The sequence below is a fragment of the Mesorhizobium sp. M0408 genome (assembly GCF_040321495.1).
Classification (GTDB): Bacteria; Pseudomonadota; Alphaproteobacteria; order Rhizobiales; family Rhizobiaceae; genus Mesorhizobium.
Map to the genome: position 1 here is coordinate 1 of NZ_JAMYRO010000012.1, position 55,688 is coordinate 55,688.

A 55,688-nucleotide genomic window follows, 5' to 3' on the forward strand; every position below is an offset into this window, starting at 1 on the left:
CTATGCTACTAAGTTCGGTATGGTGCTGATTCGGCCCGACGACCCGCCTTTGAGGCGGGTTTTTTGTTTCTGGCTGGACGTCGGCGGGACAGCGCCCCCCTCTGTCCTGCCGGACATCTCCCCCACGAGGGGGGAGATTGGATGTCATCTCGGCCTTCGCCAATCTCCAACAATGCAGAACTGGGCGGAGCGCCCGAACTGCCAATCTCCCCCCTCGTGGGGGAGATGTCCGGCAGGACAGAGGGGGGCGCGACGGAACACGACCCATGCCGGCGTAACGCAGCGACGACGGCCTCACGACGTCACCCCCGGCAGTTTCACCGCACCCGCGGCCTTCACCGCCGCGCCGCTGCGTATCATGGCGATGGCCTTCTCCATGTCGGGGTGGAAGTGCCGGTCGTTGTCGAGATGCGGCACCTCTGCCCTGACCAGCAGGCGCACCGCCTCCAGTGCCGCGCTCGAGGCCAGCGGTGCGTGGAAATCGCAGCCTTGCGCGGCGGCCAGCAATTCGATGCCGATGACGGCCGTCGCATTCTCGACCATGCCGATGAGGCGGCGCGCGCCATGCGCCGCCATCGAGACGTGGTCTTCCTGGTTGGCCGAGGTCGGGATCGAATCGACGCTGGCCGGATAGGCCTTTTGCTTGTTTTCAGAAACCAGTGCTGCCGCCGTGACCTGAGGGATCATGAAACCGGAATTCAGACCCGGCTTGGGCGTGAGAAAGGCCGGCATGCCCGACAGCGCCGGATCGACCAGCATGGCGATGCGCCGCTCCGACAGCGAGCCGATCTCGCAGACGGCGAGTGCGATCATGTCGGCGGCGAAGGCGACCGGCTCGGCATGGAAATTGCCGCCCGAAAGTGCGGAGTCGTCCTCGGCAAAGATCAGCGGATTGTCGGTGACGCCGTTGGCCTCGGTGCCGAGCGTCTCGGCGGCCTTGCGGAGCACGTCGAGTGCTGCGCCCATCACCTGCGGCTGGCAGCGCAGGCAATACGGATCCTGCACGCGCTCGTCGCCGACGCGGTGCGATTCACGGATGGCGCTGCCGGCCATCAAATTGCGCAACGCCTCGGCCGTCTCGATCTGGCCGCGATGTTTCCTGAGCAGATGGATGCGTGGATCGAACGGAGCGTCGGAGCCCTTGGCGGCATCGGTCGACAGCGCGCCGGCGACCAGTGCCGACTGGTAGAGCACTTCCGCCTCGAACAAAGCGGCAAGCGCATAGGCGGTCGAAAACTGGGTACCGTTGAGCAGCGCCAGGCCTTCCTTGGCGCCAAGTGTCACCGGCTCCAACCCATGCGAAACGAAGGCGACCTTGGCGGGAAAGCGGCCATGCGGGGTAAAGCACTCGCCGACGCCGATCATCACGGCGGTCATGTGCGACAGCGGCGCAAGGTCGCCGGAAGCGCCGACCGAGCCTTGCGCCGGCACCACGGGAGTGACGTCGTTGGCCAGCATCGCCTCGAGCAGTTCGATCGTCCGCGGCCGCACGCCGGAGGCCCCCTGCGCCAGGCTGGCCAGCTTCAGCGCCATCATCAGCCGGCAGATTGCGACGGGCATCGGCTCGCCGACGCCGGCGGCATGAGACAGCACGATGTTTCGCTGCAACGTTTCCAGATCGGCGGCGGGGATGCGGACGCTGGCCAGCTTGCCGAAGCCGGTATTGATGCCATAGACCGGCTCGCCCTTGGCAACGATCCTGGCGACGGCCTCGGCGCTGGCCTTGATCTTCGGCCGGCAGGCATCGTCGAGCCTCAGTGCGGCGCCGCGATAGATGGCGCGCCAATCGGCCAGCGTGGCATTGCCCGGCCTTAGCTTGAGTTCGGTCATTGTCCCCTCCAGATGCGGGCATGCAGCGGGTTGAAGCCCATGCGGTAGACGAGTTCGGCCGGGCGCTCGACGCTCCAGATCGCCAGATCGGCGGATTTTCCGGCCTCCAGCGTGCCGGTCTGTCCAAGCAGCCCGAGCGCGCGGGCAGCCTCGCGGGTAACGCCGGCAAGGCATTCATCGACGGTCAGGCCGAACAATGTCGCGGCCATGTTCATGGTCAGCAGCAGCGAGGTCAGCGGCGACGTGCCGGGATTGTTATCGGTGGCAACGGCCATCCTGACGCCATGTTGGCGAAACAAGGCGATCGGCGGCTTCTTGGTCTCGCGAATGAAGTAGTAGGCGCCGGGCAGGATGGTCGCCAAGGTTCCGGCCTTCGCCATCGCCGCCGCACCGGCCTCGTCGGTGTATTCGAGGTGGTCGGCCGATAGCGCACCATAGCGCGCCGCAAGTTCGGCGCCGTGCAGATTGGACAGCTGGTCCGCATGGAGCTTGACCGGCAGGCCCGCCGCCTTCGCGGCATCGAACACGCGGGCGATCTGCTCCGGCCAAAAGGCAATGCCTTCGCAAAAACCGTCGACGGCATCGGCCAGGCCCTCGGCAGCGACGGCCGGCAAAATCTGCTTTGCAACAAGATCGATAAAGGCGTCCTTGTCACCTTTTGCTTCGGGCGGCAGCGCATGAGCGCCGAGGAAAGTGGTCCTGACCGTCACCGACCGCTCATCGCCCAGCCGTCGTGCGGCGCGCAGCGACTTCTTCTCGTTTTCGAGGTCGAGACCGTAGCCGGATTTGATCTCGACGGTGGTGACGCCTTCGGCGATCAGCGCATCGAGGCGCGGCAGCGACTGGGCGACCAGCTCGTCCTCGGTCGCCGCGCGCAGTGCCTTGACCGAGGAAACGATGCCGCCGCCGGCCTTGGCAACCTCCTCATAGCTGGCGCCGGCCAGCCGCATCTCGAATTCATTGGCACGGTTGCCGGCGTGAACCAGATGGGTGTGGCAGTCGATCAGGCCGGGCGTGACCCAGCGGCCTTCGCAGTCGGTCACCTCGGCGCTCTTGCGGAGAGCCGCCGGCATGTCGACTTCCGGCCCGGCATAGACGATCCGGCCGTTGCGCACGGCGATTGCACCGTGCTCGACGACGCCTGACCCGGGGCTGCTTTCGGCCATGGTCGCGAGGCGCGCATTGCGCCAGAGGCGAAGCTCTCCTGCCCGGCTTTTGCTCTCTGCAGCCATCATCTTTTCCGTTTCAATAGGTGACGATTATGTATATACATATGAAAAGGCACTGCAAGCGCTATCATCGCACGGCAGACCGGGATTTGGAGAAAAACGTGACGGCAATCTTTGCGGAACAGGCGCTTCTGCCCGACGGCTGGCAAAGCAATGTGCGGATCGTCATCTCCGACGGCAGGATCGCCACGGTCAAGGCGAATACCTCGCTCCTGCCTGGCGACGAGCGCCGTGCCATCCTTTTGTCCGGCATGCCGAACCTGCATAGCCATGCCTTCCAGCGCGGCATGGCCGGCCTTGCCGAATTGCGCGGCCCTTCCGCCGACAGTTTCTGGAGCTGGCGCGAGGTGATGTACCGTTTCGCGCTGTCGATGACGCCGGACCAAGTCGAGGCGGTCGCGGCCCAGCTCTATGTCGAGATGCTGGAGGCCGGGTTCTCGCGCGTCGGCGAGTTTCATTATCTCCACCACGACCGCGACGGCCGGCCCTATACTGACATCGCCGAGATGGCGGAGCGCATTGTTGCCGCAGCGTCCGAGACAGGCATCGGGCTGACTTTGCTGCCCGTCTTCTACGCGCATTCCTCTTTCGGCGGCGCTGCGCCAAATGAAGGCCAGCGCCGGTTCATCAACGATGTGAACCAGTTCTCGCGGCTTGTTGAGAAATGCCGCGAATCCATTCGCGCGCTGAATCAAGGCGTCGTGGGCGTCGCCCCGCACAGCCTGCGTGCCGTGACACCCGAGGAACTGGAAAACATCACGGTGATGGCGCCGGAGGGGCCTATCCACATCCACATCGCCGAGCAGATGAAGGAGGTCGAGGATTGTCTTGCCTGGTCCGAGGCGCGGCCGGTCGAATGGCTGCTTGCCAACGCCAAGGTCGACCGGCGCTGGTGTCTCATCCACGCCACCCACATGACCGAGACCGAGACGGTGCAAATGACGAAAAGCGGCGCCGTTGCCGGTCTCTGCCCGATCACCGAGGCCAATCTCGGCGACGGCACCTTTGCCGCGTCCTTGTTCATGCAGCATGGCGGCCGCTTCGGCATCGGCTCGGATTCAAACGTACTGATCGGCCTGCCGGACGAGTTGCGGCAGCTCGAATATTCGCAGCGCCTCGCCCACCGCGCCCGCAACGTGCTGGCGGTGGCCGGTGGCTCGACCGGCCGTGCTTTGTTCGATGCAGCGCTCGATGGTGGCAGTGCCGCGTTGGGCGCCGGCCTCTCGCAGATCGCAGCAGGTGCCTCGGCCGATTTCGTCTCGCTCGACGGCAAGCATCCATCGCTGGCCGGCAAGACGGGCGATGCAATCCTTGATGCCTGGATTTTTGCCAACGGCACCAAGGTCGATTGCGTCTGGGTGCATGGCAGGAAACTGGTCAGCGGCGGCATGCATGCCAGGCGCGATGCCATCGCCGAGCGGTTCCGCAAGGTGATGACAGCGCTTTCGGCATGAGCATGATCGGGACAATAAGCGCGGATTCTGGAAGCGCGGACGGCGGCGAGGTTCTTTCGCTGCACCAGCGCATCCTGTCGGACATTAGCGACCGGATCCTGTCGGGTGCCTGGGCGCCCGGCCACCGCATTCCGTTCGAGCATGAACTGACGGCCGAATACAATTGTTCGCGCATGACAGTGAACAAGGCCCTGTCGCAACTGGCCAAGGCCGGGCTGATCGAGCGCCGGCGTCGTTCGGGCAGTTTTGTCCGCCAGCCGCAGTCGCAGGCAGCCGTTCTCGAAATCCACGACATCCGGATCGAGGTCGAGGCACTTGGCCTGCCTTACCGCTATGAGCGCATGGCGCGAAACAGAAGGCGCAGCAGCGCCGACGACCGCGCGCTGCTGGAACTCGACGTCGCCGGGCCGGTGCTGGTGCTGGAATGCCGGCATTTCGCCGGCAAGCGGCCGTTCGCCCACGAGCAGCGGCTGATCAACCTGGCCGCCGTGCCGGACGCCGCCGAAGAGGCGTTTTTCGACACGGCGCCCGGTCCGTGGCTGATCGGGCGCGTGCCTTGGAGTGCTGCCGAGCATCGCATTCGCGCCGTTGCCGCCGAAAAGCACATCGCGGCGGCGCTCGACATCGAGACCGGTGCGCCGTGCCTGGTGATCGAGCGGCGGACATGGAGCGCCGAGCACCCTGTCACCCATGTCCGCTTCACCTATGCGGCCGAGAGCCACACGCTGGTGGCGCGGTTTGCACCGTCAAGGGGGTAGTGACACGCCCCCTTCTCCCCTTGTGGGAGAAGGTGGATCGGCGCGCAGCGCCGAGACGGATGAGGGGTGCTGGAAGGAATGAGACGTTAAAAATATCGAATGATTTTTGGTGTTTAAAATATCGGCGTAGCGATCCGTCCAACACCCCTCATCCGACCGAGCTTCGCTCGGCCACCTTCTCCCACAAGGGGAGAAGGGAAAGCGCTACGCCTCAAATCGCCGCGGTAACAATAATCTCGACCAGATATTCTGGTCCGGCAAGCTTGGCTTCGCCGGTGGCGCGGGCCGGCGTGTTGCCTTGCGGTACCCATTTGTCCCACTCCGCGTTCATCTCGGCAAAGGTGCTCATGTCGGCCAGCCAGATGATCGCCTGCAGGATCTTGGTTTTGTCGGTGCCGGCCTTGGCCAGCAATTCGTCGATCGCCGCCAGAATGTCCCTGGTCTGGGCACCGACGTTTCCGCCCGGCTTGCCGACCTGACCGGCCAGATAGACGGTGTTGCCGTGGATGACGATCTGGCTCATGCGCGGGCCTACATCGATACGACGAATGCTCATTGGATATTCCTTCTCCTCTTGTCGCTGCGCCTGTTTAGGGGCCGGGTTCGCCGGGGGCAAGGCCGCTCGAGCGGAACTTCTTGAGCCAAGCCAAAGCACACAACAAGACGGCCCGGCCGCAATTCCGCCCGATTGGCTTGTTGACTAATGTAATAACATCACATATCGAATCCGCCCCTGCAGCGCCGATCATCGCCCCCATGGATCGTCACATGAGCCAAACCTGCCTGACCTTCCGCGACCTGACGCTGGGCTACAATAGCCATCCTGCGGTCCACCACCTCAATGGTACGATCCGCAAGGGATCGCTGACGGCGGTCGTCGGCGCCAACGGCTCCGGCAAATCAACGCTGATGAAGGGCATTGTCGGCGTCCTGAAGCCGATGGCCGGCGCGGTGATCCGGGCGCCCGGCGTACGCGCCGCCTATCTGCCGCAGCAATCGGAACTCGACCGCTCCTTTCCGGCCCGGGTCGTCGACCTGGTTTCGCTTGGTCTGTGGCCGCGGCGCGGCATGCTCGGCCGTTATACGAGGGAAGATCGCGACTCTGTCAGCAAGGCGCTGATGGCCGTCGGCCTCGGCGGCTTCGAGAAGCGGCCGATCGACACACTGTCGGGCGGCCAGCTGCAGCGCACGCTGTTTGCCCGCGTGCTGTTGCAGGATGCCGAGCTCATCCTGCTCGACGAGCCGTTCAACGCCGTCGATGCCAAGACGGTCGGCGACCTGATCGCGCTGATCAAGCGCTGGCATGGCGAGGAGCGCACCATCATGGTGGTCGTCCACGATCTCGATCTGGTGCGGCAGAATTTCCCCGAAACACTGCTCCTGGCGCGCCAGCCGATCGCCTGGGGCGAGACCAAAGAGACGCTACGGCCGGAGAATCTGTTGCGCGCGCGCCGCTTCCACGAGGCCTGGGAGGACAACGCGCCATGGTGTGAGCCCGGCGAGCATGATCACGAGCACGGTGGCCACGAGCACAGCCATGACCACGACCATCATCACGGCTCCGGGCCGAGGGCGGCATGATGGAGGTGCTTTACGGTCTTTTCGTCGCTCCTTTCGCCGACTACGCCTTCATGCAGCGGGCGCTCGCCGGTTCGATGATGCTGTCGCTCGGCGCCTGCCCGGTCGGCGTGTTCCTGATGCTGCGGCGCATGAGCCTGTCCGGCGACGCCATGGCGCATGCCATCCTGCCCGGTGCTGCCGCCGGTTTCCTGTTCTATGGCCTGGAGATTCTGCCGATGACTATCGGCGGACTGATCGCCGGCATCATCGTGGCGCTCGGCGCCGGCGCCGTCTCGCGCTTCACCATTCAGCGCGAGGACGCCTCTATGGCGGCCTTCTATCTGATTTCGCTGGCCATCGGCGTGCTCATGGTGTCGATCCGCGGCTCCAGCGTCGATCTCATGCATGTGCTCTTCGGCACCGTGCTGGCGCTCAACAACGAGGCGCTGACGCTGATCGGCGGCATCGTCGTGGTGACGCTGGTCAGCCTCGCCATCTTCTGGCGGGCGCTCGTCGCCGAATGCCTCGACCCTTTGTTCCTGCGCTCGGTCAGCCGGATGGGCAGCCCGGTGCATTTCATCTTTCTCGGCCTCGTCGTGCTCAACCTCGTCGGCGGCTTCCAGGCGCTCGGCACCTTGCTGTCGGTCGGGCTGATGATGCTGCCGGCGGCGGCGGCCCGCTTCTGGACGTCGCGCGTCGAGCCGATGTGCGTGCTGGCCACAGTAATCGGCTTTGCCTCCTGCATTGCCGGGCTGCTGTTGTCCTACCATGCGTCATTGCCCTCCGGCCCGGCCATCATCCTGTCCGCCGGCGTCGTCTATTTCGCCTCGATCCTGTTCGGCACGCGCGGCATCCTGCGTGCCCGCATCGTTCATCACCGCCACAGAACTGCCTGATCCCAACAAGGAGAACCTGTCCATGCTGAAATCGATCCGCGCCGCCTTGGCCGTGAGCGTTATAACATTAACCGCCTTTGGCGCATCTTCGGCCTTCGCAGAGCCGTTGAAAGTGGTCGCCAGCTTCACGATCATCGCCGATTTCGCCAAGAATGTCGGCGGCGACCGGATCGATCTGACCACCATCGTCGGGCCGGACGGCGACGCCCACGTCTACGAGCCGAGCCCCGCCGATGCTGTGGCGATGGCCAAGGCCGACATCGTGCTGGTCAACGGCCTGCATTTCGAAGGTTTTCTGCAGCGCCTGGTCGACGCCAGCGCCACCAAGGCCTCGATTGCCGTGCTGACCAAGGGGGTCACGCCGATCAATTTCAAACCCGAATTCGCCGAGGCCGATGTCGCCGAGGGCGCGGAAACCGATGGCGGCAAGACGGTCACCGATCCGCATGCCTTCCAGTCGATCGCCAATGCCAAGATCTATGTGAAGAACATCGCCGACGCCTTTTGCACGGCCGACGCTGCGGGTTGCGACAGCTACAAGGCCAATGCAGCCGCCTATACGCAAAAGCTCGAGGCGCTTGAGGGCGAAGTGCAGGCGGCGATCCAGTCGATCCCGCAGGAGAAGCGCGTCGTCATCACCTCGCATGACGCCTTCGGCTATTTCGAGCAGGCCTACGGCTTGACGTTCCTGGCCCCGGAAGGCGTGTCGACCGAGTCGGAGCCCTCCGCTGCCGACGTCGCCAAGCTGGTCAGCCAGGTGAAACAGGACAAGGCGGCGGCGATCTTCGTCGAGAACATCACCAACCCGCGGCTGATCGAGCAGATCGCCAGCGAGACCGGCATCAAGGTGGGCGGCACACTCTATTCCGATGCGCTGTCGCAGCCCGACGGCCCGGCCGCGACCTATATCGACCTGATGCACAACAACATCGCCCAGATCAAAGGCGCGATCCTCGGCAGCTGAGCCGACCGATCCGGTTCATCCAGCCGGGCTGGCGCATGATGCGTCCTGGCGACGTACCGCGTTAGCCCGGCTGGATTTCCGGCATCGAAATCTCTATCTGCGCGATGGATTTCTTTTCGCGCGGATTGCCGACCGGGTCAGGGAGTGGCAAGACTGCCGCTAACCAGATTGCGAGGACACCGCCATGGAATACCGTCAGATCAGCGAGGACTATTCGGTCTCCGGCCAGATCCAGCCCGAGGATGTCGCCACCATCAAGGCCGCCGGCTTCAAAAGCGTGATCTGCAACCGGCCGGACGACGAGCAGCCCGGCCAGCCATCGGCCGACACCGTCAAAGCGGCGGTCGAGGGCGCCGGGCTCGCCTTTCGCTACATCCCGGTCATCAGCGGCCAGATCACGGCCGAGAATGTCGAGGACCAGGCCGAGGCACTGGATGAGCTTGATGGCCCGGTCTTCGCCTATTGCCGTTCCGGCGCGCGCTGCACTAATCTTTATGGGCTGATCCAGCAGTCGAAGGGGTGAGAGGCCTCACATTCCGAGCGGAGGAAGTCAAGTTCCGCACTGTGGCGATCCTTCACACCCCCCTCTGTCCTGCCGGACATCTCCCCCTCAAGTGGGGAGATTGGATGTCGCGTTGGCTTTCGCCAATTTTCAGCGTTGCGGAGTGGGCAGCGAGGTCAGAGCTGCCAATCTCCCCACTTGAGGGGGAGATGGCCGGCAGGCCAGAGGGGGGTGCTGTCCAGGGTGCTGTCCCTCCGCCATATCTAACGAAAAGCCGTCTGGGCTAAATCGGCAGCGCGCCGGTTTCCTTTAGCGTCTCCAGCACGATCGCCGTCTTCACATGCTGCACCGATTCGTGCGGCAGCAACACGCCGTTGACGAATTCCGACAGCGACTTCAGGTCGGGCGTCACCACTTTCAATATATAGTCCATCTCGCCGGTCAGCGCGTGCGCTTCCTGCACTTGCGGTAGCCGCGCCACCAATTCGCCGAAACGCCGCGCATTGTCGCGGTTGTGGGTGGCGAGCGTCACCGAGATGACGTTGACCAGGGAAAAACCGAGCTTGTCGCGGTCGAGCACCGCCCGGTAACCCTTGATATAGCCGTCCTCCTCCAGCCGCTGGCGACGGCGCGAGCACTGCGACGCGGACAGGTTCACCCGTTCCGACAGATCGTTGTTGGTCAGCCGTGCATCGCCCTGCAAAAGAGCCATTATCTTGCGGTCAAACTGGTCGATGCGCGCCTCATCCATGAATTTCGGGTCCGCAGTGCACAACTCGCGCATGATCAGACCATTTCAAGCGTTTGAATGCAAGCAATTTGCACTCGCTCCGCGCTATAATTGGGTTTAGATGGCCGACGCGGCCAGTTCCAGATTTCGGAGCAATGCCATGGGTCCCTTCCCGCACGACGCACCGCCCGCCAAGATCAGCAAAACCAATCCCGCCGGCACCGACGGCTTCGAGTTCGTCGAATTCGCGCATGCCGAGCCGGAAAAGCTCGCCGAACTGTTCACCCGCATGGGCTATGTGCCGGTGGCCAAGCACCGCAGCAAGGACATCACCGTCTGGCGGCAGGGCGACATCAACTATGTCGTCAATGCCGAACCCGGCTCGCATGCCATGAAATTCGTCGACAAGCACGGCCCTTGCGCCGCCTCGATGGCGTGGCGGGTGGTCGATGCAAGGCATGCCTTCGATCACGCGGTGGCCAAGGGCGCGACGCCCTATGAAGGCAACGACAAGACGCTCGATGTGCCGGCGATCGTCGGTATCGGCGGATCGCTGCTCTATTTCATCGAAACTTACGGCGAGAAGGGCTCGGCTTACGACGCCGAGTTCGACTGGCTGGGCGAGCGCGACCCCAGGCCGGAAGGCGTCGGCTTCTATTATCTCGACCACCTGACCCACAATGTCTATCGCGGCCAGATGGACAAATGGTGGGATTTCTACCGAGACCTGTTCGGCTTCAAGCAGATCCACTTCTTCGACATCGACGGCAAGATCACCGGCCTGGTCAGCCGCGCCATCACCTCGCCCTGCGGCAAGATCCGCATTCCGCTGAACGAGTCCAAGGACGAGACCAGCCAGATCGCCGAATATCTGAAGAAGTATAATGGCGAGGGCATCCAGCACATCGCCGTCGGCACCGACGACATCTACGGTGCCACCGACAGGCTGGCCGCCAACGGCCTGAAGTTCATGCCGGGCCCGCCCGAGACCTATTACGACATGTCCTCTGCCCGCGTGAATGGGCACGAAGAGCCGATCGAGCGCATGAAGAAGCACGGCATCCTGATCGACGGCGAAGGCGTCGTCGATGGCGGCACGACCAAGATCCTGCTGCAGATCTTCTCGAAAACCGTGATCGGGCCGATCTTTTTCGAGTTCATCCAGAGGAAGGGCGACGAAGGTTTTGGCGAGGGCAATTTCCGCGCTTTGTTCGAGTCGATCGAGCAGGACCAGATCAAGCGCGGCGTGCTGAAGGTGCAGGCGGCGGAGTAGGCTAACCGGACTTCTTGCGATTCGGTCAGTAGTAGCTCAGACTTTGGCCATGAACATTGCTATCGAAGAGGCCAAGGCAAGACTGTCGGAACTCGTCAGCCGCGCGGAAGCGGGCGAAGAGATTGTGATTACCCGTCGCGGCAAGGTTGCGGCGCGCCTCGTGCCGCTAGCCGTGCCCGAGTCCTGCCTCGTGTCGGCGCCATGAAGGGCAAAATCAGGATTGCCGACGATTTTGACGAACTCGGTCCCGAATGGGACGGGTATGCCAAATGACGCTGTCACAGGCAAACGTCTATTTGGCGAGGCCGGCGGCTTTGCGCAGAATCTCGTTGATGCGGCTCTGCCAGCCGGGGCCGCCGGCACGAAAGCGGGCGACTACGTCACTGTCGAGACGGAGTGTTACCTGCTTCTTCGGATTATCCAGAGCCGGCCGGCCGCGCGAACGGCGAATGCTTTCGGCAAGCTCAGGGAACGCTTCGGCGAAAGGACGAGCGTTTCGAAAATCCTCCTCTGTCCATTCCGGATTCTCCGAAACGGCTTCCCAGTCTTCTTTGTTGTAGCCGCGACCAGCTTCGAACTCGGTGCGCACCTTACGCTTTGCCATTGAACAATCTCCTTTCCGCGGGACTTGCCGGGCGCATCGAAATTTTCGAGATGCCCTCGGAACCGAGCCGGGCAAACACGACCGCAACGATGCCATCGATGATCCGGCCAATTGCCATGAGACGACCGGCCTTGGCAGTGCGGATTGTCGAGGCAAGAAAAACTCGCCATCAAGCGCCGCAAAATCCAAGCCGTGCTTGTCAATGTTGGCCAACCGTTTTGGTTCGTCCCAAACGATCTTCATCAGAATTTATGTACCTACAATAATTAAGTCAATAATTTTCGTAACTACAAGTAATTGCGACCTTCGAGCACCAACCTCTCGACCTCGGCTTTCCTGAGTTTCAGATCATAGCCGAGGAAAAACTCGTCGAGTTGCGGCGGTTTCACCGAGGTGCCGGACAGCATCGCGTGCACCTGGCCGCGATGATGGATGTCGTGGATGAAGAGATGGGCGAGCAGGTCGCCGATCCGTTCCGGTATCATGCCGTCCTCGCGCCGGTCGGTGAGAACGCGGCGCTCGAGATCGTCCGCCGACAGGCGGTCGCAAAAGGCGATCAGCCGCCGGTCGGCCTCCGTCCGCTTGCCAAAGAGCGCGTCCGCTTCGTCGAAGAGCAAAAACTCATCGTAGACCGCGGCCCCGACGCCGCCCTCTTCGAGAAAATCGAGATAGAGGTGATCGACCGCCAGGATGTGATTGAGCGTTGCCTTGATCGACGGAAAGAAGCTCGTCCGTTCGGCTTCGAATTCGCCGGGCTCAAGCTGCAGCACGGCGCGGTAGAGCCGGTCGTTCGACCAGAGATTGTTGGCTGCCATGCGGCGGAAATGGTTCAGCAGGTCCATGTTACACACCAGCCCAGGCAATCAAATTCACAGCGATACCGATAGCACCTATGGCTAGCAGAGGAGCGATCATAACGCGGCGCAGCGCTTGCGTTTCAACATCGCTCGCAACATCCCGATTCATAACGACGTTAGCAAACTTCGGCCGATGCGCCACGCTACTGAAGTTACGAAGTCCTTCAGATCGATCCTCGACCTGACGGCAGAGCCGGATGGCCGAAATCAAAAGCCAGGCAGCAGCGATGCCAGAAATTCCCACAAACCAAAGGTAAGTAGCGGTGTAAGGCATCTTGGGTCCACCAGCGTTAGGAACGATTGAGCTAGATCACGCCGGTGACCGGACCAAAGACAAGCCTGCCCACATTAGCAGGAATCCAGCGAGAACAATCAGCAGCAGCCCGATCATGCGCCGCCGCATGCCTTGCGTTTCCTGGTCCAGCGCGACATTCGTGTTGGTGACGGTGTGAAACATCATCGCCTTGCGCGGAAAGCCGCTGCGGTTGGTCAGGCCGGGCGAGCGCGCCTCGATGCGATAGCTCAGGCGGATCGCCAGGATGAAGATCGCCAGCAAGACAACGGCCCAGACACCGCACAGCAGGTAGAATGTCTCGCCCGTCATTCTCTTGCCCCCTCGTATTTCTCGACCTTCTGCTCGATGGCGCCGAAGATCGAATGCCCACCCCGGTCCTTCATCTCGATACGCACGCTATCGCCAAAGCGCAGGAACGGCGTTTTCGGTTCGCCGGTTTCGATGGTCTCGATCATACGCAGCTCGGCGATGCAGGAATAGCCGGCGCCGCCCGCCGAGACAGGCTTGCCCGGCCCGCCGTCGAGCTTGTTGGAGACGGTGCCCGAACCGATAATGGTGCCGGCGGCCAGCGGCCGCGTTTTTGCGGCATGGACAATCAGCGCCGGAAAATCGAAGGTCATGTCGATGCCGGCGTTCGCCCGGCCGAACGGTTTGCCGTTGAGATCGACCAGCAGCGGCAGGCTGACCTTGCCGCCGTCCCAGGCATCGCCCAGCTCGTCCGGCGTCACCGCAACCGGCGAAAAGGCCGATGACGGTTTCGACTGGTAGAAGCCGAACCCCTTGGCGAGCTCGGGTCCGGTCAGGCCGCGCAGCGTTACATCGTTGACCAGCATGACTAGCCGGATCGCCGCCCGCGCCCGGTCGAGGCCTGCACCCATCGGCACGTCGTCGACGATGACGGCGACCTCTCCTTCCATGTCGATGCCAAGGGTCTCGTCGGTCATGCGGATTGGGTCGCGCGGTGCGAGGAAAGCGTCCGAGCCGCCCTGGTAGATCAGCGGATCGGTCCAGAAGCTTGCCGGCATCTCGGCGCCGCGCGCCTTCCGCACCAGCTCGACGTGGTTCACATAGGCCGAGCCGTCGGCCCATTGATAGGCGCGCGGCAGCGGCGAATGGGCGTCATGCTCGTGAAAGCGGGCAGACGGCACCGCATTATTCTCAAGCGATTCGGCCATCGCAGCGAGATGCGGCGCGATCCGATGCCAGTCGTCGAGCGCGGCCTGCAGGGTCGGCACCAGGAACGAAGCATCGGTAAACCGCGTCAGGTCGCGCGAGACGACGACGAGCTTTCCGTCGCGCGTCCCGTCCTTCAATGTGGCAAGCTTCATGCGTCCTCCCTATGCGTTTATTCGTAGTATTTGCCGGCATAGATAATTCTGGCCGCGGCTCTCCAGGGATTGTCATTTGCCAGCAACGCCGGGTCGCCGCGCCGACTGTCTTCGGTCCAGGTGACGGCCCAGGCGACTGCCGATTCGAGAAAGGTGCTGATCGAGCCGTTGTACCAACCGTTCCAGCCGGGATCGGATGGTCCCGGCATCGCAGTCTCCTTGCGGTCGGCGTCTTCCCGATCCCTCCTCAACGCATCGAGGAACCGGACAAAAGACGGCAAGTCTTCCACTCTGTCGAGAAACAAGGAGAGCTGCGCCGAGGATGTCTCCTCGGATTTGTCCACCTCTTCCCAAAGCTTGTCGTTGGTCACGTCTCACTCCCAAGCCCCACAACAAGGCCGTCGCGGGCGATCGTCAAGTCGCCGGCCCATGTTTTCCTGACGGCGGCAATCCAATCGCCCTCGCCGATCTCCGGATCGTCGGCCGGAATGAGGTGGTTGACGACTAGCCTTTTGACGCCTGCGTCGCTGGCGATGCGGCCCGCCTCCTCGGCAAAGCTATGGCTGGCAAGCAGGTGTTCCCTCAGCCTTGCGCCGTTGCCGGTCTTCGCGACCAGCCGCTCGATACCCAGTTCCAGCATGGCCTCGTGGACCAGTATGTCGGCGCCTTGGGCGAAATCCGCCAATGGCGGAAAGAAGGCCGTATCCGACGAAAAGACGACGCCTTGCCCCGCATGATCGAAGCGCAGCGCAAAGCAATCCGTCACCGGCGGGTGGTCGACACGCAAGGCCGATATTTTGAGACCGCGCTCTTCCGCCACCTGGCCTTCACCAAACTCGACGATCGAAACCAGGTCGCGGAGATCCGGCCGCCCTTCATCGGCGATGCGGATCTCGATGTCGAACTCCATCGCCTGGCAAAAGCGCTGCCAATAGTAGCCGGTGCCGGGCGGGCCGAACACGGCGACCTTTGTTGCCAGGCCGGCCGTCCATGCGGTGTGTATCAACGGTCCGAGTTCCAGCACATGGTCGGAATGCAAATGCGTGATGAAGATCAGGTCGAGCGCCTTCAGGCTGACACGGGCATCGGTCAGCCCGCGCGTTACGCCCAGCCCGCAATCGACGACGATGGTGCGGCCGCCAATCTCCAGCAGCGACGAACTCGGCCACGGCCCGCCCGGCCGGAGCGCCGGCCCGCCCTTCGAACCGAGAAGCACCAGACGATCCGTCATGCGACGGCGCTCAAGACCAGTCGCCCTCTGGCGTGCCGTTGAAGCGTTTCTTCAGGTCGGCCCAGCAGTCGATGTAATTGTCCTGCCGGGTTTCGAGCTCGGCGCCATAGCGGGTCACCATCTGCGGAAAGCGTGTCTCGAACATGAAGGCCATGGTGTGGTCGAGCTTGACCGGTTTCAGCTCCGCTCGCGAGGCTTTTTCGAAGCCAGACGCATCGGGTCCGTGAGCCAGCATCATGTTGTGCAGGCTGATGCCGCCGGGCACGAAGCCCTCTTCCTTGGCATCGTACTGACCATGAATCAGGCCCATGAACTCGCTCATGATGTTGCGGTGATACCAGGGAGGGCGGAACGTATCTTCGGCGACCAGCCAGCGCGGCGGGAAGATGACGAAATCGATATTGGCGGTGCCTTCCTCGCCGCTCGGCGCGGTCAGGACGGTGAAGATCGATGGATCGGGATGATCGAACAGGATCGCACCGACCGGCGAAAAGGTCGCAAGATCATATTTGTAGGGCGAATAATTGCCGTGCCACGCCACCACATCCAGCGGCGAATGATCAATCTCGGTGACATGGAACTGGCCACACCATTTCGCGATCAGCCGACACGGCGTGTCCTTATCCTCGAACCAGGCGCAGGGCGTCTTGAAATCGCGCGGATTGGCCAGGCAGTTGGCGCCGATCGGGCCGCGATCCGGCAGCGTCAGCTTGGCGCCGTAATTCTCGCAGACATAGCCGCGCACTTGCGGATCGACCAGTTCGACCTTGAACACCAGACCGCGCGGCAGCACGGCGATCTCGCCCGGCCTGAGTTCGATAACACCCATCTCGGTGACGAAACGCAAGGCTCCAACCTGGGGCACGACCAGCAACTCGCCGTCGGCGTTGAAGAAATGATCGTCGACCATCGAATGGTTGGCGACATAGACGTGTGCCGCCATGCCGGTCTGGCCGAGCACGTCGCCGGCGGTGGTGATCGAGCGCATGCCGGCAATGAAGTCGGTCGGCTCCTTCGGCATCGGCACGGGGCTCCACCGATACTGGCCGAGTGCGAGCTGATGGTCGCCGACGTTCGGCGCGCTTTTCCAAAGCGGATAATTCGCCGCTTTGAAGCGGCCGGTGTGCCTGACGCTCGGCCTTATCCGATAAAGCCAGGAGCGCTCATTGGTGCCGCGCGGCGCGGTGAATGGAGAGCCCGAAAGCTGCTCGGCATAGAGGCCGTAAGCCGGCCGCTGCGGCGAGTTTCGCCCTTGCGGCAGCGAGCCCGGCAGAGTCTCGGTCTCGAAGTCGTTGCCGAAACCCGGCATGTAGGAATAGGCCATGGAATCCTCCCGAATTCATGGTCTCGGAGCATCGTTTGCGCATCCGCAAAGATGCTCCGAGTTGACCATACCGGTTTCATTTGTAACCATTGAAAATGTAACCATCAACGGTGATTTCGGCATGAGCCGGCAGCATGCCCAGTCAGGGCCAACCATGGAAATCCTCGAGCTGGAATCCTTCCTGCCTTACCGGCTCTATCGGCTCGCCGATGCCGTCAGCCGCGAATTCTCAAGGATATACAAGGACCGCCACGGCCTGACACGGCCCGAATGGCGCACGCTTGCGGGACTTGGACAGCACGGCACGATGACGGCGACGGCGCTCGGCGAGCAATCGGCCATGCACAAGACCAAGGTTTCGCGCGCCGTCGCCGAACTCGAACGCCGGCGCTGGCTGACCAGAACGCCTAATGAGAACGATCGCCGTGTTGAGCACTTGACGCTGACCAAGGCCGGGCTGACCGCCTATCAAGAGATGGTGCCGCTGGCGAAAGCGTTCGAACGGGAGCTATTGGAGAAACTGAGGAATAGCGACCGCGCGGCAATTGAGGCAGCATTAGCCGCTCTGGAGAGTCGTTTGGGACGAGCCGAGGTTGGGGTCGAAGCCAATCGTCTTGAACGAAGGGGCTAGCCAGTGCTTGGCATTTGTCGAGTAAGCAACCAATCTTCAGCAACAACTTCGATCGTGTCGTCGCGAAAATAAAACAGGAAACGCCGCGAGTTAGGTCCATCTTGCGCCAGAATTTCCCAATCGTTTTCGCTGATTGACCGGCTATCGCCGATCACCTCGTAGAACTCGCCCCATTTGGGAGCCTGCTTGCTGTAAAGGCCTTTACCTGAGAACCAGGCGTGATCATTTGTGGAGTCCCATCGCCAACGACTGCAACCGATGAAACGAAGGGTTCCTGTCTCTCCCTTGCTGGCCTCACAGTCCCATGAGTTCAACAGAAAGGTAAGCTGAACCGTTTTATCCTCAACGGTTAGTTCTACATTCGGAGCGTTGGGCTCAGCGTTCCAATCCAGGTTCAGGTGTCGGAAAGACAGTGGTGTCACCAATCCATCACCACCTTGCCGGAATTGCCGCTCTTCATCGCTTCGAAGCCGGAGATGTAGTCGTCGATACCGATGCGGTGGGTGATCAGGCCACTGACATCGAGAGGACCCTGCACCAGCGCGATCATCTTGTACCAGGTCTCGAACATTTCGCGGCCGTAGATGCCCTTCAGGTGCAGCATCTTGAAGATGACCTTGTTCCAGTCGATCTCGAAGCCGGTCGGCGCAATGCCGAGAATGGCGATCTTGCCGCCATTGTTCATAGTGTCGATCATGTCGCGGAAGGCAGGCGCGGCACCCGACATTTCGAGGCCGACGTCAAAACCCTCGGTCATGCCGAGCGCCGGCATCACGTCGCGCAGCTTTTCCTTCGACGCATCGACGACATGCTGGACGCCGAGCTTTTTTGCCAGAGCCAGCCGCACCGGATTGATGTCGGTGATGACGACCTTTCGCGCACCCACACATTGGGCAACGAGTGCGCCCATGATGCCGATCGGCCCGGCGCCGGTGACCAGCACGTCCTCGCCGACCAGATCGAAAGACAAGGCCGTGTGGACGGCATTGCCCAGGGGATCGAAGATGGCGGCGATCTCGTCCGGCACATCGTCGGGGATGGGCACGACATTGTGCTGCGGGATCGCAAGGTATTCGCCGAAGGCGCCCGGCCGGTTGACGCCGACACCAAGCGTGTTGCGGCACAGATGCCCCCTGCCCGCCCGGCAGTTGCGGCAATGGCCGCAGACGATATGGCCTTCTCCGGAAACGCGCTGGCCGAGTTTGTACTCGGTCACCGCCGTGCCGAAATCGGCGACGGTTCCGACGAATTCGTGGCCGGTCACCATCGGCACCGGCACGGTCTTTTGCGCCCACTGGTCCCAATTGTAGATGTGCACGTCGGTGCCGCAGATTGCCGTCTTCCTGATCTTGATCAGCACGTCGTTCGGACCGATTTCCGGCACCGGCACTTCTTCCATCCAGATGCCCGGCTCGGCCTTGGCCTTGACCAGCGCCTTCATCATGTTCGACATTCTCTTGTCCCCTGAACCTTAGTCGCCTGAACCTTAGTCGCCTGAACCTCAGTCGCTTGAATCTCTTGATCCGGAATCGCTTTTCGGTTCCGGCCGTTCAGGAAATTACGCCGAGTTCGCGACCGACTGCCGCGAACGCCTCAACCGCGCGATCGATGTCTGCCCTGGAATGGGCGGCTGACATCTGCGTGCGGATGCGCGCCTGGCCCTTCGGCACCACCGGGAAGGAGAAGCCGATGACGTAGATGCCGCGCTTCAGCATCCGCGCCGCCATCTCCTGCGCCAGCGTCGCGTCGCCCAGCATCACCGGGACGATAGGATGGTCGGCGCCGGCCAGTGTAAAGCCGAGCCTGCCCATCTCGGAGCGAAACCGCGCTGCGTTGGCATATAGGCGCTGACGCAACGCATCGCCATTGCCGATCAGCTCGAAAACCCGGATCGAGGCGCCGGCGATCGCCGGCATCAGCGTGTTGGAAAACAGATAGGGCCGCGAGCGCTGGCGCAGCCAGTCGACCACCTGCTTCCTGCCCGAAGTGTAGCCGCCCGACGCGCCGCCCAACGCCTTGCCAAGCGTGCCGGTGATGATGTCCACCCTGCCCTCGACGCCGCAATGTTCGGCCGAGCCACGGCCATTCCTGCCGACGAAACCAACTGCATGGCTGTCGTCGACCATCACCATTGCATCATATTTGTCGGCGAGGTCGCAGACGCCCTTCAGATTGGCGATGATGCCATCCATCGAGAACACGCCGTCGGTGGCGATCAGCCGGAACCGGCAGTCGCTCGCCTCTTTCAACCGCGCCTCCAGATCGGCCATGTCGTTGTTGGCGTAGCGGAAGCGCTTTGCCTTCGACAGCCGCACGCCGTCGATGATCGAGGCGTGGTTCAGCGCATCGGAGATGACCGCATCCTCCTCGCCGAGCAGCGTCTCGAACAGGCCGCCATTGGCGTCGAAGCAGGAGCCGTAGAGGATCGTATCCTCCATGCCGAGGAAGCCAGAAATCGTCGCCTCGAGCTGCTTGTGTTCTTCCTGCGTGCCGCAGATAAAGCGCACCGACGCCATGCCGTAGCCGTAACGGTCGAGCGCCTGCTTGGCCGCCTCGCGCAGTTCGGCGCTGTCGGCGAGGCCGAGATAATTATTGGCGCAGAAATTCAGCACCTTCTCGCCGCCGACCTCGATCTCGGCCGATTGGGTCGAGGTTATCACCCGTTCGGATTTGTAAAGGCCGGCCGATTTCAGTCCTTCAAGCTCGCTGTCGATGTGGGAAAGGAATGCTTCGGTCATGATCAGGCCCTGTTGAGATCGACGAGGACTGTCGCGCCGCGCGGACGAAAAATCCATCGCAAAAGCGACCGCTTCGGTGGCGGCAATGGCACGGCAGAGGCCACGATGTTCAAATGCGGAGGCGCCGCGAAAGATTGCAATAACCACTTTGCGGGTTTCCCGCCGCGGCCGCCGCCGCCGGCCTGTTGCCGTCCCAAACCTGTTAACACTTTGGAGCCAAAGGTTATCGCACAAGAATTCGTTGGCGAGAGGGCCGCCTCAGAAAATGTCACAGCAGCCGGTGCACGCCGTTTCGGGCAGGCTCATACTCCTGATCAAATCCGGCTACTGGCTGGCTCTGCTGATCATCGCCGCCATGGTCGTGGCCTCCTTCATCCTGCTGCAACAGGTGATGTCTACCCAACGGCACAATCAGGCGCTGCTCGATATCGTCAGCACACAGAAAGCCCTGTCGCAGCGCATCGTCTTCCTCGCCGGCGCGACAGGCAGCGCCTCACGCGACCAGCAGCCGGCCCTGGTTAGCGCGCTCAAGCAAGCGACGGTGGAGTTCGAGAAGAACTACGATCTGCTGCTCGAACGGACCGCCGCCGATCCGGCGTCGCCGGCAAGGTTCGATCCGAAATCGATCGAGAGCGTGCTTTTCGCCAAGCCGTACCATCTCGACTATTTCTCGGTCGGGCTTATCGCCAACGGCGAACGCCTGATCTCGTCATTCGAATCGCGGCTCAACATGGCCGGCAATGGTGGCTACAAAGGCGGAGAGGAGCGCGTCAACCTGAACGCTTCCGTTGCCAACGCAACTTTGTCGGGCTATGCCGCACTTGGCCAGCGCATCAGCGCCTTTGCAGACCAGCGATCCGAAACACTTCTCGATCTTAACCGCACATTGTTCTACTCGACCATCGGCGTCATCGTGCTGGTGGCGCTTTTCATTTTCAGGCCAATGTCGAATGCCATCCTGCGCCGGACGCGCGAGCTGGTCGATGCGCGCAATTCCATGGCCTTTATCGCCGTGCATGACGGGCTGACCGGCCTGCACAACCGCACCTTCCTGACCGAGCATTTCGATACGCTGATCAATGCCGCGCAGCGACGGCGTGAACGGGTTGCCGTGGTGCAGTTCGATCTCGACCGGTTCAAGCAGATCAACGACACGTTCGGCCACGCCGCCGGCGATTATGTGCTGGTGGCGGCTGCGCAGCGCATGCGTGATTCGTGCCGTACGTCGGATCTCAACGTGCGGCTCGGCGGCGATGAATTCGTCATGATTCTCAACGGCGCCGGCAGCACCGAGAACATCGATACCGTCGCCCGGCGCATCCTGACCAAGCTCAACAAGCCGATCGTCTTTCGAGGCACGACAATTCATCCGGGCGTAAGTGCCGGGATTGCGGTCTACCCTGTCGACGCCGACAATGCGCAGGATCTGCTCGTCCATGCCGATCTGGCGCTGTATTCCGCCAAGAAGCAGGGCGGCGGCAGCTTGTCGTTCTTCTCCGAGGAGCTGAGGCACGAACTCGATTATCGCAAGCAGCTCGAGCTCGACATCAGGACCGCCATCTCGGAGAAGGCGTTCGAAGTCTATTTCCAGCCGCAAGTCTCGCTGTCGGACGGCGGCATCAGCGGCATCGAGGCTCTGGTTCGCTGGAGACATGCCGAGCGCGGCATGATCGCGCCGGGCGAGTTCATTCCGATCGCGGAAAAATGCGGTCTCATGCCCGAGATCGGCCGCATCGTCATTGCCACGGCGATCGACGAAGCAGCCGAATGGAACCGCGCAGGCATCGCCTTCGGCCGGATCGCGGTCAACGTGTCGGGTTCGGAGCTGCGCGAGACAGATTTCGAAGTCTTCCTGTTCGACATGCTGGAGAGGGCTGGCCTGCCAGCGCACAAACTATCGCTGGAGATCGTCGAATCCGTCATCCTCGACGACGAGAAGACCGGTATCGCGGCAAAGCTGCGGCACATTCGCGCCGCCGGCATCCATCTTGAGCTCGATGATTTCGGCACCGGCTACGCATCGCTCAGCCATGTCAATCCAAACGAGATCGATCGGCTGAAGATCGACCGCCGTTTCGTCCAGAACATCAACGAGAACAGCGGCAACACCAAGATCGTGCGTGCCCTCACAGAACTCGCCCGCGGTCTCGGCATCTCGATCGTTGCCGAGGGCGCTGAAACCGAAGCCGAGCTCGACTCGCTGATGGCGATCGGCTGCGACCAGGTGCAGGGCTATTCCATCGCTTTCCCGATGCCGCCGGACAGCGTGCGCGAATGGCTGGTGGCGCGAACGCCCAAGAAGGCCAGGCTGACGGTGCTGCAGGGCTGCCGGGCGTAGATCCGTCATGGTTCGGCCTTGCGAACCGACCTGATCTGCCGAGGCGGAAGGTCATCCTCATCACCGGGAAATCCTGCCAGCAATTGTCCAAAGCTGGGCACACGCGCCAGTCTTTCGTAGTCCTGAAACGACAAAATGACCGCCTGCTTGCGGCCGTGCCGGGTGATGATGGCCGGTTCTCCCGCGACGACCGGATCGAGCAGCGCCGAGAGTGTAGCCCCGGCATCCTTCAGCGAAATTTCGCGCATGGCGTTTCCTATCCTAATTTCTAACCCTCGACATTGGCCCGTAGCGCGGCCAGCACCTGTGCAAACTCTGCCAGCCTGTCGTCGGACAGTCCTTTCCGCAGCCGCTTGTCGAAGGCTAACGCGGCGGTGCGCAATTTCAGGAACAGCGCTTCTCCGGCTTGGGTCAGCTCCACCTGGTGAACCCGGCGGTTCTCGGGATCGCGGCGGCGCATCAGCAGGCCTTGCGTCTCCATGGCGTTGAGGTGGTGGGTCAGCGTTGCGCCCCGGATGCCGATCATGCCGGCGAGCTCGCGTTGGTTGGCCAGCTCCCGCGACTTGACCGACAGCAACGTGACCCAGACCGGCAGCGTGCCGCCTGCCTCGACCAAGGCAGCGTCGAAAGCCTGCGCAACCAGCTTGGCGGTGCGCGCGAGATTCATCCCGATCGGCGGGCGGTCAAAGGGCGTCATGATCCGACACTAGAACAAGGGCAAAGCCTATGGAACCGGCTCGAGCTTATGCGTTGACATCTAATCATTTGATATCTATCAATATGACTAGCGGTGGGCAAGAGAGGAAATGCGGTCATGCAATATGTCTACATCATCGTCCTCGGCCTTCACGTCATGGCGGGCGTGTTCTGGGCCGGCACCACCATCGCGGTCGCCCGCGAACCGGAGATCAGAGCGGAACGTTTCTTCCGGCCGCAAATGGGCGCAGCCGGCGTGGTTTTCCTCACGGGCTTGCTGCTGTGGTATTTCTTCCACAACGGCTCTTTCGGCTCGATGGAGAAGGTCTTGGCGCTGGGCATCTTGACGGCGTTAATCGCCGCCGGGGTTCAGGGCGCGCTGGTGGGTTCCGCCAGCAGGCAGTTGGCCGGCGCTGATGCGGCGAAGCAAACCCAATTGCGCGCCAAGATGACAAAAGGCGAACGCATCGCTGGCGGCCTGCTGGTCATCACCGTGTTCTGCATGGCCACCGCCAGGATGTTTTGAGCGTCCTGCCGCAATCGCAAGATCGTACGGTGCCCGGCGATAGCCGGCGGCGTGCGCGGCGCGCAGATCGGACCGACGTGCCTGGTGGCTCTCCGTACGGAGGTTCGGCTGCGCGCCACCAATCAATATTCCTCAGATCCGCAAGCCGAACCTGATGCCGTCATAGATGGCGGCGTGGATGTTGCGCGAGGCTACTGCATCGCCGATGCGGAAGAGCACGAAACCACTCTGCGGATTGCGCACCGGAAAGATGTCGCCGCCATTGACCAGTTTTTCGTAATCGATCGCGCCGGCGTTCTTCGACAGCGGCTTCAGCGCCAGGTAGAGATCGTCGAGCGGCAGCGTGCCGTGCTCGACCACCACCTGGTCGACCCGCCGCTCGCCGCGCCAGCCATCGGCGAAGTCGGAGGCGAGCTCGGCGATCAGCTGGTTGCCTTCGCGCCGCACCGAGCGCAGCCGTGTGTTGATGGTCACCGTGACCCCCTTTTCCTGGAAGGCGCGCATGTAGGGCACATGGTTCATGCCGCCCATTTCCGGGGCGAAGAAGCGCTCTGGTGAGACCAGCTCCAGCCTGGCGCCGCTATTGGCGATCAGTTCGGCGGCCCCCATGCCCTGATGGCCGCCATTGTCGTCATAGAGCAGTACATTCTCGGCCGGCTTGATGCTGCCGGCCATGATATCCCAGCTCGAGGTGACGAGATCGTCGCCCGCCGTCAGAGGCGGGTTCTGCGGCAGCCCGCCGGTGGCGATCACCACCACGTCGGGCGACAGCGCCAGCACATCGTCCTTTTCCGCCCATTTGTCGTAACGGATCTCGACGCCGAGCCGGTCGAGCTCGGCCAGACGCCAATCGATGATGCCGATCAATTCCTTGCGGCGCGGGTTCTGCGTTGCCAGCCGCACCTGGCCGCCGGCCTGGCTCGATGCTTCCAGCACCGTCACCTGGTGCCCGCGCTCGGCGGCGACGCGCGCCGCCTCCAGCCCGCCGGCGCCGGCGCCCACGACGACCACCTTCCGCTTCGGTCCCTCGGTTTTCGGAATAATATGCGGGATATCAGCCTCGCGGCCCGTCGCCGCATTGTGGATGCACAGCGCCTCGCCGCCCTCATAGATGCGGTCGAGGCAATAGGTGGCGCCGACGCAAGGCCGGATCTCGTGCTCGCGGCCTTCCATGACCTTCCTGACGATGTGTGGGTCGGCGATGTGGGCGCGCGTCATGCCGACCATGTCGAGCTTGCCGGTGGCGATGGCGTGACGCGCGGTGGCGACGTCGGAAATCCGCGCCGCATGGAAGGTCGGGAATTTCGTCGCCGCCCTGATCTCGCCGGCAAAGTCGAGATGCGGCGACGAGCGCATGCCGGTCACCGGGATGACTTTTGTCAGCGCCGCATCGGTCTCGATCGAGCCACGGATGATGTTCAGGAAATCGACCTTGCCGGAGCCGGCCAGCCGCCTGGCGATTTCGACGCCCTCCTGTTTCGACAGACCTTTCTCGAAATCCTCGTCGGCGACCATGCGGATGCCGACGACGAACTTTTCGCCGACCGCGGCACGCACTGCGTCGAGCACCATTCCGGTGAAGCGCAGCCGGTTGTCGAGCGAGCCGCCGAAATCGTCGTCGCGCTGGTTGGTGGCCGGCGACCAGAAACCGTCCATAAGATGGCCGTAGGCTTCGAACTCGATGCCGTCGAGGCCGGCAGCCTGGCAGCGCTGCGCCGCCGCCGCATAGTCGGCGACGATGCGCTCGATATCCCAGTCCTCGATAGTCTTGGGAAAGGCACGATGGGCCGGTTCGCGCACCGGCGAAGCCGACAGGACGGGCAGCCAGTCGGCCTTGTTCCAACCGGTGCGGCGGCCGAGATGGGTGATCTGTATCATCACCTTGCAATCGTGCTCGTGGCAGGCATCGGTAAGCTCGGCGAGCCATGGCACGATGCGGTCGTCATAGACATGCAGATTGCCAAAAGCGGCCGGGCTGTCGCGCGAGACGATCGCCGAACCGGCGGTCATGGTCAGCGCCATGCCGCCCTTGGCCTTTTCGGCATGATAGAGCCGGTAGCGCTCTTTCGGCATGCCGTCCTCGGAATAGGCCGGCTCATGGCTGGTCGACATCACCCGGTTCTTCAGCGTCAGATGCTTGAGCTGATAGGGCTGGAGAAGCGGATCGTTGCTGGTCATCGTCTTCCTGCTGTTTCAAATTGTGCTAATGAGCGGCAAATTTTGTTTTTACGCATGTCGCCGTCCCAAATCCGCTGCACAGTTTTGGGCGACATGCAGCAAGGAACCTGCTCATGACCGATACGAAAAACCTCACCCAGCTCGGCACCAACGTCGAGGCGCCACAGAGCCCTGAAGCGGCAGTCCTGGAAACCGTGCCGTTTTCGCGCGGCGACGGCCCGCCGGCCATCGTTCGCTTCACCTGCCCGGAATTCACTTCGCTCTGCCCGGTCACCGGCCAGCCGGACTTCGCCCATATCGTCATCGACTACGCACCCGATGCGCTGCTGGTGGAATCGAAGTCGCTCAAGCTGTTCATGACCTCGTTTCGCAACCATGGCGCCTTCCACGAAGAATGCACGGTGATGATCGGCCGCCGCATCATCGCCGCGACCAAGCCATTGTGGTTGCGCATCGGCGGCTACTGGTATCCGCGCGGCGGCATTCCGATCGACGTGTTCTGGCAGACCGGCGCACCGCCGGAAGGTGTGTGGCTGCCCGACACAGGGGTTGCACCCTATCGCGGACGCGGCTAATCGGACGAAGCGGCTCACCTGATCCCGGTCCGGCACAGGTTAGTCTCCAGGAAAGGCATCACCGCGTCGCGGTACCGCTGTTGGTCATAGCGATAGAGATCAACATGCCGCGCGCCGTCGAACCAGACCAGCTTTGCGTCAGCGCCTGCCGCATCTTTCAACGCCAGTGTCTGGCTGCGAGCGACAAACGGATCCGAATTGCCACCTAGCAGCAATATCGGCCGATCAATCGCGCCGATGCGATCGACCGGCCTGACATCATCTACCCCGAAGTCAAGGCGGAGCTGCATCTGCGCCAAGAGGATGGTCGCCTGTACGTCGCGCAACATAGGCAAGGGCGCTCGCAACGCCGTGGTTTCCAGCAAAGTCGCGTAGAGCTGCTCCAGGACATAGGCATCGGCATGCTCCTGCTGAGCGCCAAATACAAAAGCAGCCGCACCGAGCGACGAGCCGATGGCCGCCACCTTGCGACCGGCGAAGCGTTGCCGCGCAAAGGCGAGGATGCGGCTGGCGTCCTGCCGTTCGATGTAACCAAAGCCTCTGATATCGCCGCCGCTTTCGCCATGTCCCGACAGATCGAACAGCACGATCGAGTAGCCGCTTTCGAAAAGCAGCTTCGCTCTTGGAACCATGGCCAGCTTGTTTGAACCGCGTCCGTGTAACAGCACGATTGTTCCGCAACTGTCCTGCCGATCCGCCACCCAACCGGCAAGATCGGGCGCGCCCTCTTGCTTCAGAACGATGCGCTCCACCTCTAACCCCACAGGCAGCGTGAAGCTTTGCTGAGGCACGCGGGCCACCGCGCGGCTTCCTGCCTCCCAGGTGACAGCGCAGGCCAGGACGCAAACCGCCGCGAATAAAGCAACCACGACAGGACCTCTTCTCATCGATCGGTCACGTGCACTTCGCATCAGTTGAGCGGCAGCCGCCGGTAACGGCCGGGACTGTTCGGATCGCTGAAATGGTGCATCGGCCCGTGTTCGGCGAAGTGTGCTGACCAGCGTTTCATTGCCGCCGGGGCGAGCTCGACACCCAGCCCGTCACCTTCCGGCACGCGCACCGTGTTGGCGATCTGTTTGAACGGGCCGTCCTTGATCACGTCGCCGATCTGCCAGCGAAACAGGGATTGCGACGCCTCGGTGATCCATGGCGTTGCCGCCACGACGTGCAGATAAGCCGATGTCATGATGCCGAGATCGTTCGAATAGCACCAGAACCCCTTGCCCATCGCCTCACAGGCGGCAATGAATTTCAGAGTTTTCGACAATCCGCCGAGTGCTGCGAAATTGCAGACGAAGTAATCCGGCGCACCGAGCGCGACTGCCCGTCTGAGATCCGGGATGTGCGTCGAGAACGGAATGCGCGAATGCTGGCGCAGCGCAGCCATCTCCTCGAAGGTCGCGACCGGATCCTCGTAGTTGCGGATGTTGAACGGCTCGATCTCGCGCAGCACCCAGCGCGCTGTGGTCAGCGACCACTGCATGTTGGAATCGAGTTTGATCTGCGCTTTATCGCCAAGCGCCTCGCGCAGCATGCGCACTGTCCTGATCTCGAGCTCGGGATCGCCCATGATCAGCTTGCCCTCGAAGATCGTCGAGCCGTGCTGTTCTCGCATGCCGAGACAGTAGTCGACGATCGCTTCGGCGGTCATCTCGCCGCCGGCTCCGCCTTGAGCGGGGCGAAAGGCGAAATATTCCGAAAACGGAATGTCCTTGCGCACCGCGCCGCCGAGCAGCTTATAGAGCGGCATACCGAAGACCTTGCCTCTTATATCCCACAGCGCCAGTTCGACGGCGCCGAACGCCACCGTGGCTGCATTCTCGCCGGTGTTGGCGGTAATCTGCCAGGGCGGCACGCAGCGCGCCTCGCAGTCGGCGATGTCGAGCGGATCGGCGCCAATCAGCGCCGGCGCGATCTCGGCCTTGATCACCTCGCCGAAATGCCACCATGGCGCCTCGCCCAGTCCGACCACGCCTTCGTCCGTCTCGACCTCGATGATCGATTTCGACGCGCCGCCGTAGAGACCAGCCGTCCACCAGAACGGAGCATCGAGCGGGACGTTGACGTGGGTGACGCGGATGTTGGTGATCTTCATCGATTCCGTTCTCACTCGCACTGGTATTGGCTTAGCGCCCATTCGCCGGTCACCGAGAGCAGGTCCGATATCTTCCAGTCGCCGTCGATTTTTTTGAACTTCCATTCCAGCCGATGCGGGTTGCCGGCGGCGACGAAGGCGACGACGACCTTGGCCTCGTCGCCCTTGACCGCTTCGATGGTCTTCAGGCTCTTGTCGATCTCCGCCTTGTCGTATTCGGAATTGTCGAGCGCCATGTTGGGATCGAGGCACTCGCCCTGCCCCGACTTCCGCAGCGCGTCGCTCTTGTCGAGCACCGACTTTGCCGGGTCGGTGAAATGGCCCCGCTGAGCCGGATCGACCTCGAGCCCGGCATGCTCGTAGAACGGCTTCACCACCGCAGTCGGCGAGCCCGGCTGCACGGGTGCGGCCGGCGCGTTTTCTGCCGGCGGCAACACTGCCGGCGGAGGTGCCGCACTGTCGGCCGGCGCGTTTGCGGGCGGCGCGCCGAACAGGCCCTGAGCGGCGGCGCTGCTCAATCCGGCCAGCAGGCACGCAGTCGCCAAAATCCAGGGATGGCAGCGAAGCACGGCGTCACTCCGGAGGCTGCCCGGCCAGGCATTCGAGCGCACTCAGCGTCCAGCCGCTGGTCTTCGAGGTAATGTCGGCGACCTTCCACTTGCCGTCGATCTTCTTCAATGACCAGACCATTTCGCGTTTGGAATCATCGCCTTCCGGAAAAAGGTTGAACGTCGCCGTCACCTCGGCGCTGTCGCCATCCAGCGTTTCGGCCAGCGTCAGCGTCTTGGCCACGGTCTTCTCGTCATAGTCCTGCGCATCGAGACCAGGGGCGAAGTCGATGCAGGGAACTTCATCCGGATGGCTCTTTGCCGCATTGTCGTTCAGTTCGAACAGTTTCGTCACCGGTGCGGTGAAGCGGTCGCGATATTGCGCATCGGCCTCGAATTTGACCGACGGGACATAAAAGAACTTCACGGCGTTGGCAGCAGGGCCGGCAAACGCGGCCGCCGGCACAGCCATCGAAAGCGCGGCAACAAAAAGTGGCAGTTTCATGGGTGTCCCCGATTGTTCACTGACGGAAGCTATCAGTACCACGCATCTTGCCCGTCGGCTTTCTTGCGGTCCATGAAATCCTGCAACGCGTCCTCTGCTGGCAACTCAGGCGTTCAGCCAGACATTCTGGAGATCCATCTCGAAGGTTTGGTGGACACCGTAGTTCTTCACCTTCTCGTTCATGTGGCTGAACAGCTTCTGCCAAAACGGCTGAATGATGACGCCCGAATCCTGCAGGATCTGCTCGATGTCCTTCATGACCTCGCGGCGCTTTTCCACGTCGATGAGCGAAAGAGCCTGCTTGAGCTTGGCGTCGAAATCAGGGTTCGAGTAGCCGGTTTCGTTCCAGGCCTCGCCGGTGCGATAGCCGAGCGCCAACACCTGTACGCCAAGCGGGCGCATGTACCAGATGGTCATCGAATAGGGGTATTTCGTCCAGTCGTTCCAGAAGGTCGGCCCCGGCAGCACGGTGCGCTTCACTTTGATCCCGGCATCGCGCAACTGGCCGGCAATAGCGTCGCCGGTGTTCTTTTGCCAATCGTCCTCGACGGTGATCAGTTCATGCTCGAAGTCGTCCTGCCCGGCATCGGCCATAAGCTTCTTGGCGCCCGCGGCGTCGCGTGTCTTCTTGGGCAGCGCGTAGTATTCCGGATGAATCGGGCTGACGTGGTGGTTTTCACCAACAGTGCCTCGCCCGGCGTAGCCAAGTTCGAGCACCGCTTTGTTGTCGACGGCCATCTGGAGGGCGTTGCGAACCCGCTTGTCGTCATAGGGCTTGTTCGTGATGTTGGTCCGGGCGACGAGCGTGGTCGCTGTCGCGACCTCCGATTTGACCAGCCCCATCTTGTCGAGAATGTCTATGAAGTCGGCCGGCGTCTCGAAGTTGAGGTCGATTTCGCCGGAGTCGAATGCATTTATCGAGGCGTTGAAATCGGTTCCGTAGTCGATGAATTCGACGCCGTCGAGAAGCGCTTCACCGCCCCACCATTTGCCATTTTCACGACGCTTGACGACCGCTTTCTGGCCGACCGCATAAGACACCAGTTCGAACGGCCCGGTGCCAATCGGCTTCTCGATCGGATTGGCGCCGTCGGCGTCGAAGTTGCGATGGACCACCAGCGCCGGATAGTCGGTGAAGTTCGGGATCAGCGAGATGTCCGGCTCGTTCAGCTTCAGCTTCACCGTGTTGTCGTCGACCTTGGTGATCGCCCCTTCCCTGGCCTTGCCGGTCTTTGCATCGATCAGCGCACCGACGCGCGCGGCCATCGAATTGCCGGCGGCAGCCTTCTCGCACCAGCGCGTCAGATTGTAGGCCACGTCATCGGCGTTGAAAGCATCGCCGTTGTTCCAGGCGATGCCCTTGCGCACATGCAGCACGTATTCGGTGGCGTCGTCGTTGACCTCCCAGCTTTCGAGCAGAACCGGCTCGAATGTGAACTGGCGGGTGTAGCGGACAAGCGGCTCGAGCCAGCAGCGTGAAATGTTCGCAAGTTCCACCCAGTCGTAGGTGCGCGTGTCCTTTTGCGCCTTCACCGACATCGAAACGTGCAGCGTTCCGCCTTTCTTCGGCTCTTCAGCCAAAGCCCGCTCCGGCACGGCAAGTCCAATCATGCCGTAGGCAAGGGCCGCCGATGCGCCGAAAGCGCTTGCCAGGGCCAGAAACTCCCGCCGGTCGACGCGACCGGCGCGCGCCTCGCTGGCCATTGCTTCGATGGCGCTCGGTACGCGATCGCCGTTGCTTCTGAAGAGTGTCATTTTTTTCCTCCCTTATGGTTCGCATCGGGTCTTCGCCCGTGATCAACTAACGCTGTCCGGCAGTTTCTCCTCGCGCCGCGCAATCAAATCTTTGAGACCATCGGCGATGCCCTCATCGAGCTTCGGCTCCTCATAATCGGCGAGCATGTTGCGCGCTTTCTCGCGGCCGCGGGTGTCGTGGTCCTTTGCTCCTTCCGCCTTCCACTGTTCGAACGAATTGAAGTCCATGATGCTCGGTATGAAGAAGGCGGACTCGAAATGTTCAAGCGTGTGCTGGGTGCCGAGGAAATGGCCCTGCGGTCCGACCTCGCGGATAGCCGCCATAGCCTCCTTGAAATCGTCGAATGGCAGCCCGCCAGCATATTTGTACCAGCCGACAAGCTGCTCGCAGTCGGTGGCAAATTTCGAATAGCCGCAGGTCAGGCCGGCCTCGAGCCAACCGGCGGAGTGCCAGATGTAGTTGGCGCCGGCAAGGATGGCGGCATGCATCAGCATGTTCGCCTCGTAGCCCGCCTGGGCGTCGTTCAGCTTCGAGCCGACGTGGAAACCGGACGTGCGCCACGGCAGACGATACTTCCGCGCCAGCGCGCCCATGAGATACATCATCTGGGCCGCCTCCGGCGTGCCGCCCATGGGAGCGCCGGTCTTCATGTCGACCGTCACCATGAACTGTCCGTAGATCTGCGGCGAACCCGGACGCAGGAGCTGTGTGAACGCGACGCCCGCCAGCGCTTCGGCATTGACCTGCGCGACCGCACCGACGGCAGAGGCCGAAGTCGAGGCGCCGCAAAGGGCGAAGGGGGCGAGGATCAGCGGCTGGTTGTGGCGCGCATAGACTTTCATCGCGTCCAGCATGGTGGCGTCCCACACCAGCGGCGAATTGCAGTTGGTGATGGACACCAGGACCGGGTTGTCGCGGACAAAATCCTCGCCGAACACGATGCCTGCCATCGCCATCGTGTCTTCGGCTCGATCCCTGGAGGTCACGATGCCCATGAACGGCTTGTCGGAGTGCTTCAGCGCCGAATGGATGATGTGGAGGTGACGTTTCGGCACCGCGATTTCCATCGGCTCGCAGATGATCGAGCTCGACGAATGCAGCGCCGGCGCCATGTAGGCGAGCTTGTGGAAATTGTTGAGGTCGGCGAGTGTGCCGTAGCGCCTGTTGTTGTCGAGGTCGCGTACGTAAGGCGCCCCGTACATCGGCACGAAGATGGAGTTGTTTCCACCCACACGTACGGAACGCTGGGGATTCCTCGCATTGAGCGTGAACTCCGACGGGACCTTCGAGATGAGCTCCATCAGCAGGGCGCGGTCGATCCGGACCCTTGTCTCCGAGACATCGGCGCCCGCCGCCTTCCACATTGCGATCGCTTCGTCGTCGCGGAACTCGCATCCGACTTCTTCGAGGATGGAGAGCGACTCCTGGTGGATCAGCTCAACCGCCTCGTCCGGAACCATCTGATAGACGGGAATCTGGCGGACCAGGGTTGGAAACGACGCTATGGGTGCGCCCCGCAGCGCCTTGCGCCCCAGGCGGCCACCGCTGCGGCGGTTGGTGTGTTCGCTCACTTCAACGGCCGGTGCGTTCATGAAGGCTCCATATTCCTGTTGGTGACCAATCTAGCCAGACAAAATGCAGCTGTGACGCTGGAAAATCCTGATCTCTTGTATAAGCTCAGCTTATGCGAAGCTTGCGCCACCTGCTGCCGTCGGCCGGCAGCCTGATCGTTTTCGAGGCCGCCGGGCGGCTGTCGAGCTTTACCGCCGCCGGGCGCGAGCTCGGCATGACGCAGGCTGCCGTCTCCTATGCGATCCGTGGGCTCGAAGAGCAGCTCGGCGCGAAACTCTTCCAGCGCCGCCACCGGCAAGTCAGCCTGACCGAGGCCGGCGACCGCTTCCATGCCGACGTCTCGCTCGGCCTGTCGCACATTCGCAAGTCGGCGGAGGATCTGCGCCAGATCGCCGTCGGCGCGCATGTGACGCTCGCGGCCTCGACCGCCTTCGCCTCGTTCTGGATGATGCCGCGCCTGCAGCAGTTTCGCGACGAATTGCCGGGCATCGACCTGCGCATCCAGACCGCCGACCGCGATCTCGACATCATCGCCGAAGACATCCCGCTCGGCGTCCGCGGCGGCGAGCCCAAGGAATGGACGGATTATCATTCGCTGCCGCTGGCCGATGAGGTGATATTCCCCGTTGCCGGCGTTAGTTATGTGGCCCGGTTCGGGCTGCCGGAGCGTGTCGCGGACCTTCAATCGCACCGCCTTATCCATCTTGAAGAGCCGTTTCGCGAGGCCGCGAGCTGGGACGAATGGTTCGCCTCGGCCGGTGTCGACATCGCCGATGCCGGACGCGGCTTGCGCATCAACGACTATGCGCTGGTGATCCAGGCAGTCATGGAAGGGCAAGGCATCGCGCTCGGCTGGGGTCACCTCGCCGAGCGGCTGCTGGCATCAGGGCTGCTGGTGCGCGTCACCGGCCACACGATGACGACCGGCAAGGGCTTTCATGTAATCTGGTCGAAGAACCGCGAACTCAGCGACAACGCCCGCAAGGTGCGGGACTGGCTGGCGGCGCAGGCGTGAGGCCGATAAATGCCCGGTCAAACGGTCACGACGATCTTGCCGAACTGTTCGTTCGATTCGAGATAGCGGTGCGCCTCGACGATCTGGTCGAACGGAAAGGTCCTGGCGATTACCGGCTTGAGCGAACCCGAGCTCAGTCCGTCGAGGATGAATGTCTTGGCGGCCTGCAGCCGGGCCGGATTGCTAGTGATTTCGTGGACGAGATAGCCGCGCAGCGTCAGTGTCTTGGCCAGCACCGCAGGTAGCGGAAAGGGTGTCGAGTCGGCGCTCAAGCCGCCATATTCGATGAGAATGCCACCCGGTGCCATCGCTGCCGTCAGAGGCTTGAAAATCGGGCCGCCGACGGCATCGAACACCACGCGCACGCCGCCCGGGCCGGCGATTCGCTTCAGCCTGGCTTCCAGGTCCTCCTCTGCCGAGGCGATGACGTGGGCGGCGCCGAACTCAAGCAAAGCCCGCTTCTTGGCAGATGTCCGTGTGACCGCGATCGGGGTCGCGCCAACCATGTTGGCGATCTGGATCGCGGCCAGTCCGACGCTGCTCGAGGCTGCGGTGATGACAACAAAGTCCTCGCTTTGGAGGTCGGCAATGTCGATCAGCGCACCGTAGGCGGTGAGATATTGCATCCACGCTGCGGCGGCTTCTTCCCAACTCAGCGATGGTGGATGCTTGACGACGAGCTCGGCGGGGTATGTGGCAATCTCACCATAGGCAGGCCAGCGGGCCATCGATAATGGCGGAACGATGCTGACGGCATCGCCAGGCGCAAACCCGTCCACGCCTTCGCCGACCATCTCGACAATACCCGCCGCCTCGAGCCCAAGACCGGAAGGCAACGGCGCGGCCTGGATGTAGGTCCCCGAACGCAGCAGCGCCTCGGCGCGGTTTATGCCCAACGCCTTGACGCGGATCTGAATCTCACCGCTCGCGGGCGCAGGCGCGTCAACATTCTCGATGCGCAGGACCTCGGGACCACCGAGCTCATGAAAGCGAACGACACGTGCCATCGGTCACAACTCCAAAATATTTGAACTGAATCAGCTATGCCAGCGCTCATCAGGCGGATAAATAGCCGCTTGAGTAGATCAGCAGAAACTGCAGGTTTTGAATATGGATCGCCTTACGAGCATGGCCGTGTTCGTCAAAGCCGTCGACCTGGGCTCGTTCGCAGCCGCGGCGGCGGCTCTCGATCTGTCCGGGCCGATGGTCGGCAAGCATGTCCGGTTTCTCGAGGAGCGCCTGAGCGTGCGCCTCATCAACCGGACCACGCGTCGCCAAAGCCTGACCGATTTCGGGCGCGCCTATTATGAACGCTGCCGGTTGGTGCTTGCCGAAGCGGAGGCCGCGGATGCACTCGCCGCCGACCAGCTTGCCGAACCGCGCGGAAAGCTGCGTGTCCTCATGCCGGTGCATTTCGGCCGGCGCTGCGTTGCCCCGATCCTGTTCGGGCTTGCGCAGCAACATCCGGCGCTGGAACTTGACCTATCGTTCAGCGATGCCATCGCCGATCTGGCAGAGGATGGCTGCGACCTTGCCATCCGAACGGGCGATCTGGAGGACCAGACCGGGGTGATGGCGCGTCGCATCGCGCGCCAGCACATGGTCGTCTGCGCGTCCCCGCCCTATCTCGACCGGCACGGCGAGCCACATGAAATAGATGACCTCGGCAGCCATCACGCGATCATCTACCGCCGTTCCGGGCGTGCCGTTCAGCCGTGGCTGTTTCCGCGCAATGGCCACCCCGCGATTGAGGTCAGGCCAGTCAGCAGATTGCGGCTCGACGACCTCGATGCCATCGCCGATGCCGCGGCCGCCGGCATGGGGCTCGCGTGGCTGCCATACTGGATGGTTCGCCAGCGCATCCAGGCGGGCGCACTTGTCCCGCTGTTGCCGGAACAATCCCGGTTTCTCTACGACGTTCATGCCCTGTGGTTGCAGACGCCTCATCTGCCGATGAAAGTCCGCCTTGCCGTCGATGCACTGTCGGCAGCGCTGCCCAAGCTCATGAGTTGAAGTGCACGGCCGCGGTCGGCTGCGTGGATTTCCTCAATTCCGCCCTCCCGCATCGACCACGAATCCGCCTATAGTGCCCCATGCCGATCCGCCAGCTTTCCGAAACGATGATCAACCAGATCGCCGCCGGCGAAGTCATCGAGCGTCCGGCAAGCGTGGTCAAGGAACTGGTCGAGAACGCGCTCGATGCCGGTGCAAGCCGTGTCGAGATCGTCACCGTCGGCGGCGGGCTGAACCTGATCCGCGTCAGCGACGACGGCTCGGGCATTCCGGAAAAGGAACTGGCGCTGGCGATTGCGCGCCATTGCACCTCCAAGCTCGCCGACGACATTCACGACATCCGCTCGCTCGGTTTTCGCGGCGAGGCCTTGCCTTCGATCGGCTCGGTGGCGCGGCTGTCGATCCGCTCGCGCACCACGTCCAGTGAAAACGCCGCCGAGATCGGCATCGACGGCGGCCGCGTCTCCGCGGTCAGGCCGGCGGCGGCCAATCGCGGAACCACGGTTGAGGTGCGCGACCTGTTCTTCGCCACGCCCGCAAGGCTCAAATTCATGAAGGGCGAGCGCGCCGAAAGCTCGGCCATCGGCGACGTGGTCAAGCGCATCGCCATCGCCTTTCCCGCCGTGCGCTTCACCCTGGCCGGGCCGGACCGCTCGACGCTGGAGCTGCCGGCGACCGAGGACGGCCCGGAAGGCCGGCTGCGCCGGGTGGCACAGGTGATGGGCGCCGACTTTCCGGACAATGCGATCGCCATCGACGCGATGCGGGACGGCGTGCATCTCGTCGGCCATGTCTCGGTCCCCTCCTTCACCCGCGCCAACGCGCTGCAGCAATACGCTTATGTCAACGGCCGCCCGGTGCGTGACAAACTGATCGCCGGCGCCATTCGCGGCGCCTTCGCCGACGTGCTGCCGCGCGACCGCCATGCCGTCACCGTGCTGTTCCTGACGCTCGATCCGGCGATCGTCGACGTCAACGTCCATCCGGCCAAGGCGGACGTTCGCTTCCGCGATCCGGGGCTGGTGCGCGGGCTGATCGTCGGCGCCATCCGCGAAGCGCTGGCCAATGCCGGCATCCGCGCCGCCACCACCGGGGCCGCCGGCATGATGGCGGCGTTCCGGCCAGGCGCGGCATCCTATGCGCATGGTGGCCCGGCCAACGGTCACCGCAGCTACGAGGCCGCCTATCGGGCATCGGGCTTGTCCGGGTTCGATCCTGCCCGTTCGCCGCCGCGGCCGCTCGATATGGGCGACGGGTTCGGCGAGGACGAGCAGGCGGCCTTCGACGCGGGGCCGCTGCACAGCGCCGATGCGCGCGCCGGGCAAAACGAAGCGGCGAAAACGCTGCTCGGCACGGCGCTGGGCGCGGCGCGCGCGCAAGTGCACGAGAATTATATCGTCGCCCAGACCAGGGATTCGCTTGTCATCGTCGACCAGCATGCGGCGCATGAGCGGCTGGTCTACGAGGCCTTGAAGAACGCCCTCCACTCACGCGGGGTGCCGTCGCAGATGCTGCTGTTGCCCGAGATTGTCGATCTGTCGGAAGAGGATGCCGAGCGGCTTGCCAGGCATTCCGAGACGCTGGCCCGCTTCGGCCTCGGCATCGAGCGCTTCGGCCCCGGTGCCGTCGCGGTGCGCGAGACGCCGTCGATGCTCGGCGAGACCAACGTCCAGCAGCTGGTGCGCGATCTCGCCGACGAGATCGCCGACAACGACACGGTCGACACGCTGAAGGAGCGGCTGGACAAAATAGCCGCGACCATGGCCTGCCACGGCTCGGTGCGTTCCGGCCGCCTGCTCAAACCGGAAGAGATGAACGCGCTGCTGCGCCAGATGGAGGCGACGCCGGGCTCCGGCACCTGCAACCATGGCCGCCCGACCTATATCGAGCTCAAGCTCGCGGATATCGAGAGGCTGTTTGGGAGGCGGTGAGAAGGTCGCAGGGCGCGGACCCCCACCCGGACCTTCGGTCCGACCTCCCCACAAAGGGGGAGGTTGGGAGATTAGCCGCGGGCGCCTCGCGAGGAGCTTACCCTCCCCCTTGTGGGGAGGGTCGCTGCGAAGCAGCGGGGTGGGGGTACGAAAAGAGCCGCTGTACAGCGGCTCTTTTCGAGTCAGGCACAGCCCCAAACCCTTTGCTCATCTCTTCAAATTCACCACGATGACGCCGCCTAGCGCCAGCGCGCCGCCGAAGATGCCAAGCAGCGTCGGCACCTCGCCCAGCCAAAAGAAGCCGATCAGCGTCGCCATCGGCGACACCAAATAGAGGAAGTTCGAGGCACGCGCCGCGGGCAGTCGGGAAAGTGCTGTTGCCCAGGCAGCGTAGGCGATGAGGCTGGGCACGATGCCGAGAAAGATGACCGCGCCGAGCCCGGCCGTATCGGCGACCGCCGCCTGCGCCAGACCGCTCGGCAGGAACGGCGACAGGCAGAGCGCGCCAAGCACCATGTTCGAGGCCGAGATCGTCAGCGGGTGGTGGCGACCAAACAGCGGCTTCTGGACGATGGTGTTGACGGCCGAGCACAGCGCCGAGCCGAGGACAAGCAGCGCACCACTGTTGAAATGCAGCCCTTGCCCCTCGCCCATGGCGATGATCCCGATACCGGCGAAGGACAGGAATGTGCCGGCCCAGGCCAGGCCCGAGAAGCGTTCGCCGAGCAGCGCCATGGCCATGATGGCGGTGAAGATCGGGCTGACATTGATGATGAAGCCGGCCGCACCGGCCGAAACGGTCAGCTCGCCGAAATTGAGCATCACCGTGTAGAGCGCGACGAAGACGGCACCACCGAAGACAAAGCGCCAGAGTTCATCGAGCCTGGGCAGTGCCGGCCGCTTGACCGCGAGGAAGATCGCCGCCGGAACCGCGGCGATGGCAAAACGCAGCGCGCCAAGTTCCAGCGGCCCGAAAGCGGCAAGGCCGGCGCGGATCGCCGGAAAGGCGGAGGCCCAGCCGACCACCGTCAGCGCCACCGCGATGGCAGCCGTGGCATCCATGCGCTGTGTCGTATTCAACGTGCCGGTGTAAGCGCTCATCTGGGTGTCCTCGCGATCCAATGCCATGAAGTAGAGAAACGCTATTGCGGGTCGGTTGACAAACGAACAAATCGAGGATCACCTGTGACTATGGATCACAGCTTAGACCCGATGCTGCCGCTCGAAACGCTGCGCGCCTTCGACGCCGCGGCTCGGACCGGCAGCTTTTCGGCGGCGGCCGAGAAGCTCAACATCACCCATGGCGCCGTCAGCCGGCAGATCGCCAAGCTCGAGGGCTGGCTTGGGCTGAAAGTCTTCGATCGCGGCGCGCGCGGCGTCTCGCTGACCGTCGAAGGCAATCGCCTGCATCTGCGCACCACCGAAGCCTTTGCCCTGATCGCCAGCAATTCGGACCGTTGGGTCGAGCCGCGCGGCACGGCGGTGGTGCGGCTGACCTCGATCCCTTCGGTCAGCGGGCTGTGGCTGATGCCGCGCATGGCGGCGCTGGAGAACCACCCGTCCAAGCTGCGTATAGTGCTCGACGTCGACATCCGCCAGGGCGATCTTGCCGACGAGGGCATCGACCTGTCGATCCGCTGCGGGCGCGGTCGCATTCCGGGCCGGATCTCGGTGCAGCTTTTCGAAGAATATGTGTTCCCTGTCGCCTCGCCGGGACTGGCCAGGGAGATCGGCCGCGGAGATCCCGCCCGGCTGCTCGAATTTCCGGTGATCAATGATTCCGACGCTTCGGCCTGGCGCGCCTGGTTTGCGGCGCAGGAGATGGACTATCGGCCCCGGCCGCACGACCGCCGTTTCGAGGACTACAACCTCGTGCTCGACGCCGCCGCGCACGGGCTCGGCATTGCGCTGGCACGTCCGCCGTTGACGGTGGACCAATTGAAATCGGGCCGCATCGTCGCCGTAGACGAGCGCAGTGCGCTCAGCCCGATATCTTACTGGCTCGACCGGCCGCTGGGGCGCCCGCGCGCCGCCGCCGCCGAACTCGCCCGGCGCATCGCGGTCCAGGCAGGACTAGCAGCGGAGAAGATCGAAGAGTTCCTTGAGGTAGAGAGCTAGGAGCGGCGGACAAGCGCTGATCTCCCCCCTTGTGGGGGAGATGCCCGGCAGGGCAGAGAGGGGCGCGAAGGATCGCTAGCCTCGCTAACTTTAAGACCAGCCGAGAACAAGCTGAGGACGCAATCGCAATCGATTGAGAGGTCCGCGGGACAGCGCCCCCCTCTGTCCTGCCGGACATCTCCCCCACTAGGGGGGAGATTGGCCGTCATCAACGTCAAGCTTGACCTCGCCGCAATTTGTGGCGATGACATCGTCATGAATTTCGGCACCACCCCATGATGAACCGTTTCGAAGGACCCGGCGGCAAGGAAGCCCGCATCCGCTATCTCGACGGCGACTTCCAGGTGACCAGCCCCGGCGCCTTCGTGCGCTGCGCGGTGACCGGCGAGAGCATCCCGCTCGACGAGCTCAAATACTGGAGTGTCGCCAGGCAAGAACCCTATGTGAATGCCGCCGCCTCGCTGCGCCGCGAGATCGAAGCGCATCCGGAACTGCGCCGCCGACGCTAGTCCAGCGCAAATGGAAGTCGCCCCGTTGCGATCCTGCGCCCTCTGCCGCGGCGTCAGGCCGGCAACACCGAAACCTTAGAGGCTATCTTGAAATAAAAAACCCGCCTCAGGCTCGAGGGCGGGTCACCGGCGAATCATCACCATAGCTAGATTACTAGCATAGCTGCCGGCACAAAGCAAGAACAAAATACGTTCGACCGGCGGAAAGCTGCAAATTCCAGTCCCGCATTGCCTCGGTGCTCAAGCTTCTGGTCAGCCTTTAAGCCGGCGCTGCCGCCAGGCATCCAGCGTCTCGTCGATGATGCGTTGCGGCACATGGTCGAGCTCGAAGACGGTGTCGATCTCCAGCACATCGAGCCCGTCGAGGAATTCCGGCGGTGCTGCGCCGTGACGCAGGCGGGCAGCGTCCTTGGCGGTGGTAATGAGGCCAAGCCCGGCTTTACGTGCCGTCGCCGCCAATTCGGCAAGCTCGTCCTCGCCATAGAAATGATGGTCAGGAAACGATTTGGTCAGCGCAAGCTCGCCGCCGGCCTCGCGGACAGTGTCGAAAAACTTATCGGGATGACCGATGCCGGCGAACGCCAGGAAACGCCTGCCGGCCAGCGTCACCTTGCTGCTCGGGGCAGTGTGCGCCTCGAAGATCGGCCTGCCGGCGCGCGCTGCCTGGCGCACGACCGTGTCGGCCGCGGTGCCCTCGCCCATCTTCAGCAAGGCGCTGGTGAAGACCAGTTGGTCGACGATGTTTGCCCGCAGAGGCCCGCCGGGGATGACGCGGCCATTGCCGATGCCATGGCGCGCATCGACAACGACCAGCGCATAGTCGATGTGGATGCGCGCGCTCTGAAAACCGTCATCCATGATCAAGAAATCGCAGCCGAGCTTCTCCAGCAGAAGCCTGGCGCCGGCGGCCCGGTTCGGCGTCACCGCGACCGGCGCGTGTTCGGCCAGAAGCAGCGGCTCGTCGCCGACATGCTTGGCGGCGTCGTGGTGCGGATCGACTATATGCGGCTGCGCGAAGGAGCCGCCATGGCCGCGCGACAGGAAACCCGGATTGAGCTGCATGCGCCTGGCCTGCTCGGCCAGCGCGATCGCCACCGGCGTCTTGCCGGTGCCGCCGACGGTGAAGTTGCCGACGCAGAGCACCGGTGCCTCGACCTTTTCGCGCGGCGCGTGCCGCATGCGGCGACCGGCGACAAGCGCATAGACGGCGGAAAGCGGCGACAGCGCCGTGACCCGCCAGTCCGGCTCTTCCCACCAGAAGGGCGGCGCTTCCGAGGTCACGTCAGCGCCCGTTCGCGCCCTTCAGGCGCGACTTGACGACCAGCGGCTGGATATAGGGCTCGAGCGACCTGAGCGTATGCGCCAGCGCACCGCGCATCTCGTCGACCGTCGCCGCACCCGCCGCCATCATCTCATGGCGAGCCGCCTCGTTGGTCAAAAGGAAATTAACGGCGCCGGCCAGCATATCGCGGTCGCGCACCAGCTTGGCGCCGCCGCTATCGAGCAGGCGCTGATAGGCCTCGCGAAAATTCTGGACGTTGCGGCCGGCAAGCACCGCTGTCTCCAGCATGGCTGGTTCCAGCGGGTTCTGGCCGCCCTCGGAAGTCAGCGAACGGCCGACAAAGGCGATTTCCGTCAGCCTCAGATAAAGCCCCATCTCGCCGATCGTGTCGCCGAGCAGAATATCCGTGTCGGCGGTGATCCTGTCGCCCTTGCTGCGCTGCGCCAGCTTCAGGCCCATGCCGGAAATCTGGGCGGCCAGCTGCCCGGCGCGATCGGGATGGCGCGGCACGATGATCGTCAAAAGCCCGTGGTGGCGCTTGTGCAGCATGGCGTGAACTTCGGCGGCGACCGCTTCTTCGCCATCATGGGTCGAGGTCGCCGCCCAGGTCGGGCGACCGCCGATCTGGCGTTTCAGCGCCGCCAACGCCCGCTCGTCGGCCGGCGGCGGCGCGGTGTCGACCTTGAGATTGCCGGATACGGTGACCGGCCGGGCGCCGAGCGACAGGAAGCGCTCGCCATCGAGATCCGACTGGGCGACGACATGGGCAAGATTTTCGAACAATGCTTCGGCAATGTTGGCGCGCTTCTTCCAGGACTTGAAGGAGCGGTCGGACAGCCTGCCGTTGACCAGAACCTGCGGCACGCGGCGGGCGCCGAGTTCCAGGATGGTCATCGGCCAGATCTCCGATTCGGCGATGATCGCCAGGTCCGGCTGCCAATGGTCGAGGAAGCGGCTGACCGCCGGCTTGAGGTCGAGCGGCACATATTGGTGGATGATGCGGTCGCCCAGCCGTTCTTCGGCGACCTGCGCCGAGGTGACCGTGCCCGTCGTCAGCACGATGTTGACGCCGTAATCGAGAATGCTCTCGACCAGCGGCACGACGGCGATGGTCTCGCCGACGCTGGCTGCATGGATCCAGATCACCGGGCCTTCGGGACGCTGGCGTCCGGCGACGCCGTAGCGTTCACGCCGGCGAATGCGGTCCTCCTTGCCTCTGGAAGTGCGCCAGGCGACGTAAGGTCCGACCAGCGGGTAAGCGGCGGCCCCGGCGAAGCGGTAGGCCGTCAGGAAGGCGCGGGCCCAGCGCATACTCATTTCGAACCGTCCACAAGGCGATAGGCCTCGGCGGTCGCGGCATTGAGCGAGGCCGTGACCTCCTGGCGCTTGCGTTCCATTTCCGCGGCGTCGGCGTTGGCCGGCACGAAGACAGGCGTGCCGACGACAATCGAGGAGCGGCCGAAGGGCAAGTTGATCGTCGTCTTGTCCCAGCTGCCCTCGATCACCTTGCGGCGGCTGGTGGCTATCGCGGCAGGCAGGATCGGCCGGCCGGACAGCCGCGCCAGAAGGACGACGCCGAGCCCCGCATCGCGCGGCGTGCCGTGGGGAATATCAGCAATCATGGCGACATTCTTGCCGGTGGCGAGCGACTTTTTGAGGGCGATGAGCGCCTTGGCCCCGCCCTTGTCGAGATGCCTTGCGCTTTCGCGCCCGCCAGAGCCGCGCACCGCCTCGATGCCGAATTTCTCGACCATCAGCGCGTTGAGCTCGGCATCGGCGCTGCGCGATACCATGGCAACCAGCGGCCGTCCCTTGGGATAGTAGGCCGGGGTCAGCAGGTGCTGGCCGTGCCAGAGCGCGATGATGCCAGGCTCGAGCTGCGCATAGGCGCCGCCGGAAAACTTGGCCGATCCGTCGACCATGCGGTTGGTCAAGCGGACAAGGCGGACGAAATACGCAAACAGCGCGGCAAGCGCATTCTTGACGAATCGCGACTGCGCCAGCGGTTCGCGGATCTTGCGCCAGAACGTCTTCGGCTTGCGACGTCTGACCGCCGACCGCGGGGCTGATCGCTTGACCGCTTCATGGTTCATCGATGTCAACCGACAGCCTTGTTTTCGGGGTCGAGCAGGCGGTGCAGGTGAACGACGAAATAGCGCATATGGGCATTGTCGACGCTAGCTTGCGCCTTGGCCTTCCAGACGGCGTGCGCCGATTGATAGTCCGGATAGATGCCGACAATATCGAGCGCGTCGAGATCGCGGAATTCGGTGCCGCCCAGCTTCTTGAGTTCGCCGCCGAACACCAGGTGCAAAAGCTGTTTCTTTCCGTCTTCAGCGGCCATGTCGATCCTTCACATATCGTGAGTTTGGGACAGGTCTAGACCAAAGCCGCCGACTTTGGAACTATTGATAGTGGTCAATTGTCCAGGCCGGCGATGACGCCGGCGAGCACGGCGAGGAGTTCGCCGCTGCCGGCGGCGAGCGGTCCGTGACGGATCACTTCGCCGGCATAGAGCGGCGCGCGGCCATGCCGATCGAGCAAGGCGCCGCCTGCCTCGCGCAGGATGAGATCGGCCGCGGCGATGTCCCAGTCATGCGCGTTGGCCTTGACGAAGGTGGCATCGAGCTGGCCGCCGGCGATCATCGCCAGCCGGTAGGCGAGCGAAGGAATATAGAGCACGCGCTTCAGCCGTTTGTGCCATTTCGCCGGCATCAGGTCGATCATCGCCTGCGGTCCGGCGATTTCGGCCGTTTCCGACGGCGGACGCACGCTGATGCGCCTGCCATTCAGGAACGCGCCCTCGCCCGGCAGCGCCCAATAGATTTCGCCCTTCGCCGGGCAGTCGAGCACGCCGGCAAGCGTTCGGCCGTTCTCGACCACAGCGACGCTGACGCACCATGTGGGCAGCCCTTCGAGGAAGCCGCGCGTGCCGTCGATCGGATCGACGACGAAGGTGCGGCGCGCGACAAGCCTTACCGGGTCGTCGACGGTTTCCTCCGACAGCCAGCCATAATCCGGCCGGGCCGCCAGCAAGGTCTCGCGCAGATATTTGTCGGCGGCGTGATCGGCTTCGCTGACCGGCGAGGTGCCGCCCTTCATCCACACTTGCGGATTGTTGTTGAAGTACTGCATGGCGATGAGCCCCGCCTCGCGGGCGGCATCGCGCAACAGCTGCAGGTCTTCAGTAGCGCCGGCCGAGACGGCCGGGTCAAGCTCCGGCAAGGGTCATTCCTTCGATCAAAAGCGTGGGCGCGGCAGTGCCGAAATTGCGGTCGAGATCGCTCGCCGGAACCATGTTGAGGAACATCGTCTTCAGATTGGAGGCGATGGTCACCTCGGCGACGGGATAGGCCAGCTCGCCATTTTCGATCCAGAAGCCGGAAGCGCCGCGGCTATATTCGCCCGTCACCATGTCGACGCCCTGGCCGAACACTTCGGTGACGTAGAAGCCGGTCTTGAGCGACTTGATCAGCTCTTCCGGCGTATTTTCCCCGGGCTCGATGGCGAGATTGGTCGACGACGGCGAGACCGACGAGCCGCTGCGCGAGCCGCGCCCATTGGTGACGAGGCCGAGTTCCCGAGCCGCCGAAGTCGACAGGAACCAGTGGTTGAGCACGCCCTTGTCGACCATGAACAGTTTTTCGCCCTCGACGCCTTCGCCGTCGAACGGGCGCGAGGCCTGTCCACGGCGCCGGAGCGGCTCGTCGGTGACGGTGATTGCGGCCGAAGCCACCTTCTTGCCCATCATGTCGCGGAGAAAGCTGGTCTTGCGCGCGACCGCGGCGCCATTGATGGCACCGGCAAGGTGGCCGGCAATGCCGCGCGCCACACGCGGATCGAACACCACGTCGACAGGCCCGGTCGCCGCCTTGCGCGCGCCGATGCGGCGGACAGCGCGCTCACCGGCCTTGCGGCCGATGTCTTCCGGCGCGTCGAGATCGGAAAAATGCTGGCGCGAGGAGAATTCGTAGTCGCGCTCCATGCCGGTGCCCTCGCCGGCGATCACGCTGGTCGAGCGTGAAAAACGCGAGGCGACGTAATGGCCGACGAAGCCGTGGGAGGTGGCGAGCACCAGGCCGCCGAGCCCGGCACTGGCGCCACTGCCGGCCGAATTGGTGACGCCCTTGATGGCAAGCGCCGCCGCTTCGGCGGCAAGCGCTGCTTCCTTCAACTGGTCCGCCGACACCTCGGTGGCATCGAACAGATCGAGGTCGCGCGGTTTCTTGACCAGCAAGGCCGGGTCGGCGAGACCCTGATAGGGATCCTCGGGCGACACCTTGGCCATGGCGACGGCGCGCTCGGCCAGCATATTGGGGTCGGATGCCGCCGTTGCCGAAACGCTCGCTACCCGCTTGCCGACGAAGACGCGCAGCGAGACGTCCTCGCTCTCGGACGCCTCTGTGCCTTCGACCTTGCCAAGCCGCACCGACACGCCGGTCGAGCGGCCGCGTACCGCAACGGCATCGGCGGCATCGGCGCCGGCCCGTTTGGCAGCCTCGACCAGGGCCGCGACGCGATCGGTCAGTTTCGCTGCGTCGAGCGTATCGGTCATGCGCATGATCCTGTTATTTCCGGCCGGCTGAAGGGCAGCCGCTGCTGCACCATCTATTGTCCCGATGCGCCTTCTGCAATGGGAGAAGCGGGCAAACCGGGTGCATCAAGCGCCCAAACAGGACCGCAGGCCGCAGGCGGATGAACGGCGAGCGAGATCGACAATCCCTCAGGAAGCGGCCACCGGTGTCCAGATCACGTCGTCGATCCTGAGCGCGCCGGTGGCGAGCATCACCAGCCGGTCGAAGCCGAGCGCGGCGCCGCTCGCCTGCGGCATGATGGCGAGCGCGGCGAGGAAGTCCTCGTCGATCGGGTAGCGTTCGCCATAGACGCGCTGCTTCTCATCCATTTCGGCGGCAAAGCGCAGGCGCTGCTCGGCCGGATCGGTCAATTCGCCAAAGGCGTTGGCGAGTTCGACGCCGCAGCAATAGAGCTCGAAGCGCTCGGCGGTGCGCGGATCGTCGGCGCTCGGCCGGGCCAATGCCGCCTCCGAGATCGGATATCCGAAAAGAATGGTGTTGCGCCCCTGCCCCAGCGCCGGCTCGATTTTTTCGACCATCACCCGGCTGAACAGGTCGGCCCAATTGTCGTCGGGCGCGGTCCGCAATCCGGCCTGGACCAGGGCGGCATGCAACCCCGCGCGGTCGGTGCTGCCATCGGCTGCAACCGTCGCCAGCAGATCGATGCCGGCATGGCGCATGAAAGCTTCGGCGACGCTCAACCGTTCCGTCTCGGCGAACGGATCGGCTTCACGGCCGCGGAAGCTAAAACGCTTCGCTCCGGCCCGTTCGGCCGCCAGCGCTACGAGCTCGGCGCAATCGCGCATCAGGCTCTCATAGGTCTCGCCGACGCGGTACCATTCGAGCATGGTGAACTCAGGATGGTGCAAGGGGCCGCGCTCGCGGTTGCGCCAGACAGCCCCGAGGCTGAAGATGCGCTCCTCGCCGGCGGCAAGCAGCTTCTTGCAGGCGAATTCCGGCGACGTGTGGAGGTAGAGCGGCTGGCGCTGCCCGTCCGGCCCGATCGCCTCGGTGGCAAAGGCCGACAGGTGCGCTTCATTGCCGGGTGAGACCTGCAGGGCCGATGTCTCCACCTCGACGAAGTCGCGGCGGGCGAACCAGTCGCGCATCCCGGCGGCAATGGCATTGCGCAGGATCAGCCGCGGCCGGCGGTCGGCGTGGACATGCGGCGTCCACCACGGTGAGGCGGCGGTCATCGGCTTCAGGGGAATTGCACAGAGGGCTGGCGATTGCGGCCAAGATGCGCTAGGCCGCACGCAACGGCCTCTCCAGCCGATTTGCGCCAACAAATTTTATCAGGATGGAAACCCGTGAAGGTCATCGCCAGCTCCTTACGCAAAGGCAACGTCGTCGAAAAGGACGGCAAGCTTTATGTGATCCTCTTTGCCGAAAACATTCATCCTGGCAAGGGTACGCCGGTCACCCAGCTCGACATGCGGCGTATCTCCGACGGGGTAAAGGTTTCCGAGCGTTACCGCACCACCGAGCAGGTCGAGCGCGCCTATGTCGAGGAGCGCGAGCACACGTTCCTCTACCGTGACGGCGAAGGCTTTCACTTCATGAATCCGGAGACTTACGACCAGGTCGCGGTGCCGGAAAGCGTGGTCGGCGACATGGCGCCTTATCTGGTGGAAGGCATGCCGGTGCAGATCTCGCAATACAACAGCATCGCCATCTCGCTGGTACTGCCGCAGCGCGCCACTTTCGAGGTGGTCGAGACCGAGCCGGTGACCAAGGGCCAGACGGCGTCCTCGTCCTACAAGCCGGCAACGCTGTCCAACGGCGTGCGTACCCTGGTGCCGCCACACATCAGCGCCGGCACCCGCGTGGTGGTGATGACGGCCGATGGCGCCTATGTCGAGCGCGCGAAGGATTGAGGCGCGAAGTCTGACACGCCTCGCCGAAAGCGTCGCGGCGGCCGGTCATCGTCTACCGCTTTGTGCCAGGGGCTTTCGGGCATTGGGACGCTGCACGCAGACCGAAGCGTCAACGCCCTGCCAGTTCTTTCCTATTGTACGACGCCAGCGGGCAATCTCTGAGCCTCGAGCAACGCCGACCGTCCCTTTCGCCAGGTGCCAGGTGGAATGCCGACGAACTTTTTGAAGGCGCGATTGAAGGCGGCTTCCGACTCGTAGCCGACCTCGGCACCCGCTTGCGCGATGCTCATTTCGGGGCGTTCGAGCAAGCGTCCTGCCAGTTGCAGACGCCAGCGAGCAAGATAGTGCATGGGGGAGACCTCGACATAGTGGGTAAAGCGGCTCGCAAACGCCGTGCGCGAGAGCCCTACTTCGCGGGCGAGCCGGTCCAATGTCCATTCCTCCCTGGGGCGAGCGTGGATGAGCCGGAGCGCCTCGCCGACATGTGGATCCCGTAGGCCTGACAGCCAGCCGCGCGAATCGTCGGGGAGGGTCTCGAGATGGCGGCGGATGATCTCGACAAACATCAGCTCGCTCAGCTTGGCGAGTATCGTCTCACAGCCCGCCCGCCCACTGCCACCTTCGGCCAGCGCCAGCCGAAAAAGGTCGATAACCCAACTGCTTCCATCGGCGGGCTTGCGGGCACACAGGATGGCCGGCAATGCGGCCAGGAGAGGATTGAAGGGACGTGCATCGCAGCCAAGATACCCGCAAATGAACCGGGTCCGCTCGTCTCCGCCGCCACCATGGATCACCGCGAACGGCAGGCTCTCGTCTATCGGCCGATAATACATCGCCATATTGGGTTCGCCCTGCGCCCCCGGCGAGGAGCTCAACACGTTCGGAACACCACCGGGGAAGACAACGACATCACCGGCGTTCACGAGCACCGGCGGCACCGAATCGTCTCCCAGCGCGGCCCAGCACGAGCCCGACATCACGGCATGAAAAGAAATGATGTGCTCTGCCTCCGGCATGACGGCGGCGGCAATGTCGGCCGTGCCCGGCGACTCGCCAACCCAGGGAGAGCTGGCGTCGACGTCGAAATAGATCGCACCGGTGAGGCGAACGGCTCGGAGCACATCGGAAAGGACATCCATGCACTGCACCTCCGGAAACGATCGGCTACTCCCTTTGACAACGAGTTTTTCGGTCAGGCATCGAACTATCCGGCAATATGGCCGCCCGGGCAACCATCCATCTGGTCTAATCCTACTCTGAACGATCGGGCAACAGAAATGGACGATGTGACATTTGCGGGAACAGCGGACGAGACTAGCGTTTCATCGACCGGCCGACAGGTCCAATAATAGGGAGGAATGTCATGAACGATGAAGACATCACCAAATTCGCAGCAAGCCTGCGAGGCGAAGTCATCCACGCCGGCGACGCCCGCTATGACGAGGCCCGCAAGCTCTACAACGGCATGATCGACAAGCGGCCGCTGATCATCGCCCGCTGTGTCGACGTCGCCGACGTAATCACAGCGGTGAATTTCGGCCGCGACAACAATTTGCTGGTTGCGGTACGTGGCGGCGGCCATAACGGACCAGGATTGGGGAGCTGCGACGACGGTCTGGTGATCGACCTGTCGGCGATGAACGGCGTGCGCGTCGATCCGGATGCCCGCACGGCGCGGGTAGGCCCGGGCTGTACTCAGGGCGACCTCGACCATGCCACCCATGCCTTTGGCCTGGCCGTACCGGCGGGCATCATCTCGACCACCGGGGTCGCCGGACTGACGCTGAGCGGCGGCCATGGCTATCTGACGCGCAAATATGGCCTGACCATCGATAATCTGATCGAGGCCGATGTCGTGCTTGCCGATGGAAGCTTCGTCACCGCCAGCAAGGAGCGGAACCCCAACCTGTTCTGGGCGCTTCGCGGCGGCGGCGGCAATTTCGGCATCGTCACCAGCTTTGTGTTCAAGCTCCACCAGGTCAGCATGGTCTTTGCGGGGCCGATCGCATGGGATCAGCGCCACGCCCGCACCATCATGCAGCATTATCGCGAGTTCCTGCCGAACGCGCCCGAAGAACTCGGGATCTTTCTCGGGCTCAAGACCGTCCTCTCGAGCGCACCCTTCCCGGAAGAGTTTTGGGGAAAGCGGATGTGTCTGCTGATGTGCTGCTACAACGGCCCGGAGGAAAAGGGCAGAGAGGCGCTGGCCCCGCTGCTCGATGCGCTGCCCGCGCCCTGGTTCAACTGGATGGGAACGATGCCCTATCCCGCGGTGCAGAGCATGTTCGATGGGCTCTACCCGAAGGGAATGCAGTGGTACTGGCGGGGCGATTTCGTCAAGACGCTGTCCGACGAGGCGATCGACGCCCATCTCGCGCAGGCGGCGAAGACGCCGAGCGAGCTATCGCTCATGCACCTCTACCCGATCGATGGTGCGGTCCATCGCGTCGGCAAAGACGAGACACCCTGGAATTACCGTGATGCGACCTGGTCGATGGTCATCGCCGGGATCGATCCGGACCCACAGAAAGCGGGGCCGGTGACGCGCTGGACCAAGGCCTACTGGGAGGCCGTGCATCCGTTCGATCTGGGCGGCGCCTACCTGAACTTCATGATGGATGACGAGGGCGATGCAAGGCTCAAGGCGGCTTATGGCGACAACTATGAGCGCCTGGCTACGCTGAAGAAGAAATACGACCCAAACAACCTCTTCCGGGTGAACCAGAACATTCGACCGGCTGCTTGACGGCGGTGGCGGCCGGCCAGATCAGCCTCCGCACTGAAGCGCGTCGCGCTGAAATGGGTTCAGTCGACGCGCTTAAGCCCGCTGGGTATTTCGTCGAATCCAGTCAAGCTGTTGTACATGACAGTTCGGATGCTGATCCGCGCCGGTGTACTCGGCCCTTGAGAATCCTCCAGCCTTCGGCAACATGGCGGCAAGGCTGAGAGCATGAGGATGAGCAAGGTCATTTCCGCCGCATCACGGCGTTCGCCGCGCAAGACACCGATGGCGCTGACCGAGGCGCTGGTCGCCCGCACCTTGCGTGCGGTCGAGGATGCCGGGCCGACGCCGGGCATGGTCTACATGACCGATGCCGATTACGCGCGCATTCGCGACGAGGTGCTGGCCGGCGCGCCGGGCGGGCCGGTGAAGCTGTTCGCCTATGGCTCGCTGCTGTGGAAGCCGGCCGGCGAGGTCAGGGGTGGCGAACGGGCCGTGGCGACGGGCTGGCATCGTTCGTTCTGTTTTACGGTGCAGCGCTTCAGGGGCACCATCGAGCAGCCCGGCCTGATGATGGCCCTCGACCGCGGCGGCCAGTGTCAGGGCATGGTATTCGAGATCGCCGAGCCAGTGGGGGCCAATCTCGAAACGTTGCTGCGACGTGAGATGACCATCCTGCCGGCCGTCAACGTGCCGCGCTGGCTGCAGGTCAGGACGGGCGACGGCACGGGCCAAGCGCTTGGTTTCGTTGTCGATCCCGCCAATCCGCGCTATGCCGGCAAGCTCGAAAAGCGAGCGATAGCGGCGACCCTGGCCACGGCCGTCGGCCATTGGGGTTCGGGCGCCGAATATCTGTTCGAGACCATTCGCCATCTCGACGCCTGCGGCATCCGCGACCGCAATCTCTGGCAGTTGCAGGAAACTTGTGGCCGAGGAGATCGGTCGGGCGCTGCGATCGGGCTTCATTCGTCCCTGAGCCAGACCAGCATCTCGCCGGGGTCGCGGTTGTCCCAGGCGAAATACGGCACGGCGGTGATTTTCGCGTCCTCGACCGCCGGCGGTTCGGTGCGGTAGAGCCCCTCTTCCCAGTTTTCGAAAGCCTCCTTTTTGGCAATCGCCGAAAGTGTCACGACGCCGCCCAGAAGGTTCGGCTGCTGATGCGCCTCGATGTCGGCCGTGCGCGGCAGAGCGATGCGGTGCAGCTGGCTGGAATTGTCGGTCTCCTCGACGCAATAGATCAGCGGGCCGCGCGCCAGTGCGACACGGCCGATATCCTGCCGCACCTGCGGATTGGCGTAGAGGCGGTCGACGGCCATTTCGAGGTCGAGCTCGACCCGGTCGCCCTTGCGCCATTCGCGGCGGATCGCGGCATAGCCGTCGCTGCTGATGGCAGCCAGATCGACATCGGCGCCGTTGACCTTGAGCGCTGCCTTGCGGCACCAGGCCGGCAAGCGCAGGTGCAAAGTGAACTCGGTCGGAGCTTCCGGTTCGACAGAGATCGAGACCGCGCCGTCCCATGGATAGTTACTGGTCTGGGTGAGCTCTATTTGCCGGTCCGCGATATCGAAACGAGCCGTGCCGTTTCCATAGAGATGGACGGCGAGTGCGTCGTCCGACAGGCCGTAGAAATAGCTGCCGATCGAGGCGACCATGCGCCCGACATTGGGCGGGCAGCACGGGCAGCGGTGCCATTTCCAGCGGTGGTGGGCGCCGCGGCTTTCGAGCGGATTTTCGTAGAAGAACAGCGAGCCGTCGAGCGACAGGCCGGAGATCGAGCCGTTGTAGAGCGCCCACTCCATGATGTCGGCGTAGCGCGCATTGGGGCCCATGCCGAGCATGCGGCTTGCCCAGAACACCAGGCCGACCGAAGCACAGGTTTCGGCATAGGCGGTGTCGTTGGGCAGGTCGTAATCGGCGGTGAAACCCTCATTGTGCGACGACGGCCCGAGGCCGCCGGTGACGTAGAGGTTCTTGGTCATGAGGTCGTCCCACAGCCGGTCGAGCGCCACCCGCAGCGTGTCGTCGCCGTATTCGGTGGCGATATCCGCCATCCCCGAATAGAGATACATCGCCCGCACCGCATGGCCGACGACCTTGTCCTGCTCGCGCACCGGCTTGTGCGACTGGTTGTATTCGTAAGTCTTGAAATGATAGGCCCTGGGGTCGGCGCCGCGGGCGCGCGCCTCCTCGTCGAAATAATGCGGCTGCTGTCCCCGCTGATCGATGAAATATTTGGCAAGCTCCATGTATTTGCGCTCGCCCGTCACCCGTGCCAGCTTGACCAGCGCCAGCTCGATCTCCTCATGGCCGCAATAGCCCTTCTTCTTGCCGGGCTCGGGACCGAACGTCTCGGCGATGTGATCGACATAGCGGCACATGATGTCGAGCAGCTTGCGTTTTCCCGTGGCCTGGTAATAGGCGACCGCGCCTTCGATCAGGTGGCCGGCGCAATAGAGCTCGTGGCAATCGCGCAGATTGGTCCAGCGCAGGCCGGGCTGGATGCGCTGGTACCAGCTCGACAGATAGCCGTCGGGCTGCTGCAGCTTGCCGTACATGTCGATGACGGCGTCGATCTTCTTCTCCAGCTCGTCGTTGCGGCGACGGTAGAGCGAGTAGGCGGCGGTCTCGATGGTCTTGCCCCAATCCGAGTCCCAGAACATCTGCGTCGTCACCGTCGATCCGGTGAACTCGTTGCCGGCGGTCGCCGCCTCGTCCGGCGAGGGTGAGTGGAACGGAATGACGACGCCGGGCGATGGCCGGTCCGGGTCGATCTGCTCGAGCATGCGCGCCTCGACGCAGCGGTCATAGAGGATGCCGGCGGTCTTCGAGGCGACGGCATCGACGCGGTCGCCCCAGAAGCCGCGCACATCGACCTGCGGCACGGGCAGCGGGCGGAAGGCGAGTTTCGGCTTGACGCCCTGACTGGCGGATTGCGATGCGGTCATCAATTTACTCCGGTTCGGTTCGATTGGTCACTTCACGGCCCCTGCCATCAGGCCGCGGATGTAGAAGCGCTGCAGCAGCAGGAAGAGCACCAGGCACGGCACCATCATCACGGTGACGCCGGCCTGCACGGCGCCCCAGTCGATGGCGCCGAAGCGGCCGGACTGGAGTGCGGTCATCATGATCGGCAGCGTGAATTTGGACTGGTCGGTCATCAGCACGAGGGCCGCCAAAAACTCATTCCAGGCGCCGAGGAAGGCAAACAGCGCGATGGTGACGATGCCCGGCCAGACCAGCGGCAGCATCACCCTCAGCAGCATGGTGACGTTGTTGGCGCCGTCCATGCGCGCGGCCTCCTCGATCTCGCGCGGCACCGCGTCGAAGGCGTTGCGCATCATGAAGATCGAGAACGGCAGCTGCAGCGTGACGTAGACGCAGACCAGCCCGGTCAGCGTGTTGTGCAGGCCGATTTTTGTCAGCACCAGGAAGATCGGCGTCAGGATCGACTGGAACGGGATCATGATCGTCGACAGGATGACGACGAAGAGCAGGTTCTTCAGCGGAAAGCGGAAGCGCGAGAAACCGTAGCCGGCGAGCACGCTGACGATCACCGACAGCACCACCGTCATTACAGAGACATAGATGCTGTTTTGCGCCGGCAGCCAGAGGCCATCGCCGAAGGTGTTGAGCGTGGCGTAGTTCTCGAGCGAGATGCCGCTGGTCGGCCACGGCGGCAGCGGCGGCTGGCGCGCCTCCTGCGCCGGCTTGAAGGCCGAAAGCACCGTCCAGGCGATCGGCGCCAGGAACAGTATGGACGCGATGATGCCGGTCGAGTGCTCGGCGATCTGCATGCCGATGCGGCGTTTGCGGCTCCTTGCCTGCGCCATCAGTCGACCCCTTCCGGATTGCGCAGCAGCCGCAGCTGGATCAGGCTGAGCGCCACCAGGATGACCAGCAGGACCATCGAAAGTGCTGCGCCATAGCCGAGCTTGAACGATACGAAGGACTGGTTGAAGATCCAGTAGACGGCGGTCAGCGTCTGGTTGCGCGGGCCGCCGCGCAGGATGATGTAGAACTGGTCGAAGGCGAGGATCGAGCCGGCAACCGACAGGATCAGCGCCAGCGCCAGCGTGCGGCGCATCAAGGGCAAGGTAATCGCCCGGAACCGCGCGAATGGCCCTGCCCCGTCGATCATCGCCGCCTCCTGCAGGTCAGGCGGGATCGATTGCAGGCCGGTCATCAAGATGATCATGGTGAAGCCCGCCACCTTCCACACGACCATGGCGATGATCGACCAGAAGGCCGGCTGGAACGTCGCCAGCAGGTTGAATTTCTTCTCGGTCAGGCCAAGCTCGAAGGCGGCCGGGCTGAACAGGCCGGAATCGACATTGAGCAGCCACGACCACAAAAGGCTGGCCGAGGCGAAACCGATGACCGCCGGCATGAAGAAGGACGTCCGGTAGAAGCCGGTCAGCTGCCGCGGCCTTTCGATGAACAGTGCCAGCGGAAAGGCGACGGCGAAGATCGCGATCGTGACCACCACCGTGTAGTAGCCGGTGAACTTCAGCGCGTTCCAGAAGCGGGTGTCGCGCAGGATCGCCCAGTAATTGTCGAGGCCGATGAAGCTATGCGCGCCCATCAGCGGCCAGTTGTGCAGCGACATCCAGGCGGTCATGCAAAGCGGCACGATGAAGAAGACGACGACAAGCGC

57 protein-coding genes (1 of these 57 running past the window's edge) are annotated in these 55,688 nt (G+C 63.4%); 20 read left to right on the top strand and 37 right to left on the bottom strand.

The window, feature by feature from the left end; genetic code table 11:
* Positions 1-294: 294 nt before the first annotated feature.
* The gene (hutH, locus tag NKI67_RS15645; RefSeq protein WP_352645861.1) at positions 295-1,830 is read right to left on the bottom strand and encodes a histidine ammonia-lyase; all 1,536 of its coding nucleotides are present in this window, start codon (positions 1,828-1,830) and stop codon (positions 295-297) included.
* Positions 1,827-3,062 carry an imidazolonepropionase gene (gene hutI, locus NKI67_RS15650; RefSeq protein ID WP_352645863.1) on the bottom strand — a complete coding sequence of 412 codons (1,236 nt, stop codon included), beginning with the start codon at positions 3,060-3,062 and terminating at the stop codon, positions 1,827-1,829. The genes hutH and hutI overlap by 4 nt, the downstream gene beginning before the upstream one ends.
* A gap of 98 nt (positions 3,063-3,160) precedes the next feature.
* On the opposite strand from hutI, the gene NKI67_RS15655 reads away from it, so the two are divergent.
* Positions 3,161-4,513, top strand: coding sequence for a formimidoylglutamate deiminase (locus NKI67_RS15655; protein ID WP_352645865.1), 1,353 nt, complete (start codon positions 3,161-3,163; stop codon positions 4,511-4,513).
* Positions 4,510-5,271 (top strand): histidine utilization transcriptional repressor HutC, encoded by a 762-nt coding sequence (hutC, locus tag NKI67_RS15660; RefSeq protein WP_352645867.1) that lies wholly within the window; start codon positions 4,510-4,512, stop codon positions 5,269-5,271. The genes NKI67_RS15655 and hutC overlap by 4 nt, the downstream gene beginning before the upstream one ends.
* Positions 5,272-5,482: 211 nt before the next feature.
* Here the strand turns inward: hutC and NKI67_RS15665 are convergent, their stop codons facing one another.
* Complete coding sequence (locus tag NKI67_RS15665; RefSeq protein ID WP_023674415.1) at positions 5,483-5,827, bottom strand: RidA family protein; 345 nt, start codon at positions 5,825-5,827, stop codon at positions 5,483-5,485.
* Between the two features lie 212 nt (positions 5,828-6,039).
* On the opposite strand from NKI67_RS15665, the gene aztA reads away from it, so the two are divergent.
* The 4 genes from aztA (at position 6,040) to NKI67_RS15685 (ending at position 9,214) form a co-directional block, all read left to right on the top strand.
* Entirely contained in the window at positions 6,040-6,852 is an 813-nt protein-coding gene (gene aztA, locus NKI67_RS15670) for a zinc ABC transporter ATP-binding protein AztA (protein WP_352645869.1), read from the top strand.
* On the top strand, positions 6,852-7,727 hold the full coding sequence (aztB, locus tag NKI67_RS15675; protein WP_352457155.1) for a zinc ABC transporter permease AztB: 876 nt from the start codon (positions 6,852-6,854) through the stop codon (positions 7,725-7,727). Before aztA ends, aztB begins: the two co-directional genes overlap by 1 nt.
* Before the next feature lie 22 nt (positions 7,728-7,749).
* On the top strand, positions 7,750-8,691 hold the full coding sequence (aztC, locus tag NKI67_RS15680; protein ID WP_352645871.1) for a zinc ABC transporter substrate-binding protein AztC: 942 nt from the start codon (positions 7,750-7,752) through the stop codon (positions 8,689-8,691).
* 184 nt (positions 8,692-8,875) lie between these two features.
* On the top strand, positions 8,876-9,214 hold the full coding sequence (locus tag NKI67_RS15685) for a protein tyrosine phosphatase family protein (protein ID WP_352457135.1): 339 nt from the start codon (positions 8,876-8,878) through the stop codon (positions 9,212-9,214).
* A gap of 262 nt (positions 9,215-9,476) precedes the next feature.
* On the opposite strand, the gene NKI67_RS15690 is transcribed toward NKI67_RS15685, so the two are convergent.
* Positions 9,477-9,944 (bottom strand): Lrp/AsnC family transcriptional regulator, encoded by a 468-nt coding sequence (locus NKI67_RS15690; protein WP_023674409.1) that lies wholly within the window; start codon positions 9,942-9,944, stop codon positions 9,477-9,479.
* Between the two features lie 139 nt (positions 9,945-10,083).
* On the opposite strand from NKI67_RS15690, the gene hppD reads away from it, so the two are divergent.
* Positions 10,084-11,196 carry a 4-hydroxyphenylpyruvate dioxygenase gene (gene hppD, locus NKI67_RS15695; protein WP_352645873.1) on the top strand — a complete coding sequence of 371 codons (1,113 nt, stop codon included), beginning with the start codon at positions 10,084-10,086 and terminating at the stop codon, positions 11,194-11,196.
* Positions 11,197-11,245: 49 nt separating this feature from the next.
* Positions 11,246-11,401 carry a type II toxin-antitoxin system Phd/YefM family antitoxin gene (locus NKI67_RS15700; RefSeq protein ID WP_352645875.1) on the top strand — a complete coding sequence of 52 codons (156 nt, stop codon included), beginning with the start codon at positions 11,246-11,248 and terminating at the stop codon, positions 11,399-11,401.
* Between the two features lie 87 nt (positions 11,402-11,488).
* On the opposite strand, the gene NKI67_RS15705 is transcribed toward NKI67_RS15700, so the two are convergent.
* The 8 genes from NKI67_RS15705 to hmgA form a co-directional block, all read right to left on the bottom strand.
* Positions 11,489-11,800 carry a BrnA antitoxin family protein gene (locus NKI67_RS15705; protein WP_352645877.1) on the bottom strand — a complete coding sequence of 104 codons (312 nt, stop codon included), beginning with the start codon at positions 11,798-11,800 and terminating at the stop codon, positions 11,489-11,491.
* 287 nt (positions 11,801-12,087) lie between these two features.
* A complete protein-coding gene (locus tag NKI67_RS15715) occupies positions 12,088-12,642 on the bottom strand; it encodes a DinB family protein (RefSeq protein ID WP_352645879.1) in 555 nt (184 codons plus the stop codon).
* Position 12,643: 1 nt separating this feature from the next.
* Positions 12,644-12,931, bottom strand: a complete 288-nt coding sequence (locus NKI67_RS15720; protein WP_352645881.1) for a hypothetical protein — start codon at positions 12,929-12,931, stop codon at positions 12,644-12,646.
* Between the two features lie 36 nt (positions 12,932-12,967).
* The gene (locus NKI67_RS15725; protein ID WP_352645883.1) at positions 12,968-13,261 is read right to left on the bottom strand and encodes a hypothetical protein; all 294 of its coding nucleotides are present in this window, start codon (positions 13,259-13,261) and stop codon (positions 12,968-12,970) included.
* Positions 13,258-14,280, bottom strand: a complete 1,023-nt coding sequence (locus tag NKI67_RS15730; protein WP_352645885.1) for a fumarylacetoacetate hydrolase family protein — start codon at positions 14,278-14,280, stop codon at positions 13,258-13,260. Before NKI67_RS15730 ends, NKI67_RS15725 begins: the two co-directional genes overlap by 4 nt.
* 17 nt (positions 14,281-14,297) lie before the next feature.
* Positions 14,298-14,651: a hypothetical protein gene (locus NKI67_RS15735; protein ID WP_352645887.1), complete on the bottom strand. Its 354-nt coding sequence runs from the start codon at positions 14,649-14,651 to the stop codon at positions 14,298-14,300.
* Positions 14,648-15,511 (bottom strand): MBL fold metallo-hydrolase, encoded by an 864-nt coding sequence (locus NKI67_RS15740; protein WP_352645889.1) that lies wholly within the window; start codon positions 15,509-15,511, stop codon positions 14,648-14,650. Before NKI67_RS15740 ends, NKI67_RS15735 begins: the two co-directional genes overlap by 4 nt.
* Before the next feature lie 10 nt (positions 15,512-15,521).
* Positions 15,522-16,835 (bottom strand): homogentisate 1,2-dioxygenase, encoded by a 1,314-nt coding sequence (gene hmgA, locus NKI67_RS15745; protein ID WP_352645891.1) that lies wholly within the window; start codon positions 16,833-16,835, stop codon positions 15,522-15,524.
* A gap of 154 nt (positions 16,836-16,989) precedes the next feature.
* Here hmgA and NKI67_RS15750 point away from each other — a divergent pair, with 154 nt between their 5' ends.
* Positions 16,990-17,466, top strand: coding sequence for a MarR family winged helix-turn-helix transcriptional regulator (locus NKI67_RS15750; RefSeq protein ID WP_352646015.1), 477 nt, complete (start codon positions 16,990-16,992; stop codon positions 17,464-17,466).
* Here NKI67_RS15750 and NKI67_RS15755 read toward each other — a convergent pair.
* From NKI67_RS15755 to NKI67_RS15765, 3 genes are all read right to left on the bottom strand, one after another.
* Entirely contained in the window at positions 17,463-17,888 is a 426-nt protein-coding gene (locus NKI67_RS15755) for a hypothetical protein (protein ID WP_352646017.1), read from the bottom strand. The two genes, NKI67_RS15750 and NKI67_RS15755, sit on opposite strands and share 4 nt — an antisense overlap.
* The gene (gene tdh, locus NKI67_RS15760; protein ID WP_352452270.1) at positions 17,885-18,919 is read right to left on the bottom strand and encodes an L-threonine 3-dehydrogenase; all 1,035 of its coding nucleotides are present in this window, start codon (positions 18,917-18,919) and stop codon (positions 17,885-17,887) included. The genes NKI67_RS15755 and tdh overlap by 4 nt, the downstream gene beginning before the upstream one ends.
* A 97-nt stretch (positions 18,920-19,016) precedes the next feature.
* A complete protein-coding gene (locus NKI67_RS15765; protein WP_352645893.1) occupies positions 19,017-20,204 on the bottom strand; it encodes a glycine C-acetyltransferase in 1,188 nt (395 codons plus the stop codon).
* 265 nt (positions 20,205-20,469) lie between these two features.
* Here NKI67_RS15765 and NKI67_RS15770 point away from each other — a divergent pair, with 265 nt between their 5' ends.
* Entirely contained in the window at positions 20,470-22,542 is a 2,073-nt protein-coding gene (locus NKI67_RS15770) for a putative bifunctional diguanylate cyclase/phosphodiesterase (RefSeq protein WP_352645895.1), read from the top strand.
* A gap of 5 nt (positions 22,543-22,547) precedes the next feature.
* On the opposite strand, the gene NKI67_RS15775 is transcribed toward NKI67_RS15770, so the two are convergent.
* Together NKI67_RS15775 and NKI67_RS15780 are read right to left on the bottom strand one after the other, a co-directional pair.
* Positions 22,548-22,790, bottom strand: coding sequence for a type II toxin-antitoxin system Phd/YefM family antitoxin (locus NKI67_RS15775; RefSeq protein WP_352593119.1), 243 nt, complete (start codon positions 22,788-22,790; stop codon positions 22,548-22,550).
* Positions 22,791-22,810: 20 nt separating this feature from the next.
* Entirely contained in the window at positions 22,811-23,239 is a 429-nt protein-coding gene (locus NKI67_RS15780; protein ID WP_023674397.1) for a MarR family winged helix-turn-helix transcriptional regulator, read from the bottom strand.
* Between the two features lie 117 nt (positions 23,240-23,356).
* On the opposite strand from NKI67_RS15780, the gene NKI67_RS15785 reads away from it, so the two are divergent.
* Complete coding sequence (locus NKI67_RS15785; protein ID WP_023674396.1) at positions 23,357-23,764, top strand: hypothetical protein; 408 nt, start codon at positions 23,357-23,359, stop codon at positions 23,762-23,764.
* Between the two features lie 132 nt (positions 23,765-23,896).
* Here NKI67_RS15785 and NKI67_RS15790 read toward each other — a convergent pair whose 3' ends face one another.
* On the bottom strand, positions 23,897-25,942 hold the full coding sequence (locus NKI67_RS15790; protein ID WP_352645897.1) for an oxidoreductase: 2,046 nt from the start codon (positions 25,940-25,942) through the stop codon (positions 23,897-23,899).
* A 113-nt stretch (positions 25,943-26,055) separates the two neighbouring features.
* On the opposite strand from NKI67_RS15790, the gene queF reads away from it, so the two are divergent.
* Positions 26,056-26,517: a preQ(1) synthase gene (queF, locus tag NKI67_RS15795; RefSeq protein ID WP_023674394.1), complete on the top strand. Its 462-nt coding sequence runs from the start codon at positions 26,056-26,058 to the stop codon at positions 26,515-26,517.
* 14 nt (positions 26,518-26,531) lie between these two features.
* On the opposite strand, the gene NKI67_RS15800 is transcribed toward queF, so the two are convergent.
* From NKI67_RS15800 to NKI67_RS15825, 6 genes are all read right to left on the bottom strand, one after another.
* Complete coding sequence (locus NKI67_RS15800) at positions 26,532-27,428, bottom strand: alpha/beta hydrolase (RefSeq protein WP_352645899.1); 897 nt, start codon at positions 27,426-27,428, stop codon at positions 26,532-26,534.
* Positions 27,428-28,612 (bottom strand): mandelate racemase/muconate lactonizing enzyme family protein, encoded by a 1,185-nt coding sequence (locus NKI67_RS15805; RefSeq protein ID WP_023674392.1) that lies wholly within the window; start codon positions 28,610-28,612, stop codon positions 27,428-27,430. Before NKI67_RS15805 ends, NKI67_RS15800 begins: the two co-directional genes overlap by 1 nt.
* 11 nt (positions 28,613-28,623) lie before the next feature.
* Complete coding sequence (locus NKI67_RS15810; protein ID WP_051406072.1) at positions 28,624-29,181, bottom strand: hypothetical protein; 558 nt, start codon at positions 29,179-29,181, stop codon at positions 28,624-28,626.
* Between the two features lie 4 nt (positions 29,182-29,185).
* A complete protein-coding gene (locus tag NKI67_RS15815) occupies positions 29,186-29,665 on the bottom strand; it encodes a DUF3828 domain-containing protein (protein ID WP_352569801.1) in 480 nt (159 codons plus the stop codon).
* A 105-nt stretch (positions 29,666-29,770) separates the two neighbouring features.
* Positions 29,771-31,420, bottom strand: a complete 1,650-nt coding sequence (locus NKI67_RS15820; RefSeq protein ID WP_352645900.1) for an ABC transporter substrate-binding protein — start codon at positions 31,418-31,420, stop codon at positions 29,771-29,773.
* A 42-nt stretch (positions 31,421-31,462) separates the two neighbouring features.
* Positions 31,463-33,013, bottom strand: a complete 1,551-nt coding sequence (locus tag NKI67_RS15825) for a trimethylamine methyltransferase family protein (protein WP_352569798.1) — start codon at positions 33,011-33,013, stop codon at positions 31,463-31,465.
* 92 nt (positions 33,014-33,105) lie between these two features.
* Here NKI67_RS15825 and NKI67_RS15830 point away from each other — a divergent pair, with 92 nt between their 5' ends.
* Complete coding sequence (locus NKI67_RS15830; RefSeq protein WP_352645902.1) at positions 33,106-34,008, top strand: LysR substrate-binding domain-containing protein; 903 nt, start codon at positions 33,106-33,108, stop codon at positions 34,006-34,008.
* Between the two features lie 17 nt (positions 34,009-34,025).
* Here the strand turns inward: NKI67_RS15830 and NKI67_RS15835 are convergent, their stop codons facing one another.
* On the bottom strand, positions 34,026-35,015 hold the full coding sequence (locus NKI67_RS15835) for a zinc-dependent alcohol dehydrogenase family protein (protein WP_352645904.1): 990 nt from the start codon (positions 35,013-35,015) through the stop codon (positions 34,026-34,028).
* Between the two features lie 103 nt (positions 35,016-35,118).
* Here NKI67_RS15835 and NKI67_RS15840 point away from each other — a divergent pair, with 103 nt between their 5' ends.
* Entirely contained in the window at positions 35,119-36,021 is a 903-nt protein-coding gene (locus tag NKI67_RS15840; RefSeq protein ID WP_352645908.1) for a LysR family transcriptional regulator, read from the top strand.
* An 80-nt stretch (positions 36,022-36,101) separates the two neighbouring features.
* Complete coding sequence (gene mutL / locus NKI67_RS15845; RefSeq protein ID WP_352645910.1) at positions 36,102-37,952, top strand: DNA mismatch repair endonuclease MutL; 1,851 nt, start codon at positions 36,102-36,104, stop codon at positions 37,950-37,952.
* 207 nt (positions 37,953-38,159) lie between these two features.
* Here mutL and NKI67_RS15850 read toward each other — a convergent pair whose 3' ends face one another.
* The gene (locus NKI67_RS15850; RefSeq protein ID WP_352593097.1) at positions 38,160-39,053 is read right to left on the bottom strand and encodes a DMT family transporter; all 894 of its coding nucleotides are present in this window, start codon (positions 39,051-39,053) and stop codon (positions 38,160-38,162) included.
* Positions 39,054-39,143: 90 nt separating this feature from the next.
* Here NKI67_RS15850 and NKI67_RS15855 point away from each other — a divergent pair, with 90 nt between their 5' ends.
* Together NKI67_RS15855 and NKI67_RS15860 are read left to right on the top strand one after the other, a co-directional pair.
* A complete protein-coding gene (locus tag NKI67_RS15855) occupies positions 39,144-40,070 on the top strand; it encodes a LysR family transcriptional regulator (protein ID WP_352636587.1) in 927 nt (308 codons plus the stop codon).
* Between the two features lie 275 nt (positions 40,071-40,345).
* Entirely contained in the window at positions 40,346-40,579 is a 234-nt protein-coding gene (locus tag NKI67_RS15860; protein ID WP_031211156.1) for a DUF2093 domain-containing protein, read from the top strand.
* Positions 40,580-40,831: 252 nt separating this feature from the next.
* On the opposite strand, the gene lpxK is transcribed toward NKI67_RS15860, so the two are convergent.
* From lpxK to epmA, 7 genes are all read right to left on the bottom strand, one after another.
* The gene (gene lpxK / locus NKI67_RS15865) at positions 40,832-41,860 is read right to left on the bottom strand and encodes a tetraacyldisaccharide 4'-kinase (protein ID WP_352636586.1); all 1,029 of its coding nucleotides are present in this window, start codon (positions 41,858-41,860) and stop codon (positions 40,832-40,834) included.
* 1 nt (position 41,861) lies between these two features.
* Positions 41,862-43,178, bottom strand: coding sequence for a lipid IV(A) 3-deoxy-D-manno-octulosonic acid transferase (gene waaA / locus NKI67_RS15870; RefSeq protein WP_352636585.1), 1,317 nt, complete (start codon positions 43,176-43,178; stop codon positions 41,862-41,864).
* The gene (locus NKI67_RS15875) at positions 43,175-43,954 is read right to left on the bottom strand and encodes a lysophospholipid acyltransferase family protein (protein ID WP_023717166.1); all 780 of its coding nucleotides are present in this window, start codon (positions 43,952-43,954) and stop codon (positions 43,175-43,177) included. Before NKI67_RS15875 ends, waaA begins: the two co-directional genes overlap by 4 nt.
* 5 nt (positions 43,955-43,959) lie before the next feature.
* On the bottom strand, positions 43,960-44,205 hold the full coding sequence (locus NKI67_RS15880) for a DUF4170 domain-containing protein (protein ID WP_023674378.1): 246 nt from the start codon (positions 44,203-44,205) through the stop codon (positions 43,960-43,962).
* A gap of 74 nt (positions 44,206-44,279) precedes the next feature.
* The gene (locus NKI67_RS15885) at positions 44,280-45,086 is read right to left on the bottom strand and encodes a 3'(2'),5'-bisphosphate nucleotidase CysQ (RefSeq protein ID WP_352636583.1); all 807 of its coding nucleotides are present in this window, start codon (positions 45,084-45,086) and stop codon (positions 44,280-44,282) included.
* Entirely contained in the window at positions 45,073-46,416 is a 1,344-nt protein-coding gene (locus NKI67_RS15890) for a TldD/PmbA family protein (RefSeq protein ID WP_352645913.1), read from the bottom strand. The genes NKI67_RS15885 and NKI67_RS15890 overlap by 14 nt, the downstream gene beginning before the upstream one ends.
* A gap of 168 nt (positions 46,417-46,584) precedes the next feature.
* A complete protein-coding gene (gene epmA / locus NKI67_RS15895) occupies positions 46,585-47,631 on the bottom strand; it encodes an EF-P lysine aminoacylase EpmA (protein WP_352645915.1) in 1,047 nt (348 codons plus the stop codon).
* A gap of 114 nt (positions 47,632-47,745) precedes the next feature.
* Between epmA and efp the strand changes: the two genes are divergently transcribed.
* Positions 47,746-48,312: an elongation factor P gene (gene efp / locus NKI67_RS15900; RefSeq protein ID WP_352457103.1), complete on the top strand. Its 567-nt coding sequence runs from the start codon at positions 47,746-47,748 to the stop codon at positions 48,310-48,312.
* Positions 48,313-48,443: 131 nt separating this feature from the next.
* Here efp and NKI67_RS15905 read toward each other — a convergent pair whose 3' ends face one another.
* Positions 48,444-49,451: an AraC family transcriptional regulator gene (locus tag NKI67_RS15905; RefSeq protein ID WP_352645917.1), complete on the bottom strand. Its 1,008-nt coding sequence runs from the start codon at positions 49,449-49,451 to the stop codon at positions 48,444-48,446.
* Positions 49,452-49,675: 224 nt separating this feature from the next.
* On the opposite strand from NKI67_RS15905, the gene NKI67_RS15910 reads away from it, so the two are divergent.
* Together NKI67_RS15910 and NKI67_RS15915 are read left to right on the top strand one after the other, a co-directional pair.
* Complete coding sequence (locus tag NKI67_RS15910) at positions 49,676-51,058, top strand: FAD-binding oxidoreductase (RefSeq protein WP_352569790.1); 1,383 nt, start codon at positions 49,676-49,678, stop codon at positions 51,056-51,058.
* A 210-nt stretch (positions 51,059-51,268) separates the two neighbouring features.
* On the top strand, positions 51,269-52,108 hold the full coding sequence (locus tag NKI67_RS15915) for a gamma-glutamylcyclotransferase (RefSeq protein ID WP_352645919.1): 840 nt from the start codon (positions 51,269-51,271) through the stop codon (positions 52,106-52,108).
* Here the strand turns inward: NKI67_RS15915 and NKI67_RS15920 are convergent.
* The 3 genes in view from NKI67_RS15920 to NKI67_RS15930 are tightly spaced (at most 27 nt apart) and all read right to left on the bottom strand, a layout consistent with a single transcriptional unit that may run on beyond the window.
* Positions 51,997-53,979, bottom strand: a complete 1,983-nt coding sequence (locus NKI67_RS15920; RefSeq protein WP_352645921.1) for a glycoside hydrolase family 127 protein — start codon at positions 53,977-53,979, stop codon at positions 51,997-51,999. The two genes, NKI67_RS15915 and NKI67_RS15920, sit on opposite strands and share 112 nt — an antisense overlap.
* A gap of 27 nt (positions 53,980-54,006) precedes the next feature.
* Entirely contained in the window at positions 54,007-54,864 is an 858-nt protein-coding gene (locus NKI67_RS15925) for a carbohydrate ABC transporter permease (RefSeq protein ID WP_254817449.1), read from the bottom strand.
* A protein-coding gene (locus NKI67_RS15930) for a carbohydrate ABC transporter permease (RefSeq protein WP_352452309.1) crosses the window boundary here: on the bottom strand, positions 54,864-55,688 show its 3' portion. It continues 105 nt past the right edge of the window; 825 of the gene's 930 nt are visible here — the last part of the coding sequence; its start codon lies off the right edge, out of view — the gene reads right to left on this strand; it ends in the stop codon at positions 54,864-54,866. Before NKI67_RS15930 ends, NKI67_RS15925 begins: the two co-directional genes overlap by 1 nt.

Coding starts and splice junctions, on each gene's coding strand:
- hutH (WP_352645861.1), bottom strand. CDS start 1,830: ATGACCGAACTCAAGCTAAGGCCGGGCAATGCCACGCTGGCCGATTGG.
- hutI (WP_352645863.1), bottom strand. CDS start 3,062: ATGGCTGCAGAGAGCAAAAGCCGGGCAGGAGAGCTTCGCCTCTGGCGC.
- hutC (WP_352645867.1), top strand. CDS start 4,510: ATGAGCATGATCGGGACAATAAGCGCGGATTCTGGAAGCGCGGACGGC.
- NKI67_RS15665 (WP_023674415.1), bottom strand. CDS start 5,827: ATGAGCATTCGTCGTATCGATGTAGGCCCGCGCATGAGCCAGATCGTC.
- aztA (WP_352645869.1), top strand. CDS start 6,040: ATGAGCCAAACCTGCCTGACCTTCCGCGACCTGACGCTGGGCTACAAT.
- aztB (WP_352457155.1), top strand. CDS start 6,852: ATGGAGGTGCTTTACGGTCTTTTCGTCGCTCCTTTCGCCGACTACGCC.
- aztC (WP_352645871.1), top strand. CDS start 7,750: ATGCTGAAATCGATCCGCGCCGCCTTGGCCGTGAGCGTTATAACATTA.
- NKI67_RS15685 (WP_352457135.1), top strand. CDS start 8,876: ATGGAATACCGTCAGATCAGCGAGGACTATTCGGTCTCCGGCCAGATC.
- NKI67_RS15690 (WP_023674409.1), bottom strand. CDS start 9,944: ATGGATGAGGCGCGCATCGACCAGTTTGACCGCAAGATAATGGCTCTT.
- hppD (WP_352645873.1), top strand. CDS start 10,084: ATGGGTCCCTTCCCGCACGACGCACCGCCCGCCAAGATCAGCAAAACC.
- NKI67_RS15700 (WP_352645875.1), top strand. CDS start 11,246: ATGAACATTGCTATCGAAGAGGCCAAGGCAAGACTGTCGGAACTCGTC.
- NKI67_RS15705 (WP_352645877.1), bottom strand. CDS start 11,800: ATGGCAAAGCGTAAGGTGCGCACCGAGTTCGAAGCTGGTCGCGGCTAC.
- NKI67_RS15715 (WP_352645879.1), bottom strand. CDS start 12,642: ATGGACCTGCTGAACCATTTCCGCCGCATGGCAGCCAACAATCTCTGG.
- NKI67_RS15720 (WP_352645881.1), bottom strand. CDS start 12,931: ATGCCTTACACCGCTACTTACCTTTGGTTTGTGGGAATTTCTGGCATC.
- NKI67_RS15725 (WP_352645883.1), bottom strand. CDS start 13,261: ATGACGGGCGAGACATTCTACCTGCTGTGCGGTGTCTGGGCCGTTGTC.
- NKI67_RS15730 (WP_352645885.1), bottom strand. CDS start 14,280: ATGAAGCTTGCCACATTGAAGGACGGGACGCGCGACGGAAAGCTCGTC.
- NKI67_RS15740 (WP_352645889.1), bottom strand. CDS start 15,511: ATGACGGATCGTCTGGTGCTTCTCGGTTCGAAGGGCGGGCCGGCGCTC.
- hmgA (WP_352645891.1), bottom strand. CDS start 16,835: ATGGCCTATTCCTACATGCCGGGTTTCGGCAACGACTTCGAGACCGAG.
- NKI67_RS15750 (WP_352646015.1), top strand. CDS start 16,990: ATGGAAATCCTCGAGCTGGAATCCTTCCTGCCTTACCGGCTCTATCGG.
- tdh (WP_352452270.1), bottom strand. CDS start 18,919: ATGTCGAACATGATGAAGGCGCTGGTCAAGGCCAAGGCCGAGCCGGGC.
- NKI67_RS15765 (WP_352645893.1), bottom strand. CDS start 20,204: ATGACCGAAGCATTCCTTTCCCACATCGACAGCGAGCTTGAAGGACTG.
- NKI67_RS15770 (WP_352645895.1), top strand. CDS start 20,470: ATGTCACAGCAGCCGGTGCACGCCGTTTCGGGCAGGCTCATACTCCTG.
- NKI67_RS15775 (WP_352593119.1), bottom strand. CDS start 22,790: ATGCGCGAAATTTCGCTGAAGGATGCCGGGGCTACACTCTCGGCGCTG.
- NKI67_RS15780 (WP_023674397.1), bottom strand. CDS start 23,239: ATGACGCCCTTTGACCGCCCGCCGATCGGGATGAATCTCGCGCGCACC.
- NKI67_RS15785 (WP_023674396.1), top strand. CDS start 23,357: ATGCAATATGTCTACATCATCGTCCTCGGCCTTCACGTCATGGCGGGC.
- NKI67_RS15790 (WP_352645897.1), bottom strand. CDS start 25,942: ATGACCAGCAACGATCCGCTTCTCCAGCCCTATCAGCTCAAGCATCTG.
- queF (WP_023674394.1), top strand. CDS start 26,056: ATGACCGATACGAAAAACCTCACCCAGCTCGGCACCAACGTCGAGGCG.
- NKI67_RS15800 (WP_352645899.1), bottom strand. CDS start 27,428: ATGCGAAGTGCACGTGACCGATCGATGAGAAGAGGTCCTGTCGTGGTT.
- NKI67_RS15805 (WP_023674392.1), bottom strand. CDS start 28,612: ATGAAGATCACCAACATCCGCGTCACCCACGTCAACGTCCCGCTCGAT.
- NKI67_RS15815 (WP_352569801.1), bottom strand. CDS start 29,665: ATGAAACTGCCACTTTTTGTTGCCGCGCTTTCGATGGCTGTGCCGGCG.
- NKI67_RS15820 (WP_352645900.1), bottom strand. CDS start 31,420: ATGACACTCTTCAGAAGCAACGGCGATCGCGTACCGAGCGCCATCGAA.
- NKI67_RS15825 (WP_352569798.1), bottom strand. CDS start 33,013: ATGAACGCACCGGCCGTTGAAGTGAGCGAACACACCAACCGCCGCAGC.
- NKI67_RS15830 (WP_352645902.1), top strand. CDS start 33,106: ATGCGAAGCTTGCGCCACCTGCTGCCGTCGGCCGGCAGCCTGATCGTT.
- NKI67_RS15835 (WP_352645904.1), bottom strand. CDS start 35,015: ATGGCACGTGTCGTTCGCTTTCATGAGCTCGGTGGTCCCGAGGTCCTG.
- NKI67_RS15840 (WP_352645908.1), top strand. CDS start 35,119: ATGGATCGCCTTACGAGCATGGCCGTGTTCGTCAAAGCCGTCGACCTG.
- mutL (WP_352645910.1), top strand. CDS start 36,102: ATGCCGATCCGCCAGCTTTCCGAAACGATGATCAACCAGATCGCCGCC.
- NKI67_RS15850 (WP_352593097.1), bottom strand. CDS start 39,053: ATGAGCGCTTACACCGGCACGTTGAATACGACACAGCGCATGGATGCC.
- NKI67_RS15855 (WP_352636587.1), top strand. CDS start 39,144: ATGGATCACAGCTTAGACCCGATGCTGCCGCTCGAAACGCTGCGCGCC.
- NKI67_RS15860 (WP_031211156.1), top strand. CDS start 40,346: ATGATGAACCGTTTCGAAGGACCCGGCGGCAAGGAAGCCCGCATCCGC.
- waaA (WP_352636585.1), bottom strand. CDS start 43,178: ATGAGTATGCGCTGGGCCCGCGCCTTCCTGACGGCCTACCGCTTCGCC.
- NKI67_RS15875 (WP_023717166.1), bottom strand. CDS start 43,954: ATGAACCATGAAGCGGTCAAGCGATCAGCCCCGCGGTCGGCGGTCAGA.
- NKI67_RS15880 (WP_023674378.1), bottom strand. CDS start 44,205: ATGGCCGCTGAAGACGGAAAGAAACAGCTTTTGCACCTGGTGTTCGGC.
- NKI67_RS15890 (WP_352645913.1), bottom strand. CDS start 46,416: ATGACCGATACGCTCGACGCAGCGAAACTGACCGATCGCGTCGCGGCC.
- epmA (WP_352645915.1), bottom strand. CDS start 47,631: ATGACCGCCGCCTCACCGTGGTGGACGCCGCATGTCCACGCCGACCGC.
- NKI67_RS15905 (WP_352645917.1), bottom strand. CDS start 49,451: ATGGATGTCCTTTCCGATGTGCTCCGAGCCGTTCGCCTCACCGGTGCG.
- NKI67_RS15910 (WP_352569790.1), top strand. CDS start 49,676: ATGAACGATGAAGACATCACCAAATTCGCAGCAAGCCTGCGAGGCGAA.
- NKI67_RS15915 (WP_352645919.1), top strand. CDS start 51,269: ATGAGCAAGGTCATTTCCGCCGCATCACGGCGTTCGCCGCGCAAGACA.
- NKI67_RS15920 (WP_352645921.1), bottom strand. CDS start 53,979: ATGACCGCATCGCAATCCGCCAGTCAGGGCGTCAAGCCGAAACTCGCC.
- NKI67_RS15925 (WP_254817449.1), bottom strand. CDS start 54,864: ATGGCGCAGGCAAGGAGCCGCAAACGCCGCATCGGCATGCAGATCGCC.